The sequence below is a fragment of the Silanimonas sp. genome, from assembly GCF_044377035.1.
Classification (GTDB): Bacteria; Pseudomonadota; Gammaproteobacteria; order Xanthomonadales; family Xanthomonadaceae; genus Silanimonas.
Genome location: NZ_JBILJW010000016.1, coordinates 1 through 57,671 on the forward strand (window position 1 = coordinate 1; position 57,671 = coordinate 57,671).

The following is a 57,671-nucleotide window of genomic DNA, read 5'->3' on the forward strand; positions in this document are numbered from 1 at the left end:
GTTGTTCACCGGCAGCACCGCCGTGGGCCGCAAGGTGATGGCCGCCGCCGCCCCGAACCTGACGCCGGTGACGCTGGAACTCGGCGGCAAGTCGCCGGCGCTGATCGCCCCGGGCTTCGACCTCGCACTGGCGGCCGAGCGCATCGCCACCGGAAAGTTGTTCAACGCCGGCCAGACCTGCGTCGCGCCGGATTACGTGCTGGTGCCGGAAGCGCAGCGCGAGGCCTTCATCGACCTGTTCTTCGCCGCGGTGGCCAAGCGCCTGCCCACGCTGGGCGACAACCCCGACCTCACCTGCGTGATCAACCCCCGGCAGTCGCATCGCCTGCGCGAATGGCTGGACGATGCGAAGCAGCGTGGCGTGGCGATCCGCCAGCACGCGCCGGACGACGGCAAGGCCGCGCCTGGCGAGATCATCCCGCCGACCGTGCTGATCGACCCGCCGGACGAGGCCCGCGTGATGCAGGAGGAGATCTTCGGACCCCTGCTGCCGGTGAAGGGCTACCGCACGCACGACGAGGCGATCGCCTACATCCTCGGCCGCGACCGGCCGCTGGCCTTCTACCCCTTCGACCGGGACAGCGCGCGCCTCGAGCGCACGCTCGACACCGTCGTCGCCGGCAGCGTCTGCGTGAACGACACGCTGATCCAGTTCGGCCAGCACGAACTGCCGATCGGCGGCGTCGGCGCCTCGGGCATGGGCCACTACCACGGCCACCAGGGCTTCCTGACCTTCAGCAAGGCCATGCCGGTGATGCGGCAGGCGCGGCTCAACGGGATGTTCCTCTTCGACCAGCCTTACTCGGGGCTGATGAAGCGGGTGCTGGATTTCCTCACGCGCTGAGGACGCGGGGCGCGTAGCGCCTTGTGGGGGGCGGCCACGGCCCCCATCCTTGCCGCATGGATACGACCCCCAATCCCCTGCTCTCGCCGGCCCTGCTGCCGGACTTCCCCGCCATCCAGACCGCGCACGTGGTGCCCGCCGTCGAAGCGGTGCTCGCCGACTACCGCGATGCCGTCGAGCGCCTCGTCGCCGATCCGGCCGCACGCGACTTCGACTCGCTCGTCGCGCCGCTCGAACAGCTCGACGAGAAGCTCTCGCGCACCTGGTCGCCGGTGTCGCACCTGCACGGCGTGAAGGACTCCCCGGAGCTTCGCGAGGTCTATTCGGAGGCCGACGAGCACATCACCGAATTCACCACCGAGCTCGGCCAGCACCGCGGCCTGTATGAAGCCATGAAGGCCGTGCGTGACGGTGCCGGTTTCGTCGCACTCGACCGCGCGCAGCGCACCCTCGTCGAAGACAGCCTGCGCGGCTTCAGCAATTCGGGCGTCGCGCTGGAGGAACCGGCGCGCACGCGCTTCCGCGAGATCCAGACCGAGCTCTCGAAGCTCGACACCGCCTTCGAGGAAGCCGTGCTCGACGCCACCGAGGCCTGGTCGCTGCCGCTGGTCGAAGCGCAGCTCGCCGGCCTGCCGCCCTCTGCGCGCGAGCTGCTGGCCGGCCAGGCGAAGGCGAAGGGCAAAGACGGTTTCCTCGCCACGCTGAAGGGGCCGGTGGTGCAGGCCGTCCTCACCCACGCCGACGACCGCGCGCTGCGCGAAGCGGTGTACACGGCGTACAACACCCGCGCCTCCGACCAGGGGCCGAACGCCGGCGCCTTCGACAATTCCGAACGCATCGCGCGCATCCTCGCGCTGCGGCACGAGTCCGCGCAGCTGCTTGGCTTCCCGAGCGCGGCGCACGAGTCCCTCGAGGACAAGATGGCCGGCTCGCCGGAGCGCGTCCTCGGCTTCCTGCGCGAACTCGCTGCGAAAGCGCGGCCGGTCGCACAACGTGAACTCGACGAGCTGCGCGCCTTTGCCACCAAAGAGCTGGGACTGCACGACCTGCAGCCTTGGGACGTGGCCTACGCCAGCGAGAAGCTTCGCGTCGCGCGCTACGCGTTCGAAGAAGAGCAGCTGAAGCCCTACTTCGCGCAGCCGAGCGTGCTCAAGGGTGTGCTCGACATCGCCACCGACGTCTTCGGCGTGCGCTTCGCCGAGCGCCATGACGTCGCGACCTGGCACGCCGATGTGCAGTACTTCGACGTGCTCGACAGCGACGGCACGGTTCGCGCCGGCGTCTACTTCGACCACTACGCCCGCGAGGGCAAGCGCGGTGGCGCGTGGATGGACGTCTGCCGCACGCGGCTGGGGCTGACGGGGCAGATCCCCGTGGCCTACCTCACCTGCAACGCCGCGCCGCCGGTCGAAGGCCGCCCCAGCCTGCTCACTCACGACGATGTCATCACCCTGTTCCACGAGTTCGGCCACGGCCTGCATCACCTGTTGACGGAGATCGGCTGGCCGGCGGTGTCGGGCATCAATGGCGTGGAGTGGGACGCCGTCGAACTGCCCAGCCAGTTCATGGAGAACTTCGGCTGGAAGCGCGAGGCCCTGGACCGCTTCGCGCGGCACTGGCAAACGGGCGAGGCGCTGCCCGACGACCTGTTCGCGAAGATGACCGCCGCGCGCCACTACCACGCCGGCCTGTTCCTCGTTCGCCAACTGGAATTCGCGCTGTACGACTTCCGTCTCCATCTCGAATTCGACCCGATGCACGGGCCGCGCACCCTCGAGCTGCTGGACGCCGTGCGCGCCGAAGTGAGCGTGATCACGCCGCCGGCTTGGCACCGCTTTCCGCACGGGTTCACCCACATCTTCGCGGGCGGCTATGCGGCCGGCTACTACAGCTACCTGTGGGCCGAAGTGTTGAGCGCCGATGCTTTCGGTGCCTTCGAGGAAGCCGCGGCCGCCGCGGGTTCGGTGTTCGACGCGGCGACCGGTGCGCGCTACCGCCGCGAGATCCTCGCGGTCGGCGGTTCGCGCCCGGCGCTGGAGAGCTTCATCGCCTTCCGCGGCCGTGAGCCCGACCCGAACGCGCTGTTGAAGAGCTACGGGCTGGCCGCATGAGCACCATCATCATTCCGCAAAGGACGCGCGCATGACATCCACCCTTCGACGATTCACCACGCCACTGCTCGGCGCCTTGCTCATCGCCTGCACGCCTGCGGCGCCGCCCTTCCCCGAGGACGCTGCGGGCCAGCCGTTCTCCGATGATTTCGAAGGCGAGGGCCCGCTGCAGGGCTACACCACGGCCCGGGCGGAGGTGCTGCCCAGCGTGGCGCGCGCCGACGGCCGCTATCGCGCCGAGCTGAGCGACAACGCCAACAACAAGACCCTGCACTTCAACAAGGATCAGGGCCGCCTCGATGCCCGGCCGCTGCGCTTCCCCTTCGAGGTGATCGTGCGCAACGTGGGCATTGGCAGCCTCGAGGACAGCCAATCACCACCGCGCCCGGCAGACGCTTACGTCTTCGCCGGCCTGCAGGTGCATGCACCGGATCTGGAGACGCCCGAGTCCGCGCATCTGGTGGTGGGGCACCGCGGCCGCACCTTGTTCACCGTGGAAGGCAAGAACACCCGCCGCGGACGCTCGGGTGTCACCGACGAGGGCGCGGGCGTGGCACCCGAGGGGCGCGCCGATCTGCGCATCGTCGGCCTCGAAGACCGCAGCCTGCGGGCGTACTGGCAATTGCCGAACCCGCAGCCCGGGGTGACGCCCGATGCATGGCGCGCCTACGGTGGCGACGGCCGGCTGCCGGGACGAGCCCCGCGCTTTCCGGAATGGGTGTACGTCGGCCTGATCACTTACGCCCAGGGCGATGCCGGCTTGCCCTTCGTCGGCACCGCCGACGCCATTGAGCTCGTGGACGGGTTGCCGAAGCCCGAGTGAGCGGCGCCTCGCCGCAGGCCGGATGCAGCTCGCCGCCCAGGCCCTTGCGGCGCGTCAGCTCCAGCGATAGGTTACGTATTACGTAATCCATTCCGGAGGTCGCATGGGCCTGATCCAGGACGAGGGCGCACTGGCGCTGTCGAGCCGCCTCAAGCTGTTGTCCGAGCGCTGGTACGACCAGGTCGACGCGGCCTACCGTGAGCATGGCTCTGCCTTGCAGTCGCGCTGGTTTCCGCTGCTGCGCGCCCTGCAGGTGCAGGGGCCGTCGACCATCGGCGCCTTGGCCCGCGGCCTCGGCCTCACCCATCCGGCCGTCAGCCAGCTCGCCAATCGCCTGGTGCGCGACGGATGGCTGCTCACCGCCCCCGGGGCCGACCGTCGCGAGCGTCGGCTCGCCCTGAGCGACAAGGCCGAAGCCGAACTCCTGAAGGCGCGGCCGATCTGGGCAGCGATGCGGGCGGGCGTGGAGGCACGACTCGCCGCCACCGGCGTCGACGTGCTTGCCGTGCTCGCCCAGCTCGAGCGCGGCCTCGACGAGGACCCCTTTCCCGCCGACGTCGCCCGCCGCTACCGCGAAGCCAGCGCGGCCTCGGCCGCCGTGCGACTGGTGCCGTGGTCACCCGACCTGCAGCCGCACTTCTACCGGCTCAACGCCGAATGGCTTTCGAAGTACTACCGCATCGAGCCCTTCGACCATGAGGTGCTGTCCAATCCGCAAAAGCACATCGTCGACCCCGGCGGCACGATCCTCTTCGCGATGCTGGGCGATGAGGTGGTCGGCACCTGCGCGCTGATGCTCGATGCGCCCGGCGTCTACGAGCTGACCAAGATGGCGGTGACGGAGGCGCATCAGGGCCTCGGCCTCGGGCGACGGCTGATCGATGCCGCCATCGACGAGTTCCGTCGGCGAGGCGCGCAGACGCTGTTCCTGGAAACCAACGGAAAGTTGCAGACGGCCATCGCGATGTATCGGAAGGTCGGTTTCGAACAGCAGCCCGGCGTGAAGCCGGGAAGCCATTACGCGCGGGCCGACATCTACATGATCTGGCGCGATCCGGCGGGCGAAGCGACCCGCTGAGCGCCGCGCGGGTCAGGCCCGAAGGCAATTCAACGCATCGCCGCCGCGAACGCCGCCACGGCGCGCGCGATGGCGGCATCGTCGATGTCGAGGTGCGTGGCGAGGCGCACGCGCGGGCCGCCGACGCTGGCGACGAGGCCATACTCATGGAGCGTCGCGCGCAGTCGCGGCAACGCGGCCTCCGGCAGGGTGACGAACACCAGGTTGGTCTGCGGCGCCTCGACCGCGAGGCCGGGAATCGCCGCCAGCCCCGCGGCGAGATCGCGGGCGCGGCGATGGTCGTCGGCGAGGCGCTCGACGTGGTGGTCGAGCGCGTGCAGCGCCGCGGCGGCGAGCATGCCGGCCTGGCGCCAGCCGCCTCCCAGAAGCTTCTTCAGGCGCTTGCCGCGGGCGATGAGTTCGGCACTGCCGAGCAGCACCGAACCGACCGGCGCGCCGAGGCCTTTCGAGAGGCACACCGACACGCTGTGGAAGGGCGCGACCAGTGTGCGCACCGGCACGCCCTGCGCGACGGCAGCGTTGAACAGCCGCGCGCCGTCGAGATGCAGGGCGAGGCCGCGCTCGTCGCAGAGCGCGCGCGCATCCGGGGCGTAGGCGAGCGGCAGCGGCTTGCCGTGCCAGGTGTTCTCGAGGCAGAGCACGCGGCTGCGCGCGAAGTGCGGATCGTCGGGCTTGATCGCCGCACCCACCGCTTCGAGCGGCAGCGTGCCGTCGGCCGCCTGCGGGATCGGCTGCGGCTGGATCGAACCCAGCACCGCCGCGCCGCCGCCTTCGTACTTGTAGGTGTGCGCGTCGGCGCCAACGAGGTACTCGTCGCCGCGCTGGCAGTGGGCCATCAGCGCGATCAGGTTGCTCTGCGTGCCGCTGGCGACGAACAGTCCCGCCTCGAAACCGAGATCCGCGGCCAGCCGCGACTGCAGCGCATTCACCGTCGGATCGTCGCCGTAGACGTCGTCGCCCACCGCGGCGTCGAGCATTGCGGCACGCATGGCCGGCGCGGGGCGAGTGACGGTGTCGCTGCGGAAATCGGCGGTCGGCAGGGTCATGGTCGGCGAGGGTCGGCGTCAGAGCATCCGCTGCATGACGTCGTCGCGGCGGAGCCAGCGATGATAGACGGCAGCGAGCACGTGCAGGCCGATCACGCCGTAGAACACGCTCGCCAGCAACTCGTGCGCGTCCTCCGCGATGTCCTCGATGGCCGCGCCCGGCGCGAACAGCGGCGGGATGGCGAGGCTCGTGAACGGCACCGGGATGCCGCGGCCTTCGCTCCACAGGATCAGCATGCCGAGGATCGGCTGGGCGAGCAGGAATCCGTAGAGCGCGACGTGGGTGACCGCGGCGAGCATCGTCTCCCACCGCGGCAGCGGCGGCGAGACCGGCGGCACGCCATGTCGCGCGCGCAGCGCGAAGCGCGGCAGCAACAGCAGCATGACGATGATGCCGGCCCAGAAATGCAGGGGCATCATCGCGCTGCGGATCGGCGTGCCGCGCGGGAACCAGCCGCGGAACTCCGCGAGCGCGTAGGCCGCGGCGACGAGGCCCGCGACGGTCCAGTGGATCCAGCGTTGCGAAGCGGCATAGCGGATCGTGCTCATGTCAGGCATCCGTCGAAGGGAACCGGGGAGGATGCAGGATGGGGCATTCCCGTCGCCTCCGGTTTGCCGTCGATCAACGCGGGACCGCAATGCCTTCGCGAACGAAACGCAGACGCAGGGGACCAACGCCCTGCAGACCGCCCGCTCCCTTCCAACCTTGCGCCCCCTCTGCGCAACGGAGTTCCGCCACGCCAGGCGCCGCAGGCAGCTGCACGCTGGCTCCGCAACGCCAGGCCAGACGCTGGGCGGCCGTGCGCAGCGCCCCCGCGTCGAAGGCGCTCTCGGGCAGCGGCGCGCGCTGGCGAGTGGCGCGCGAGGCCTCGGCGTCGAGGACCAGGCTGACGCGTTCACCGCCCTCGGCCGAGGGCTCGACCACCAGCACGGCGCCCGGCGCGAGGTACCAGGCCTCGACTTCGTCGCGCATCGCCGCATCGCGGCGCATCACCCAACCGCCGGATTCACCCACCGCGCGGATCTCGCGACGTCCCTCGCGCTCGCGCAACAGCAGCGCCGACGTCTCGTCCGCGCCATAGCCCCAACGCGCGTCGGCGGCCTGCATCGCCATCAACAGGCGCAGCTCGCGCGCGCGCTCCGAGAAGTGGGTGTCGACGATCGCGTCTTCCGCCAGCCGCAGTCCACCGGCCGGCCACAGCGTCAGCGCATCTTCGGGCAGGCCGCCGCAGCGCCCGCCACGCGTACAGCCCGGCTCCGGCGGCGGCGCCACGCGTGCGGCGCGCGAGACCGCGGCTTCGACATCACCGTTGCCGAGCATCCACGAGCCACTCTGCACGGCCGCTCCCGCGCTGGTGCCACCGACGACCACCCGGCCTTCCGCATGCGCCTGCCGCAGTTCCAGCAGCCAGTCGTTCGGCGAATCATCCGCCCGCACGAACGCCTGCCGATGCCGCCACTGGTCGCCACCGGCGAAGAACACGCCCTGCACCTGCAGCATGAGGGCCGGCTGCGATGCGCAGTGCGCCCGCTGGTAATCGGCGAGGTCGGGGTACACGGCCTCGCGGTTGGGAAGCCGCAGGCGCTCGACGCGAAGTCGCGGCAGCGACGCGCAATCGCCCAACTCGAACCGCGCCGCGGCCGCTGCGGCATCCACCGGCCACCACACGGCGTCGGCGCCGAGCTCGCGGAACACGTCGACATAGAAGTCCACCGCATCCATCGGGTCGAAGCCCGAGGCCGTCACCACGGCGATCTTCGGCCGTCCCGTGGTGCGCGCCTGCGCCTCCGCGACGAACGCACGCAGCACGTCGACACCGCCGCGAACGCGGCTGCGCGTTGGCAGCGCACGCTCGAGCGGGCGAGTGTCATCCGCACTGCGTTGCGGAAGCTCGAGGGCTGCGAGCAAGGCCGCGCGCTCGACATCCAGCAGCACCGACCACGGTCGGCGCCGGTCCGTTTCGGCGCAGCCCTCACCGAGGCAGGCCTCTGCGAAGGCGGATTCCAAGCGCGCCGCGTCGGCAGGGCCAGCGCCTTCATCGCCACTCTCCAGCGCGCGCCGCGCCTGCGCGAGCATCGCCGCCACGTCGTCGCGCGAGGGCGCACCGGGCACGGACCACAGGGCCGGATCGAGCGCGCGGGCGATGCCCGCGTCGTCGATGCGGAAGCGCGCCGGGCCGCGGGTCGCGTCGCTCGGTGCGCTCGCGCAGGCACGTGGCGAGAGGTCGGAACAGATCGCCAGCGCACCACCCGCCAACATCAGGCTGCGCGTCGGCCCGTCGGCCGGGGCGGTCGCCCAAGCGACGCTGCCGATCCCCGTGAAGGCCATCAATGCCGCGCGCAAAAACAGTGAATCCATGTCCGAAACCACCCCGATCAGCGACGGAAGGCGCCGATGTTTAACAGGTTTCACCCGTCGGCACTTGACGGCGTGGAAATGAACAAAGTATGAAAGCGGCACGTTTCCGGTCCACCGAAATGCCCAAGCCACGCAACCACATCCGGCACATCGCCCGGACTTTCTATCTCAGCGAGTGGTGGGACGAGTAGATCCCATCAGCTGAGCCCCGTCGTGCCGCAACGGCGCGAGGCGGGGTTGCGTTCGCGTTGCCGTCGCTTGATGGCAGCGCCGTGCATCGGGGCCATCCGCGCCCCACGACCAGACCCTGACGACTGCGCCTCCGGCGTGGCCGCCTGTCGACCCTGAGGAAACCGCCATGCTGTCCAAGAAGCCCCTGAGCGCGATGATCGCGCTGCTCCTCGCCACGTCCGTCGCCGCCCAGGCCCCGGCGCCGGCGGCCGAAACCGACGACGCCAAGACCCTCGACGCCGTCAACGTCACCGGCACCAACCTGCGCGGCGTCGATCTCGCCGAAGCGCAGCCGGTGCAGGTCATCGACGCGGTCAAGATCGAACGCCTCGGACTCGCCTCGATCGGCGACGTGCTGAAGCTCATTTCCGAAACCGGTGGCGGCACCGGCAACTTCAGCACCGCCACCTCGGGCGCGCTGCAGGCCGATTCGCCGGCCGGCATGGCCGGCGCCTCGCTGCGCGGCCTCGGCGCCGGCTCCACGCTGACGCTGGTGAACGGCCGTCGCGTCGCCGCGAGTTCGTTCTCGAACGGCGTGCGCTCCGAGAACTTCGTCGACATCAACGCCATCCCGATGGCCGCCGTCCAGCGGATCGAAGTGCTGTCGGCTGGCGCGTCCGCGATCTATGGCGCCGACGCCGTCGCCGGCGTCATCAATGTCGTGCTGCGCCGGAGCTTCGACGGCGTCCGCACGGCCGTCAGCGTCGGTGACTCCACCGCGGGGAGCGACGAAGCCAAGCTCAACGCCAACCTGTTGGCCGGCTTCAGCAACGACACGGTCGAAGGCCTGATCGTGATCGACGCCTTCCGCCGCAACGGTTTCTACAACCGCGATCGCGCGATCACCGCGGACGAGCGCGTTCCCTCGCAGCAGGGCATCTTCCCGAGCTACAACTGGGGCAGCTTCAGCCGCGACGACTTCGTGGAAGCCAGCTGCCCGTCGAGCCAGCGCTTCGACGGCCGTCCGGGCTTCCCGCTCGGCAGCCTCGGCGCCTACTGCGCCGTCGACCGCAGCGACTACACCGCCTTCGATCCGCAGCTCGAGCAGCTCGGCCTCTACGGCACCTTCAACGCGCGCCTCGGCGACAGCGTCGCCTTCTTCAGCGAAGTGCAGCTGCAGCGCAACGAGAGCTTCGCCACCAGCGCCCCGGCGCCGTGGTCGCAGGCCACCATCGCGTTCAACCACCCGAACATGCCGGCCGAACTGCGCACCCGCCTGCTCGCCGGTGGTCTCGGCGCCACGCAGGACATCGTCGGCTGGGGCCGCTTCCCGGACGAGCGGCAAGTCGACGTGGAGACGAGGAGCTGGCGCGCGCTCGCCGGCCTGCGTGGCGAGCTCAACGACGACTGGGGCTGGGAAGCCGCGGTCGGCTATGGCCGCAGCGAATCGGAGCAGATCGCCAGCGGTGGCATCTACAACCGCCTGCGCACGCTCGCCGCGCTCCGCGGCCGCCTCTGCGCCGATGGCACCACGACCTGTACGCCGACCACGGGTGGCCTCTGGTACAACCCGTTCGGCGGCCAAGCCGTGCAGGATCCCAACGTGATGCGGCTGCTGCGCGACACGGTGCCGCGCAACGGTGAATCGACCACGCTGAGCGCCGACCTCAAGTTCAACGGCATCGCCGGCGCCATCGGCGACCGCGACATCGCCTGGGCCGTCGGCCTCGAAGGCCGCCGGGAGGACATCGCCGACCGTCCCTCGCCGCTCGCGGAAGTGAACCGACTCACCGGCCAGCCCGGCGTGTTCGGCTTCGGCTCGAAGTCGGCGAATGCTGATCGCAATGCGTCGGCCGTGTTCGTCGAATCGCTGCTGCCCTTCACCGACACGTTCGACGTGCGCCTCGCCGGCCGCTACGACCACTACTCCGACTTTGGCGGCGACTTCAATCCGTCCGTTGGCCTGCGCTTCCGCCCGAGCGACGCGCTGGTCTTCCGTGCCGGCTGGAACACCGGCTTCCGCGCACCGTCGCTGGCGCAAGCGGGCAGCGGTACCACCGCGGCCTCGTTCACCCTGCCCTGCGCCTCGGGCAGTGAGTTCTTCGCCAACTGGTGCGGCAGCCGTTCGGGACGCCCGACCATCCTGAGCCAGGTGCTCGCCAACCCGGACCTCCAGCCGGAGACTTCGGAAGCGTGGAACGCCGGCATGGTGTGGTCGCCGCTCGAACGCACCACACTGAGCATCGACTACTGGAACTTCGACCAGAAGAACACCGTCGACGTCGACTACTTCGGCCTGCTGCGTGCCGCCCTCACCAACCCGTCGCTGATCTACACCTTCGCCGACGGCAGCCGCCCGCGTCCGGTCAACGCGCCGGGCATCGAAACCGCCAGCGGCGGGATCGGCCGCGTCTCCACCGGCGAAGTGTTCGCGCCGCTGCAGAACATCGGCGTTCAGCGCACCAACGGCTGGGACCTCGCCATCGACCACGGCCTGGCCGAGGACTTCCTCGGCGGCCGGCTCGACCTGTCGATCGACGCCACCCGCGTGCTCTCGTTCGAGCGCTCGGAATCCTGCTCGCCGCAGGTCGCGCCGCTGCGCGGCGACGGTGCCTGCGTCGGTGGCCAGCGCCTCGTCGAGCTGAATGGCGAGTACCGCTATCCGAAGTGGCGCGGCACGGTGGCGCTGGACTGGACCAGCGATGACTTCGACGCCGCCCTCTGGGCCAGCTACACCGGCTCGTACTACGACGATTTCCGCTTCGACCCGGCGGCGATCGCGACGACGGCGCGCGTGGCCTCGTGGACCACGTTCAACGCCTCGTGGGGCTGGAACATCAACGAAACGCACCGCGTCTCGCTGCAGGTGAAGAACCTCACGGACCGCGATCCGCCGCGTGCCCTCGGCGCCAGCGCGTGGGTCGACACGTTCAACCACGACGCGATGGGCCGCTTCGTCACGCTGAACTGGATCGGCCGCTTCTGATCCGCCACGCCTGATCCCTCGCTTGGACGGCCCACCGGCGCACCGGTGGGCCTTCGGGGCACGGACGCCCCACCTTTCCTGCGCTACCGTTGCCGCCCAACGCGGCCACGGCGCGTCGCGCTTCGCCCCTTCGTCCCGGACTTGCGAATGACCTCCACCGCCGCGCCATCGCGCGCGCCCGACACGCTGCTGGTTCTGCTCGCCGTCGCCCTCGTGCTGGCAGCGATCGTGCCCTTCGTGCCTGCCGGCTTCTTCGCGCCGGGCCAACCGATGTCGCTGGCCAGCTTCCAGCCCGGCGAGTCCGCGCTCGGGCTGCGCCTGTTCTCCAGCGACGCCGACCATCCCGGCGTGCTCAACCTGTTCTTCGATGGTTTCACGTCGGGCAGCCGCAACGGCGCCGCGATCGGCGTGATCGCCTTTGTGCTCACCGTCGGCGGCGCCTTCGGCCTGGTGCAGGCCAGTGGCGCCATCGACAACGGGCTGAAGCGCCTCATCGCGCGCTTCGGCCATCGCCCGCGCCTGCTGCTCGCCGTGCTGTTCGTCGCCTTCTCCACCGGCGGCGCGGTGTTCGGCATGGGCGAGGAGACCATCGCCTTCCTCGCCCTGTTGCTGCCGCTGATCCGCCGCCTCGGCTACCCGCCGGAGACCGGCGTGATGGTGACCTACATGGCCAGCCAGATCGGCTTCGGCACCTCGTGGATGAACCCCTTCAGCGTCGCCGTGGCGCAGGGCATCGCCGGATTGCCACTGCTCTCGGGCGCGCCGTTCCGGATGGCGATGTGGGCGGGCTTCACCGCGGTGGGGCTGGCCTTCGCCCTGCGTTACGCGACGGCGCACCGCCGCGCACCGGAGGCGATGGATACGGGAGACGCGACGGCCGCCGCCGGCACGGCGAGCGCGCCCCTCGGCTGGGTCGACCACGCCGTGCTGTGGGCCACGCTCGCCACGGTCGCGTGGATCGTCTGGGGCGTCACCGTCGCCGGCTATTACATCGCCGAGATCGCCACGCAGTTCTTCGCGCTCGGCCTGTTCGCCGGTGTCGCCGCGGTGCTTGGCGGCCGCATCAGCGCCAATGGCGCGGTGCAGGCGTTCACCGATGGCGTGCGCGCCCTCGTGCCGGTGGTGCTGGTGATCGCCGTGGCCAAGGGCATGCTCGGCATCCTCGGCGGCAGCGACCCGCACGCGCCGTCCGTGCTCAACACCGCGCTCTACGCCATGGGCAGCGCGATCGAAGGCACGCCCGAGCTGGTGGCCGCGTGGGGCATGCTGGCGGCGCAGTCCGTGTTCAACTTCTTCGTCAGCTCCGGCAGCGCGCAGGCCACGATCACCATGCCGCTGATGGCGGGCCTCGGCGAACTGGTCGGGGTCAGCAAGCAGGTCAGCGTGCTGTGCTTCCAACTCGGCGACGGGTTCACCAACCTGGTGATCCCCACCTCCGCCGCCATGATGGGTGCCATCGGCGTGGCCGGCCTCGGCTGGCTCGCGTGGGTGCGCATCATCTTCCGTTTCATGCTGCTGCTGATGGCGCTCTCCGCCCTCACCGTGGCCCTTGCCATCGGGATCGGTTATGCCTGAACTGCTGTGGATCCGCGACGCGGAACTGATGACGCCGGCACCCGCCGGGCGTGGCGATGTGCTGGTCGCGAACGGCCGCATCCTCGCGATGGGCAAGGGCCTCGACCCGCGCGGTTGCGGCGTGCCGGTGCGTATCGTCGACGCCGCCGGGCATTGGCTCTGCCCCGGCCTCGTCGATGGTCTCGTGCACTTCGGCGGCGGCGGTGGCGAAGGCGGTTTCGCCACGCGCATGCCGCCGCTCGCCGCGGCCACGGCGCTCGCCGCGGGCGTCACCACGATGGTCGGCGCACTCGGCACCGACGACGTCACGCGCAGCCACGCCGACCTGCTCGCCTGCGCGCGGGCACTGGCCGCCAGCGGCCTGTCGGCCTACACGCTCACCGGCTCCTACCAGGTCCCACCGGTCACGCTCACCGGCAGCGTCCGCGGCGACCTCGCCTTCATTCCGGAAATGATCGGCCTCGGCGAGATCGCCATCGCCGACCACCGCGGCTCGCAGCCCAGCGCTGCGGAGCTGGCGCGGCTCGCGTCGGACGCGCGTGTGGGCGGCATGCTCGCCGGCAAGGCGGGCACCGTGCTCGTGCACTGCGGTGAAGCGCCCGAAGGGCTGGCCCTGCTGCGCGAAGCGAGTTCGCGTTGGCCGGTGCCGATCAAGCAGTGGCATCCGACCCACGTGAACCGCAACGCCCGTCTGCTCGCCGACGGCTTCGCGTTCGTCCGCGAAGGCGGCAGCATCGATTTCACCACCAGCAGCACGCCGGATTTCGTCGCCGCGGGCGAGATCCCCGCCGCACTCGCGTTGGCTGATGCGCTCGCCGCCGGCCTGCCGATCGAACGCCTCACGATGAGCTCCGACGGCCAGGCCAGCCTGCCGCATTTCGATGCGCAGGGACGGCTGGTCTCGCTGGAGGTCGCGCCGATCGGCAGCCTGCACGGCAGCGTCCGCGAAGCCGTCGAACTTCACCGCCTGCCCCTGGCCACGGCGCTCGCCGCGGCCACCTCGTCGCCGGCGGCGATCTGGGGGCTCTCCACGAAGGGCAGCATCGCGCCGGGCCGGGATGCCGACCTGATCCTGCTCGACCGCGACACGCTGGCGCTGCGGTGGACGATGGCTGGCGGCCGACTCTGAACGGCGCGGCACGCGACGGCCGCTGAACGGCGGTGTCGCGATGGGGAACTTTAAGTACGCATTCACTCCCGCGGCGGATGATGGATTGGCCCACCCGGAGACCGCCCCCATGCTGCGCCGCACCGCGTTCCTTGCCCTGACGTCGCTGGCCCTGAGCGGCTGCGTCACCTACGAAGTCGTCGAGCGCCGTGTGTACCGCGAGGACGGCAGCTACACCCGCGTGTACGACCCCTACGACGACGGTCGCCGCTACGAGGAGCGCGGCTACGACGGGTACGAGCGCCATGACGATCGTTACGACCGTGACGGGCGGGTCCGCCGCTACGAGTACGACGCGCCACGCTACGGCGGCTACGACGACGACCCCTACGACCGCTGGTTCTACGGCTATCGCGGCTACGGCTCGGCGTGGGACCTCGACCCGTACTTCGGCTACAGCAGCGGCTCGTCGGTGCGCATCGTCTACCGCCACCGCGGCTACCGACCCACGTGGTACTGGTCGTCGTGGTATTCGCCGTCATGGTCGAACCGGTGGAGTTGGTCGCCGTCCTGGTACAGCGGCTACCGGCCATGGGGCGGCGGCTACTACGGCCCCGGTTATGGCTACGGCTACAACCCGCCGCGGCCGCACGTGCCTCGCCCGCAGCAGCCCCGCCCCGTGGAGCCCCGCCCGATGCCGAAGCCGGCCGTGCGGAGCGTGGGGCCAGAAGTGTCCCTGCCGATCATGGCGGGCCCGAGCGTCGGCGGCGAAGCCCTCCGCCCGGTGGCGCGGGAACAGCGCTGGGAAGAACCCAATCCGCGCGACGCGATGTCGGACGTCACGCCCCGCGCCAAGCCGCAGCCGGTGTTCGTCGACACCCCGCCGCAGGAGGGCACGATGCCGCGCTTCGAACGCAAGCCGCGCGAGGAGACACCGCGCTTCGAGGAGCCGCGTTTCGAAGAGCCGCGCTTCGTCGCGCCACGCGACGAGCCCCGGTTCGAACCGCGCGAGCCCGAGCGGGTGTTCGAGCGCCGCGTGGAGGAACCGCGCTTCGAACCCCGCGAGGAACCGCGCTTCGAACCCCGCGAGGAACCGCGCTTCGAACCCCGCGAGGAACCGCGCTTCGAACCCCGCGAGGAACCGCGCTTCGAGCCTCGCGAGGAACCGCGCTTCGAAGCCCCCCGCGAAGAACCCGTGGTCGAGGAACGCGTCGAGTAGGCGGCGGCCAATGTCGCCCTGATATCGTCCGCAGATCGCAGGCTGCGGACGACCGACGTTGCCGAACCCTCTCCCGGAAACCGCCACCGACCCGGCCTCCGTGACGCCGGGAGCCCGTCGCGTCGACTGGCGCGGGCGCAGCCTCGTCTTGCTGCAGTTCACCCTGCTGGCCTGCATCGCCAACACCCTCGCGATGCAGCTCCCGGGCAGCACCCCGTTCCTCGTCGGGAACATGGCGGCCGTTGCCGTCGCGATGCGCTTCGGCCTGCGCATGAGCCTGCCGGTGGCGCTGGTCGCCAGCGGCATCACCGGAGACGTGCATTGGGTCTCGCTCGCCGTGCTCGAGTGCATGCTCGTCGCACGGTGGCGGCTGCAGCCATGGAGCCCCTTCGGGCTCTGGTGGCGCGTCTGGCTGCCGCTGTCGCCCGTGGCCGCGTGGATCACCCTGCCCGCCGGCATCAACGATCCCTGGCTCTGGCTGGTCGGGTTCGCCGTGGTGCTCGCGACCGGCGCCACCTCCATCGTCGGTGGCCGCCAGCTCGCCAGCGTCACGCGCTCGAGGCGGCAACGCGCAGGCCAGCCCATGGCCCTGCAGCTTTCCGTCCAACTCTCCACCCTGATGGCCGCCCCGGCGACGGTCGTCATCGCGATGCTGGTGCAATGGGGACACCAGGTCGACGTACAACGCACGGCCTTCTTCATCGACGGCAAGGCCGAGCAGCTGGCGGTGGGCACGTCGGAGGAAGTCCGCCGTCACCGCGATGCCGTGGCGCAGGCCGCACTCACGGTACCTAGCCTCGGCGTGGCGCCCGTGCTGCAACAGGTGTCCTCGGTGCAACCGGGATTCCTCTCGCTGCTCGGCGCCGACGCCCTCGGCCAGGTGCAGTACTCGATGCTCCGGGGCGAAGCGCCACGGCAGCGCGCCAGCGACGTTTCCGACCGCGCCTACTTCCGGGAAACCGTCGCGCGCGGCGAGCCCACCGTCTCGCCGGTGTTCCAGGGCCGTGGCATCGGCAGCGACCTGATCGTCGCGGTGGCCGCGCCCATCCGGGCGAACGATGGCCGTATCGATGGCGTATTGCAGGGCTCCCTCGCACTCGGACAGCTGGTGCTGGAGGAACGCAACCGCCTTGATGCCGCGGCCTTGCGCTATGCCGTCAGCGATGCCGTCGGGCAGATCGTGATGTCGAGCCTCCCCGACCTGCCGGTCAAGACCGGCTCGGTGATCGCCCGCGGACGCCTTGAAGGCCATGCCGCCCAGCCGTGGTGGGCGCAGCGCCTCTATGCGGCTCCCAAGTTGGTGTTCGATGCCAATCAGCAGTTCCTGGTGGCCGTACACGACGTCGATGGCATCGCCTGGCAGGTGCGCGTGCTGCAGCCATTGCGTCCACTGGAACGCCGGCAGACGTTTCGCTCCCTGCTGGCCGCCGTCCTCGTGCTGACCCTGATCGTCGGACTGCAGCGGCTCGCGCGGCACTTCGCCGAGAGCCACGTGCGCGGGCTGGCCCAAGTGGTGGAGCGGCTGCGGGGGCTCGACCCCTCGCGGAACGGCTCCCGGTTCGCCGGCGCGATGGAAGCGAGCAGCGCCGAACTGTCGGAACTGATCCACGATTTCGAGGCGGCCGAGTCGCGGCTGCAAGCGATGCACGCGGCACTCCGCGACGCCGCCGAACAGCAGCAGGCGCTGAATCGCGAACTCGAGGCGCGCGTCGAAGACCGCACCATCGAACTCCGCCAGGCCTTGTCGCGCGCCGAGCATCTGGCCGCGGCGAAATCCAGCTTCCTCGCCAACATGAGCCACGAGCTGCGAACGCCGCTCGCAGCCATCCTCGGTTACTCGGAACAGGGCCTTCGCGACGACGCACGTCCCGGCGAGATGCGGCGCAGCCTGCAGACGGTCGTGCGCAACGGCCGCCACCTGCTCGAAATCGTCAACGACGTGCTCGATGCCAGCAAGATCGAAGCCGGTCAACTGCGCGTGCAGCAGCAACCGGTCGCGCCGCTGCCGCTGCTGGGCGAGGCCATCGAGCTGCTTCGTCCGCGCGCCCTGGAAAAGAACCTGCAGCTCGTGCTCTCGGCGCACTGGCCGCTGCCGGCGAAGGTGCTGGCCGACCCGCTGCGCCTGAAGCAGGTTCTGCTGAACCTGCTCAGCAACGCCATCAAGTTCACGCCGCAGGGTTTCGTCGCGGTGCGCATTCGTGCCGACGCCGCCACCCGCCAATGGTCGATCGAGGTCGAGGACACGGGCATCGGCATGGACGCGGCGCAATGCGAGCGCGTGTTCCAACGCTTCGAGCAGGCTGATGACTCGACCACGCGGCGCTACGGTGGCACCGGGCTCGGCCTGTACATCTCGCGCCAGCTCGCGCGGCAGATGGGCGGCGACCTGACGGCCACCAGCACGCCGGGCACCGGGAGCCGATTCCTGCTGACACTGCCGATCGGCCTCGATGCGCCCTGGCTCGAGGACGGCGAAGACCTCCCGACGACCGAAACGCCGGTGCCGCGCCAGACGCCGCGCCTGCGCGGCCGGGTGCTGCTGGCGGACGACGTCGACGACCTGCGCGCACTGCTGCGCGCCACGATCGAAGCCACGGGCGCGGAGGTCATCGAGGCCGTGAACGGCCGGGAGGCGCTGGACCGCCTCGCCGCCGCGGCGCCGGATCTCGTCCTGATGGACATGCACATGCCGGTGATGGACGGCCGCGACGCGGTGGCGCAGCTCCGCCGCGATGGTTATTCCATGCCGGTCTACGCCTGCAGCGCCGACGTGATGGAGGACGACGTCGCGGCATTCATCGCGCTCGGCTGCAACGGCGCGCTCGCCAAGCCGGTCGACATCGACGCGCTGCACGCCGTGCTGGCACGCCACCTGCTGGCGGCCGACACGCCGGCACCGATGGCACCTGCGCCCTCCCCCATCCCGGTGGCCCCCAGCACCCCGGCGGCGGCGCCCGACCCCTTGGCCGCGGCGCTGGCCCAGATCCGCCAGCGCTTCATCGCCAAGGTGCCCGAGGAGCGCGCGGCCTTGGCCGAAGCCCTCCAGCTCGCGTCGGCAGGCCAGGGCCGGGAGGCCCTCGTGCAGCTCGCGCATCGCCTCAAGGGCAGCGCCGGCACCTTCGGCTTCGACGCGGTGAGCAGCGCGGCGGGCGCCCTCGAACGGGCGGCCAAGGGGCCTGCGGAACCCACTGAGGGGCTCGCGGCGGCGCTCGACCATGAACTCGCCGCCCTACAATCCGACCGGTCGTCGACCCATCCGAAGGACGCCCCACCGTGAACCTGCGCCCCCTCCGCCACATCCTCTGCGCCGATGACGACGCCGACATGCGGATGATCCTCGAGGTCGCGCTCGGCACTCTGGGCGGCTGGCGGGTCACCCTGGCCGCGGACGGGGAGGAGGCCATCGCCGCCGCGCGCTCCGACCGGCCCGACCTGATCCTTCTCGACGCCTCGATGGCCGGTGGCATGGGCGGCGCGCAAGCCCTCGGCGTGCTCCGCTCCGACCCCGAACTGGCCGCGATCCCGGTGGTCTTCGTCACGGGCCTGGCGACGGACGCCGATCGCGCCTCGTTCCAGCGTTTCGGTGCCGTCGACCTGATTGCCAAGCCTTTCGACCCGCTGACCCTCGCGGCGCGCGTGCGGGCCATCTGGCAGGACCTGCCGGGCTAAGCCCGGATTCCGGGCAAAAAAAAGCCAGGAGCTCCCCCCGGAACTCCTGGCTTGTGTTCCGGCCCTCCTGGCTGCGACGCTCTCGCGCGGCTGCCACGCCCCCCGGCGCTGGAATATGGCTGGAACGTTTCCATGATGCCTCAACCACAACGATTGCGCATCATGAATTTGTCAATCGCCGTCAAACCGTGCCGCGCATCGCACCCCGGGCCTGAGCCGCGCCGAGGCGGGGCGGGTTAGCGGCCGCCGCCGGCTAGGACGAAGCGCGAGGCGATCTCCGAAAGCTGGTGGGCTTGGTCGTTCATGGACTGCGCCGAAGCGGCCATCTCCTCCACGAGGGCGGAGTTGGCCTGGGTCGACTGGTCCATCTGGGTGACGGCGTTGTTGACCTCGCCGAGGCCCTTGGCCTGCTCGATGCTGGCCGCGGTGATCTCGCCGATGATGTCGGCCACCTTCTGCGACGAGCCGACGATCTCGCTCATCGTGCGGCCCGCGCGCTGCGCGACATTGGCGCCTTCCGCGATCTTGGTCACCGACTCGTTGATGAGCTGCGCGATCTCCTTCGCAGCCGTCGCCGAGCGCTGCGCCAGCGCCCGCACTTCCGCGGCGACGACGGCGAAGCCGCGCCCCTGCTCACCGGCGCGTGCGGCTTCGACGGCCGCGTTCAGCGCGAGGATATTGGTCTGGAAGGCGATGCCGTCGATGGTGGTGGTGATGTCCGCCATGCGCCGCGAGCTGTCCTCGATGTCGCGCATCACGCGCACCACGGCCTCGACGGTCTGGCCACCGTCGCCGGCCACTTCGGCGGCGCGCGTGGCGATCTGCTTGGCCTGCTGCGCGTGTTCGGCGCTCTGCTTGATCGTCGCCGTCATCTCCTCCATCGCCGCGGCGGTCTCCTCGATGCTGGCGGCGGCCTGCTCGGTGCGCTTGGCGAGATCCATGTTGCCGGAGGCGATCTCGGCCGCGGCATCGCTGATGGCGCCGACCGCCTGCTGCACCTCGCCGATCGCCTGCGCGAGTGCTTCGGCCGTGGCATTCGCGTTGCTGTTCAGCTCACCGAAGCTGCCCCTCATCTTCGCGTTCGAGCGCACGGTGAGATTGCCTTCCGCGAGCGCGGCCATGGTGCGCTGCACTTCGTCGATGGCCTGCGCCGTGAGGTCCATCAGCGAGTTGAAGATGCGTGCCAGCTCGGAGTAGCGGTCCTCGCTCGCACTGGCTTCGACGCGGGCGGTGAGGATGCCGGCGGCGGCTTTCTGGGCCACGTTGCGCAGCTGGTGGCGGAAGTTCGTGTCCGCGGTGCGGTCCTGCCACTCGAGCGCGGTACCGATGCGCTGGCCCGCGGCATCGAACACCGGTGTCGCTGCAAGGTCGAAATGCATCTCGCCGAGCGAGAGGCGGGCCCGATGCGTGGCCTTGAGGCCGACGATCAGGTTGCGCTGCTGCCCGGGTTCGCCATCGAACGGGTCGAAGGCGCTGCCCATCACCCGGTCGGCGCGGAAATCGGGCTGGCGCTCGCGAACCGCCGCTTCGCCATCCTTGAGCACCTTGGCGACCGCCGGGTTCACGTAGACGATCTTCCCGTCGGCGTCGGCGATCATCATGCCGCTGGTGGCCACGTCGAGCGCACTGCGCACGCGGGCGTTCTCGGTGGCGATCTCGCGCTCGCGGTCGATGCGCTCCTTCAGTTCCTTTTGCATCACGCCAAGGGATGCGAGCAACCTCGCGAACTCGTCGTTCCCGGTGACTCGAATCGCTGCGTCTAGCTCCAACTTAGCGATCCGTTCCGCGACGGCCTGGGCGTAGGAAATCGGAGCAACGAAGCGGGAAGCCATGAAGGACGAGGCAAAGACGGCAAGGACGCCCACAACGAGCGCGGCGATCGACAGCACCCAGAACAGGCGCGTCGCCGGGGCAAACGCCACGGCCGTCTCGTAATAGGCGCGCAACCGCCAATCGACCCCGGAGCCAACGGACACCACCTGCTCGATGAGCAAGGCGGGGCGGCCGGCCGGAGAAACACCCAACGTATCGTCGCCATCGGCCATCGCGGGGATCCGCAAGGGATTGGCTTCCGAGAACGAGGCCGCGACGGTATGGGTCTCCGCCGCCAGGCGCGAGTCGGACCGCAGTCCGTCGTCCGCCCCCACGAGGACAAGGTCCTGGCCGTCGCTCAAGCCCGCGGGATTGCCGGCGATGCGTGAGACTCGATCCAGGCTCACCTGCACGATGGCCACGCCGACGGTTTCCCCCTCGATGCGGACCGGAGCGGAGATGAACATCGCCGGCGCTTCGTAGCTCGGCGCATAGCGGGCGTAGTCTTCGACATGGGCCACGCCTTCTTCACCGGCGTCCCGTGCGGCGCGAAAGGCCTTGGCGAGGCCGGAATCCCTGAAGTCGCCTTCCATGAGGTTGGTGGCGTAATCCAGTTCCTTGTAGACGCTGTAGACCAGCCGGCCATCCATGCCGACGAGGAAGATGTCGTAGTACTCCTGCCGCTGGAGATGGCTGCGGTAGATGGGATGGAACAGACGGTGCGCGTCGGCATAGGCGCCCCGCTGCTCTGGCGAGATCAGCGCGTCCTTCTCACCGAGGGGCGCCGGATTGGCTGCGATGAAGACGTCCTGGAGGGCGACGGCGGCTGGCTCGAGCCTCGACGCGAATCCGTCCTTGCCGCCCCAGGACCCGCCGGTGCGCTCGACGTAGCGACCATCGAAATCATCCGCCACGAAGGCGTCGACGCGTTCTGAGGCTCCCGGCGCCGGCGCCATCTGCGCGAAGGCCGCCTCGAACTGCCGCAGCGCCCGTCGCGTCATCTCACTTTCGGAGAGCGCAAGCACATCGTTGCGGACGGTAGAAAAGTAATCCTCGACCTGCTGGGCGCGGAGATCGACCTGCGTTCGCATCTGCTCGCTGGCGAGATCCTCCAGCTGCGCTTTTGCTCCGCTGTAGGCGAACCACGTCAGGCCGGCCATGGGGATGACGGCGAGCGCCAGGATGATGACCGTCAACTTCGCACGAACGCTTTGGAAAAAGGCCGCCACTTGCATTCCCCCCGGGTGAGCCAACGATGGCTTATGTCCAGCAAAAGCTAGCGATCCGAACCTCGTCCCCCGAAACCCGTGAAACCTCGGCTCTTGGATAGCCATCACACAACCTAGGGAGTTGAATCGCCTCTCCACAGTCAGAGCGTAAATCCATTGCCGAGTCCAGCAATGCGTCAGGGCTCACGTTTTGACCGGATTCCACCGCTGGCTTCGACGCGCCCTTCATCCCATGCGTCGCCGAAAACGACGTCCGCCTGGTTCGACACTCGCCGCCTGCACTGTCAAGGCGTGCCAAGGCGAAACCGACCGACGAGCGCCGTGCGCCGCGCTCCCGCATCGCAGGCACAGTCGATCTTGCCGAGGTAGAGCGCCGGGCGACCCGGCGCAGCGCCCTCAACAACACCACTCCACGCGGAGGCGAGCGCGTGCGCCTCCACGGCGGGAAGCACGCGTGGCGAGGCCGGGCGCAGGCTTGCGCCGACACCGGCCATCAATCCCAGCCAAGCCGCCAGCACGAACCACGCGCTGGCGGGGCGGGCGGTCACTCAGAACTCGGTCCACTCGCCCTCGGACGCGCTATCCGACTTGCCCCGCGAAGCCCCGGGTTTCGGCGTCTCGACGCGCGGCGCCGGACGCGCCGCCGGCTTCGCGGCGGCCTTCGGCGCGGGTGCTGCGGGGGCGGGCTTGGCCGGAGCACGCGGTGCCGGGCTGGTGGCGCGCATGTTACGCGTGCCGCCGGTGGACGGCGCGGCCATGGCGCTGCCGGCCGAGCGAGCCGGCGACGCTGCTGCAGCGACCGGCGCGGCGGTATCGGCGATCTTGAAGCGGCCCACCGCCTCGGCGAGCTGCTGGGCCTGGTCTTCCATCGAACGCGCGGCGGCGGTGGCTTCCTCGACCAGCGCGGCGTTCTGCTGCGTGGTCTCGTCCATCTGCGTGATGGTCTGGTTGACCTGCTCGATACCGGTGCTCTGCTCGGCCGAGGCCGCGCTGATCTCGGCCATGATGTCGGTGACGCGCTTCACCGAGCCGACGATCTCGGCCATGGTGGCGCCGGCTTGCTGCACGAGCCGCGAGCCCTCGCCAACGGTTTCCACGGAGGCTTCGATCAGCTCCTTGATCTCCTTCGCCGCCTGCGCCGAACGCCCGGCGAGGCTGCGGACCTCGCTGGCGACGACCGCGAAGCCGCGACCCTGCTCGCCGGCACGCGCGGCTTCCACCGCCGCGTTCAGCGCGAGGATGTTGGTCTGGAAGGCGATGCCATCGATGGTGCTGATGATGTCGGCGACGCGCTTCGACGAATCCTCGATCTCGCGCATCGTGGTAACGACCTTGCCCACCACTTCGCCGCCCTGCTCGGCGACGCCGGCGGCGCCGCTGGCGAGCTGGTTGGCCTGGCGCGCGGAATCGGCGTTCTGCTTCACCGTGGCGGTGAGCTCTTCCATCGAGGCGGCGGTCTCTTCGAGGTTGGCCGCCTGCTGCTCGGTGCGCGCCGACAGGTCCTGGTTGCCCGCGGCGATCTCGGAGGCCGCGGTGTTGATCTGGCCGGCCGCCATCTGGATCTGGCCGATCAGCGAACGCAGCTGGGTGACGCTGCCCTCGATGCTGTCGCGGATCTCGGCGAACTGGCCTTCGTAGTGGCCTTCCATCTTCGCCGTCAGGTCGCCCTGCGCAACGAGACCCATCACGCGGCCGATCTCGGTGAGGGTCGAGCGCGTTCCGGCGAAGCCGGCGTTCAAGGCCGTCGCCAGCGTCAGGAAGAAGCCGCTCTTGCCGGCCTCGGCGATGACCTTGGAGAAGTCGCCGCGGGCCGTGGCCTGCACCACGCCCTGCACTTCGGCTTCCACCGACACTTCGTCGGTGCGATCGCGCCAGTCGACGAGGATACCGAGGCGCTCGCCTTCGGCATTGCGGATCGGCGTGGCGCTGAGCTGGAAGATGCGGCCGACGAACTCGCGCTCGACCACCTGGGTGTCAGTAATGGCTGCCAGTGCGTCGGCGGCCAGCACGTCGATGCCGGTCAACTCGCCGAGCGAGGACCCGACGAGGTTCGCGGCGGTGAAGCCCGGCGCGCGCTGCGCAATGCGCTCCTCGAGGTCAGCGAAGCGGTGCGAAAGCGAGCCGTTGGCATAGATCACCTGGCCGCCGTCGTCGGCGATCAACACGGCCGCGCTGGCGCTGTCCAGGGCGTTCTTGATGCGCAGGCTGGCCTCGGCGACAAGGCGGTCGGCCTCGATGCGGCCGTTGAGGTCGTTCTGCATCCGGTTCAGCGCCGCCAGCAGGGCGCCGATCTCGTCATTGCGCTTGGTGTCGATGACGTTGTCGAGCTTGCCGCCCGCGACCGCGTTGGCGATGGTCACCGCCGAGTTCACGCCCTTCGAGATGGCGCGGGCGATCAGCAGGGCGAGCACGATAGCCAGCACGATGGCGACGAGCAGGCTGGTCCAGATCACGCCCTGCGCGGTCTTGTAGGCCTCCTCGGCCCCCGTGCGTGCGGCGGTGGAGCCCTGGATGCCGTGGTCGACGCGTTCCTGGATCAGCGTGGCCACTTCCTCGTACTTGACGCGGTTGTCGGCGAGGAACATGTCCAGCGCCTCGTCGACGAAGCCCATGTCGTAGGCCGAGGTGACCTCGCCGGTGTTGGCGACGTAGGCCTCCCAGGCGGCCTTGATCGCAGCGACCTTGGCCTTGTCCTCGTCAGTGACGGAGGTGGTCTCCAGCGAGAGCAGGAGATCCTCGAAGTTGAACTTGTGGTTCTCGATCTCGCCGCGCGCGGACTCCTTGGCCTCTTCCGACGTGCGGAGCACGAGGCTGAAGTTTTGCAGGCGGTACGCAGAGGCCTCCGACTTCAGGTCCTGTGCCGTCGTCAGCTCCACCATCCAGCGCTGCGTGATCTCGGTGGTGGCGTCATTGAGCGTGCCGAGGCCGCGGAAGGCACTGACCGCCAACACGATGATGAGGACGACGACCACGCCGAAGGCGAGCAGCAGTTTCGGGGCGATCTTGAGGTTGCGCAGCCAGTCCATTCGGAATCCTTGCACTCGAATGTGGCCCCCGGCCCGAAAAGGCCGGAGGAAAACGGATTACTTGACCTTCAGGTTGCGCGCGCCGCGCACGACGATCTCGGGGCGGCCGTTCGAGGTGCGGATCTCGCCGGTGACGCAGACCGTCTTGCCGGTCAGCGTGTCGGGCGCCGGATTGAAGTCGCCGCGATCACGGCCCCAGATGCGGGCCGAGAACTTGTGGCCGGGGAAGTTGCCGCCCATGAAGAGGAAAGTCGGCTGGCCTTCGGCGTTCTCGGCGTAGCGGGCGCCATCGACGACGCCACACACCGTGCCTTCCTTGCCGACGAAGCCATTGGCCTCGGTGACCGGGATCTCGCCGCGGATGCGGTTGCTGCCGGCCTGGGCCAAGGCGGGAGGACTGGACGTGGCGCAGAGCCACACGACGCACAACGCAGCGACACCGGAACGGATGTTCACAACGTACCCCCTTGGTCTATTCGCCGGGCAGACCCGGACGCTCAATGCATGATGAACCTATCCAAGCCGTGATCGGCGGCGCCCGGACAGGCTTGAACGCGAATTGACGATTCCCCTTCGGGGGGATCGTGGCACAGGGCACGACGCGCCGCGAGGGGCGCGTCGCCCTTCGGCCGATTCCGTCACGAGACCTTGAGGTTGCGGGCCCCGCGGACGACGATCTCGGGCCGGCCATTGGCCGTGCGGATGTCGCCGGTCACGCAGACGGTGCGGCCGGCCAGGGTCTCGGGCGCCGGGTTGAAGTCGCCGCGGTCGCGGCCCCAGATGCGGGCCGAGAACTTGTGGCCGGGAAAGTTGCCGCCCATGAAGAGGTAGGTCGGCTGGCCTTCGGCGTTCTCGGCGAAGCGCGCGCCATCGACGACGCCACACACCGTGGCTTCCTTGCCCACGAAGCCGTTGGCCTCGGCCGCGGGGATCTGTCCGCGGATGCGGTTGCTGCCGGCCTGTGCGCTGGCGGACGAGGCGACAACGAGGGTGGCGACGACGGCGGTGCAGAGCAGGAGGGTGCGCATGACGGTTTCCTTTCGGTCGAATGAGTTGGCACAGCGGGTGAACCGATGCTGGGCCGACGCGCCCTGCGCTTGCCAGCGCCGACCTCGCGTTCCGTGACGGGCTTGGCTGGGGCGTTGTTCATTCCGTGACGGAGTTCGACGCTTATGCTGGACGCATGACGGCATCCCCCCCCCTCGTCCTGCGCGCGACGCTGATCCTGTTCGCCCTGCTGCTCGGCGGCTGCGCCAGCCGCCAGGGGCCGGACCTCGAGACGCTGTACGCCCGAGCGGCCAGCGACCCGAGCCAGCCGCCCGTCATCGTGATCCCCGGCCTGATGGGCTCGCGACTCGTCGACCGCCGGACCGGGGAGGAGCAATGGCCCGGCTCGCTTTCGACCATGGCCTTCAGCGACTACGCGCGGCTCGCCCGCATCGGGCCCGACTGGGAGACGGACGACGGCCTTGTGGCCGGACCGCTGATCAGGGAGCTCGGCGGCCTCGACATCTACGGCCAGCTGCTCGGCACCCTCGAAGGTGCGGGCCGCTTCGCCCCCGGCGAGCCCGGCCACCCGCCGACCAATGGCTGGCGACGGCGCTACTACACGCTGGCCTACGACTGGCGGCAGCCGAACATTGTTGCGGTGCGGCAGCTGCACGCGCTGATCGACCAGATCCGCGAGGATTTCGGCGACCCGGGCCTGCGCGTGGACATCATCGCCCACAGCAACGGCGGGCTGATCGCCAACTACTACCTGCGCTACGGCCCGGACGATGTGCTGGAGAGCGCCCAGCCGCAGCCTTGGAGCGAAGGCGGGAAGCGCGTAAGGCGGGTGGCCATGCTGGGCACGCCGAACCTCGGCTCGGTGTCCAGCCTGCGGCGGTTGCAGCAGGGCTTCCGCTTCGGCCTGCGCACCGTGCCGATCGAGGCCCTCGCCAGCTTCTCGACCGTGTTCGAAACCCTCCCGCATCCGCACACCCAGGTGGTCCACGACCGCCAAGGCCGCGCCCTGCCGTTGGACCTCTACGACCCCGCCATCTGGCGCGACAACCGCTGGTCGGTGTTCTCGCCCGCGGTGGAGGCGCGCGTTCGCGAGGCCTGGGGCGAAGGCGCGGAAGGGCGGCTGGTGCTCTCGGTGATGCAGGCCAACTTCGAGCGCAACCTGCGCCGCGCCCGCCGTTTCAACGAAGCCCTGGCGCGCCCCTTCCCGTCCAAGGGCGTGCGCATGGCCGCCTTTGGCGGCGACTGCGAGCTGACGCTGTCCGGCGCCGTGTTGGAGACGGTGGATGACCGCGCCGTGCTGGCCTTCGAGCCGGGCGAGATCGACGCGCCGGCCGAAGGCGTCGACTACGAGGGCTTGATGCGCGCCGCCGGCGACGGCCTGGTGACGCGCGAATCGCAGGACGCCGGCGCGCACGGCTTCGTGCCGCTGCGGCAGACGTTCTTCCTGTGCGAGAACCATGGCCGGCTGCTGGCGAATCGCTACTTCCAGAACAATCTGCTGAACTTTCTGCTCAGCCCCTAGTGGAGCGACCGATGAAACGGATGTCATGGCGCGCGTGGATCCGTCACTCCGCCACGTGGGTCGTCGCGGGCTGCCTTGGGGCAGGCCTCGCCCTGCTGGCGAGTCGGAGCCCGCCCGAGGTCAGCTCGCCCGAACCGGCTGCGGAACAGGCACGCGAAGCGGCCGCTGCCGAGGAGATCTCATCCCGGCTTCAGGACACCGTGCCCGTGCCAGAGGCGGCAGCGATGCGCCGATTCGTGCCGATGGCGGACGAGTCTGAGTCGTGGATCTCGCCGGACGAGGTGTCGATTGCCGACCATGCGGCGATCCGGCGCTTGGCCGAGGCGGGTGATGCCATCGCCGCGACCAAGCTCTACTTGCTGCTCTCCGAATGTCACCAGCTCCAGCAGCCGGACCCCTTCGTCGAGTCGGATGCGTCCATCGAGGCCTATCGAGGGACCGGGGTCGACGTCCAACGGATGCTGCGCGAGCGGGAAGCGAAACTCGAGGCATGCACGCGATTGAACCTCCCGCCGGACGAGCTCAAGGGCCGAGGCCGATGGCTCGCGGTGGCGGCCGAGGCCGGCTTCATCCATGCGCAGCTGATCTTCGCCTCCCATCCCGAGGCCGTCATCGGCGGGCCGCGGGAAATGCTGCAGGATCCGGCCGCCGTCCAGCGCTACCGCGTCGACTCGATGCGGTTCCTGACCGAGGCCGCTGCCGCCGGCAGCCCAAGCGCACTGAGCATGTTGGCCGACACATACAACCACGGGATCATCACGACGCGCGATCGCGCCATGGCGCACGGGCTGTTGCTGGCCGCCACCCAACTCCATCCCGATGCGCGGCGCTTCGGTTGGGGAGAGCGCTACCGCGACGGACTCAGCCCCGAGGAGTTGAGCCGGGCGCGACGGATCGCCGAGGCCTACGTGCGATCGGTTCGAGGCTCCTGACAAGCTCGCCGTTATGCCATCGGCGTCGCGCGGGGCCCGCTAGAATCGCGTCATGACCTCGCCCCGCTCTCCCCTCGACGCGCTGAAACCGCTGGCCGGCCGCCTGCTCGAAACCGCGCTCAACCGCGCCCTGTCGCTCGACCCGGAAACGCGCGCCGCATTGGCGCGCTTGGACGGCCAGCGCCTGCAGCTGCACATCGAATCCCCGCCGCTGGCGATGGAACTGCGCGTCGACGGCGAGGCACTGCGCGTCGGCCCGGCGCAGGGCGAGGAGCCCGACCTCTCGGTGCGCGCCGGGATCGGCGCCCTGCTCGGCCAGCTGCCCTTCCTGAAGTCCAGCGGAGCGACGCCGGTCGGCAAAGTGCGGATCAGCGGTGACGCCGAACTGGCGCGCCAGCTGCAGCGCCTGGCCGAAGGCTTCGACCCCGACTGGGAGCAGCCCTTCGCCGACGCGCTCGGCCCGGTGATCGGGCCGCAGGTGGCGAAGGCCGTGCGTGCCGGCCTGCGGGAGGCGCGCGTGCAAGGCGGCGCCTTCGCCAAGGCCGGTGCCGATTACCTCACCGAGGAATCGCGCGACCTCGTGCCGAAGGCCGAACAGCAGGCTTTCTTCGATGACGTCGATGCCTTGCGCGACCGCGTGGAGCGGCTGGCCGCCCGCGTCGCGCGCCACCACGCCTCGGGGGCCACCGGATGATCGCCGCCCCGCTGCGCGCGCTGCGCATCGTCCGCGTGCTGTTCAAGCACCGGCTCGACGCCCTGCTCGAGGGCACGCCGTTCGCCAAGCTGCGCTGGGTGCTGCGCCCGCTGGGCCGCGGCACCTCGGAGACGCCGCGTGGCGAGCGCCTGCGCGCCGCACTGGAGGAGCTGGGCCCAATCTTCGTGAAGTTCGGGCAGATCCTCAGCACCCGCCGCGACCTGCTGCCGCCCGACGTGGCCGATGCGCTGGCCCTGCTGCGCGACCGTGTGCAGCCCTTCGACGGCGCGGAGGCGCGCCGCATCATCGAGGCGCAGCTCGGCCAGCCGATCGATGCGCTGTATGCCGAGTTCGACGAAACGCCGCTGGCCTCGGCCTCGATCGCGCAGGTGCATGCCGCACGGCTGCGGAATGCCGATGGCAGCGCCGGCCGCGCGGTGGTGGTCAAGGTCGTCCGCCCCGGCATCGACGCCCAGATCGACGCCGACCTCTCGCTGCTGAAGGCGCTGGCCGAGGTGGCCGCGAAGACGCACCCGCGCGCCGACAAGATCCGTCCGCACGAGGTCGTGGCCGAGATCGAAACCACGCTGCGCGGCGAGCTCGACCTGCAGCGCGAGGGCGCCAACGCCTCGGTGCTGCGCCGGTTCTGGCTCGATAGCGACGACCTCTACGTGCCCGAGGTGTTCTGGACGCATTCGCACGAGCGCGTGCTGACGCTCGAACGCGTCACCGGCATTCCGTCGGACGACATCGCCGCCCTCGAAGCCGCCGGCATATCGCGCGAGAAACTCGCCGCCAAGGGCGTGCGGGTGTTCTACACGCAGGTGTTCCGCGACAACTTCTTCCACGCCGACGCACACGCCGGGAACATTTGGGTCGACGACGACCCGGCGCGGCGCGACAACCCGCGTTTCATCGCGCTGGACTTCGGGATCATGGGCCAGCTCTCGGCCAACGATCAGTACTACCTCGCCGAGAACTTCATGGCGATCTTCCAGCGCGACTACCGCCGGATCGCCGAGCTGCACGTCGAAGCCGGCTGGATGCCGGCGCACCTGCGCCTCGATGATCTGGAGGCCGCCACGCGGGCGGTCTGCGAGCCTTACTTCACGCGGCCGCTGGCGGAGATCTCGCTCGGCGAGGTGCTGGTGAAGCTGTTCAAGACCGCGCAGCAGTACGAGCTGACGCTTCAACCCCAACTCATCCTGCTGCAGAAAACCCTGCTCAACATCGAAGGCGTGGCCCGCCACCTCGACCCGAAGCTCGACATCTGGGCGGTGGCGCAGCCGGTGCTCACCGAGATCCTTAAGAAGCGCTACAGCGCGGCGTGGCTGGCTGAGGAATTCAAGAAGCGCCTGCCCGAGATCATCACTCGCGCGCCGGAATTCCCGCGACTGATCCACGGTTTCCTGTCGCAGCAGGTGGAAGGCCGGCACCGCATCCGCATCGACTCCACCGACATCGCCGAACTGGCGCGCATTTCGGCGATCAACCAGCGCGCCGCGGTGTACGCCATCCTCGGCGCCGGCCTGATGATCACCGCCGCGGTGCTGTTCGGCTTCGACGCCGGCGGCCCGGCCTGGGGCGGCGTGCGCGCGGCGACCTGGATCGCCGGCGCGGGCGCGCTGGCCTGCTTCGTCGCCGCCTGGCCGCGGCGGCGATGAGCGGCACCGACGCGGAAAGCACGCCCGACGACCTCGCGGTGCCTGTGCTCTACGCCGACGCGCAGCTCGCGGTCGTCGACAAGCCGGCACGCCTGATGGCCCACGACAGCGGTCTCGCCCGCGGCGAGAACGACTTCCTCGCCGACCGCCTGCGCGCGCAGTTCGGCCGGCCCGTGCATCTGATCCACCGCCTCGACCGCGCGACCTCGGGTTGCCTGCTCCTCGCCTTCGACAAGGACACGGCCCGCGCCTTGGGTGAGCAGTTCATGACCCGCGCGGTCGAAAAGACCTACCTCGCCGTGTGCCGGGGTTGGCCGGAGCCCACGGAAGACCTGATCGACCACCCGCTCGACGGTGGGCCCGGCAAGCCGGAGAAGAAGCCGGCGCAGACGGCGTACCGGGTGCTGGCCACCGGCGCGATGCCCTGGGCCTACGGCGAGCACACCGAGTCGCGTTTCGCCCTCGTGGAATGCACGCCGCACACCGGGCGCTTCCGGCAGATCCGGCGGCACCTGAAGCACCGCCACCACCACCTGATCGGCGACACCAGCCACGGCGACGGTGCGCGCAACCGGATGTTCCGCATGCACCTCGGCGTGCACCGCATGCTGTTGCACGCGTGGCGCCTTGCCTTCACGCACCCGGTCGACGGCCGGCGCATGGCCGTGGAGGCGCCGCTCGACGCCGAATTCGTGAAGGCCCTGGCCGCGCTGGGCTGGACGACCGCCCTCGCCTCGTGACGCAGGGCAGCTTGAATCGTCATGGGCCGCGCCCTAGCCTCGGCGCATGGTCCGTTTCGCCGCCCTCGCCGCCGTCGTCCTGAGCACGCTGCTCGGCAGCGGCGCGTCGCCCGTCGAGGCACAGGCATTGGCGCAACGGGCGGCGGAGCAGACGGTCCGCTTTCCCGGCCGCGCCGAAGAACCCGGCGACCTGCGCGGCGTGTTCGCTTCCGACTTGCTGGCGCTAGTCCTTGATCGCGCCGACGAGGGCTTCCGCCTCGAGATCGTCGGCGGCATGAACCAGCCGCGGCGTATCCAGGCCGCGCACGAGGGTCTCGTCGACGTGGTGACGCTGCCCCACCACGCGACGGCGAAATCACGCCTGATTCCCGTGCGCCACCCCCTCCAGCGCGGCCTACTCGGCGTGCGCGTGCTGCTGGCGCGCCCCGAGACGGCTGAGCGCCTGATGACCGTCGCGTCGGTCGAGGAGCTGAAGCGCGACTACGTGATGGGCTACGGCGCGACCTGGCTGGACCGCGAGGTGATGGCCGGCCTCGGCTTCCGCATGGAATACGGCAGCCGCTACACGGGGCTGTTCGAGATGCTGCGCGCCGGCCGCTTCGATTACCTCACCCGCGGTGTCGGCGAGCTGCACGCGGAGCGCCAGCAGCCGCAACTCGCGGGCTCGGGGCTCGTGGTGGTGCCGGGCATCGCCCTCTACTACCCGCTCGACCACTACTTCCACGTGTCGCCGCAGCGCCCGGCGCTGGCGCGTTCGATCCAGCGCGGCTTCCAGCGCGCGCTGGCGGACGGCAGCTATGCCGCGCTGTTCGAACGCCACTACGGCGAGGCGATGCGGGAGATCGGCCTGAGCGAACGCAGCATCGTCCACGTGCTCGGCTACCCGGTGCCACGCGACACGCCGCTCGAGGAATTCGACGTGCTCGGGCTGGTGCGCTCGCGGGGCGTCTTCCAGCCCTTGGGCGAGCCCGTGGACGCGGAGTAGCGGCGATGCGGCGGCCAGGGCTCGTGCTTCCCATGCTGCTCGCCGCATTGGCGCTCTGCCCGGCGCTACCCGTCGCCGCGCAGTCCGCGACGGCGGCGCCTGCGGTCCGCGAGGTGCGCTTCCCCGGTCGCGGCGAGCCGGGCGACCACCGCTTCGACTTCAGCGCCGAGCTGCTCGTGCTGGTGCTCGAACGCGCGGGCGGCGGCTGGAACGTGACGATCATCGAAGCCATGAAGCAGCCGCGTGCACTGCAGGCGGCGCGCCAGGGCGACGTCGACGTGGTGGCCCTGCCCAACCTCGCCTCGGACCGCAGCCGGCTCATCGTCGTGCGCAAGCCCCTGCGCCGCGGCCTGCTGGGCATGCGGCTGCTGCTGTCACGCCCCGCGGATGCCGAACGCCTGATGGCGATCGAGAGCCTCGAAACGCTGAAGCGCGACTTCGTGATGGGCTATGGCGACACCTGGATGGACCGCGAGGCCTTGACCGACCTCGGTTTCCGCCTGTCGACCGGCAGCAACTATCCGGGCCTGTTCGACATGCTGCGGGCCGGGCGCTTCGACTACCTCCACCGCGGCATCAACGAATTGGGGCCGGAATTGGCCAATGAGCGGCTGGCGGGCCGCGACCTGGTGGTGGTGCCGGGCATCGCCCTGTACTACCCGCTGGACGACTATTTCCATGTGACGCCGCGGCGGCCGGAGCTGGCCCGGGCCATCGAGCGCGGCTTCGAGCGCGTGTTGGCCGACGGCAGCTATGCCGCGCTGTTCAACCGCCACTTCGAGGCCGCCATGCGCGACGCGAAGCTGCAGGAGCGCAGCATCATCCACGTGAGCGGCTACCCGGTGCCGCCGGGCACGCCGCTCGAGGATTTCGACGTGCTCGGCCTGGTGCGCTCGACGGCGGTGTTCAACCCGCCGTCGATCAACGCTCCACGATAGCGACGACGCCCATCCCGCCGGCGGTGCAGACGGAAATCAGCGCGCGGCCGGAGCCCTTCTGCTTGAGCAGCTTCGCCGCCGTCGCCACGATGCGCGCGCCGGTGGCGGCGAACGGATGGCCCAGGGCCAGCGAGCTGCCCACCACGTTGAGCTTGCTGCGGTCGATGCTGCCGAGCGGCGCGTCGAGGCCGAGCTTCGTCTTGCAGAACTCGGCGGATTCCCAAGCCTTCAACGTGCACAGCACCTGCGCGGCGAAGGCCTCGTGGATCTCGTAGAAATCGAAGTCCTGCAGCGTGAGGTTGTTGCGCGCGAGCATCTGGGCCACGGCCCAGGCCGGGGCCATCAGCAGGCCGTCGCCGTGCACGAAATCGACCGCCGCCACCTGCGCGTCGCGCAGGTAGGCCTGCACTTCGAGGCCGCGCGCGGCGGCCCACTCTTCCGAAGCGAGCAGGCAGGCCGAAGCGCCGTCGGTCAGCGGCGTGGAGTTGCCGGCCGTGAGCGTGCCCTTGCCCGAGGTCTTGTCGAACGCGGGCTTCAGCGTGGCGAGCTTCTCGGCGGTGGTCTCCGGGCGGAGGATGTTGTCGCGGTCGACGCCGCGGAACGGCACCACCAGGTCGGCGTAGAAGCCGTCGGCGTAAGCCTTGGCGGCCTTGCTGTGGGATTCGAACGCCAGCTGGTCCTGGTCGGCGCGGGTGATGCCCCACTCCTTGGCCATGATCTCGCAGCTTTCGCCCATGCTCTTGCCGGTGCGCGGCTCGGCGACGCCGGGGAACTCCGGCGCCAGCTCCTTGAACGAGAAGCCCTTCAGCAGCGCGCCAATGCGCGCGCCGGCGGTCTTCGCCATGTTCATGTTGAGCAGGCGGCGGCGGAAGCCCTTGCTGTGCACGATCGGCACGTCCGAGGTGGTGTCGGAGCCGCCGCCGATGCCGGCGTCGATCTGGCCCAGCGCGATCTTGTTCGCCACCGTGATGACGGTATCGAGCGAGGTGCCGCAGGCGCGCTGCATGGTGATGCCCGGCGTGTAGGGCGACAGGCCGGAAGAGAGCGCGGCCTCGCGGCCGATGTTCCAGTCGCTGGAATGCTTGAGCACGGCGCCCATCGCCACTTCGCCCAGCTGCACGCCATGGAGGCCGAACTTCTCGACCACGGCGCCAACCGCCTTGATCGACAGGCCGAGGTTGCCGACGTCGTAGTAGGCGGTGTTGTTGCGGCAGAAGGGGATGCGTTGGCCACCAAGGATGGCGACGCGGCGGGCGGGACGGGGATTCATGGACACGGGACTCCGGGAGACATCAGGCCGCGACGGGCGGCCAGAGATGGGGATGACGGTGCCAGATCGCGTCGAGCCATGCGATATGGATGGTCACTTCGGGCGGCGGGCCGGGCTCGGCGCGCCAGCGTTCCAGCATCGTCGCCGGGTGCAGGCCGCCGATCAGCACTTCGCAGGCCTCGGCGAAGCACTGCACCCAGCGCGGCGAGAAGCCGATGTCGGCGCGCGAGGCTTCGAGGCGGGCGGCGACGGCGGCGGAGCCGGCGCTGAGCGTCGAGGGGTCGAGGGGCAAGGGCGACGGCGCCGCGGCCGGCAGCGGATGCTCCGGCTTGCGCGCCACCATGCCGACCAGATGCGCATCGGTGTGCTCGAAAACGAGTTCGAGGCCGGCGGCACGCACGTACAGGCGCAGCTCCTCCGGCGTGCAGAACTGGTTGCGGGCCACGTCCTTGCGCTCGGCCGCGTCGCCGCGGGCGACCTGGTCGACCTCGTAGGCGAAACGCTGCCAGCCGACGGGGTGCGAGAGGTTCCAGTGGTCGAAGTAGAACAGGCCGCCGGGCTTCAGCACGCGGGCCACATCGCGCAGGTAGAGGACCATGTCCTCCTTGTCCATGTGGATGAACACGGCCACGCAGTAGCCCTTGTCCATCGACGCGTCGGCGAAGGGTTTCAGGTGCGGGCCATCGACCGCGCTGGCGGTGGCGCCGGGATGCGATTCGACGCGCGCGCGGGCGAGGCCCGCCATGTTCTCGGCGATGTCGATGCCGTGCCAGACGGCGACGTGGCCGGCGAGTTGGGCGCCGATGCGGCCCACGCCGCAGCCGATCTCGAACACCCGATCGGAGGGCAAGAGTTCCAGGGCGGCATGGACCTGCGACGCGGTGAACGCACCAGTGGCGGCGAGGACGGACTCGTCGGCGCTGCCATCGACGGCGGCCATGCCGTCGGACAGCGTGGCCGAGCGCGCATTCCACGCGGCTTTGTAGCTTTCGGGGGAGGAGGACAAGGCGCAGGGCCGGTGACTTTGGACCACAATAGGGTAGACCGACCCGCCGAGCCGCCCAAGCCCATGAGCCGAATGCCGACCCCGGAAGTGCTGACCACCCTGGGCGTGATCGCCATCGAGCTGGCCGGCGAGGCGCCGGTCGGGCGCAACGCGCTGCCGCAGGCCGAGGCCGGCGACTGGGCGGCGGGGATCGCCGCCGACCTCGCCCGCGTGGTCGCGGAAACCGCCTCCCTTGATCTCGTGGTCGCTGCGGCGCTCTACGACCCGTCGGAAATCCTGCGGCCGAACGTGCCGCGCCACGCGCTGCTGGAGTCGTACGCAGCTCGCGTGCCGGGCGAGGCCGGTGGCCGCGTGATCGCCTTCGGCGCCGGCGCGGACGGCCTGCCCACCGACCTCGCGCCGCAGGGCGATCTCGCTGGCGGCCCGCTGCGCGTGCTGCCCTTCCTACTGCGCGGGCCGGCCGAAGCCGTGAAGCGCGTCGGGGAAGCCCTCGAGGAGCGCCTGCTCGACACCGGCATGGCCAACGCCGGCACGGCGCTGGCGACGCAGTCGGCCTTCGGCCTGCGCGTCGAGCACATGCGCTACCTCACCCTGCACGACCTGATGGCGATGATGGCCATGCAGTACGAGCACGCGGGGCTCGCCGGCCTGTGGCCGATGATCGAGGCCGCGCTGTTCGGCGATGACGAAGAACTGTGGCTCGACGCCCCGCCCGAGCCGCTGGTGCGCTACGCCAACGGCGCGGCGCAGATCGCGCTGATCGACGCCGACGCCTGGGCGCTCGGCGGCTTCGTGCCGCCCGGCGTGGACGCCGGCAAGCTGGGCGCCGAGGGCATGGAGCGCCTGTTCGAGCACTTCGAAGCCCGGCAGCGGCAGATCGCCGCGGTACTGGGCGCCCATGGCCTCGAAGTGACCTTCGCCCACTGCCCGGTGGGCAAGGACGCGCGCGCCATCCTTCGCGGCTGAGTCCTGACGCGCTGCGTCACCAATTCGGGCCTCGCCCGGAGCTATAGTCGAAACTCGGAAGCCTCACGCAGGAACCGGGCATGCGCACGTCGGTGGCGACGCAAGGCAAGTCGGGCTGGCGCGCGATAGCGCTCTTGGCGGCGCTTCTGTGCGCGTGCGGCACCGCCGACGCCCCGAGCGCACCCACGCCGTTGCGGCTGGGCATGGACCTCTGGGCCGGGTACTTCCCCGCGGTCATCGCCGAACGCGAGGGCCTCATGGCCGCGGAAGGCGTCGACCTCGAGGTCGTGGCCACGCGCGACACCAATGGCCTGATCGCCGAGTTCGCCGCTGGAAAGTACGACCTCATCGCGGTGTCGCTCGGCGACGCCATCACCCTCTCGCGGAACCGGCCCGACGTGGTGGTCCTGCTGGTCGCGGATGAGTCGTCCGGCGGCGACCAGCTGCTCCGCGCACCTGCCGCCGGCACCGATCCCGCGGCCCCGCCGCGCTTCGGCACCAACCTCGGCGGATTCGGCGAGCTGTTCATCCGGGCCTGGCTGGAGCGCGAGGGGATCGCTCCCGGCGACGTGGTCTGGGCCAATGTCGACGCCTCCGACGTGCCGACGGCCCTGGCCGAAGGCCGGATTGATTTCGGCCACACCTGGCAGCCCTACGCCGACGAAGCGGTGGCTGCCGGTGCAACCCCCATCTTCAGCAGTGCGGACACCCCGGGCCTGATCCTCGACGTGGTGTTGGCCACGCGTGCGGGGATGGAGCGCCATCCGGAGGCCTACCGCGGCTTCGTGCGGGCCTGGTTCGAGGCGGAGCACCGCTGGCGCGCCGACCCGGCGGCCGGCAACGCCGCCGTCGCCGCCGCCCTCGGGCTGGACGCCGCGGCCGTCTCGCTGGCCGGAGTGAAGCTGTATTCGCTCGAAGACAACCGCCATGCGATGGCGGGTGGCGCGGACTCCCCACTGGCGTCGCTGATCGAACGCTACGCCACGTTCTTCATCGAACGCGGCAGCCTGAGCACGCCGCCGGACCCGGCGTCGATGTTCGACCCGGTCGTGCTGCCCGAGGCCGTGCCCGCGCCATGAAGGCCCGCACCCGCGTAGCCGCGGCGATCCTCGCTTTCGCCGCGCTTCCGCTCATCCTCGTGAATGCGGGCAGCCTCGCCGACCGCCGCGACGATGCGGCGCGCAACGGCGATCTCCTGCTGTCCGGCAATGCCGACGAGCTCGCGGCCCTGCTCGCCGCCACGCGGACGCGCTGGCTGGAGAGCGTGCGCGCCGATGCCCGCCTGCCGATCTTCGAAGAGGTGCTGACGAGCAACGCGGCCCCGTCGCCGCTGCGCCTGAGCCGATTCTTCGCCGCCATGACGAGCCGCGACACGGTGAACATCGGCGCCATCGGCGTGCTCGACCTCGAGGGCCGCGTGGTGCAGGACTCGCAGGCCGTGAACCTCGGCCGCGACGAGTCACTGGAGCCTTGGTTCCTGCGGGTGGTGGCCTCCGGCCATCCGCAGCTGATCGGCCCCTACACCGCAACGGGCGAACGCCGGCCGGCGCTTTACTTCACTGCACTCGTGCGCGATGCGGACGAAAAGCGTCGCGGCGTCCTGCGGATGCGCATGGAGCCGGCCGTGCTCGGCCAGGTGATGGCCGCGGCCCTCGTCGCGACGCCCGGCCTGTCGGCCACACTCATGGACGAGGAGGGCCGCACGCTGGCCAGCGTCGGGGACTTCGGCAATGCCGAGCTCGCGTTGGGTGCGAACGCCGACGGCAAGGCGGAGCGCGTGATCACGGTCGGCAACGAACGCGTGGCCATCAAGCCGGTGCCGAATGCACCCTGGCGCGTGGTGGTGCGCCAGCCCTTGCCGGAATGGCTCGCGCCGCAGGACGAGTTGAATCGCCAATGGGTGCTGGAGACCGTGCTGCTGTTGGTCCTGCTGCTCGGCGCCTCCCTGCTGCTGGGTCGCCGCATCGCGGCGCCGCTCGCCGGGTTCAGCGATGTTGCCCGACGGTTGGCCGAAGGCGACTACAGCCCGGTGCCGCGCTGGCCCGGCGCCGAGGAGGCCCGCCAACTTGGCGAGGCGCTCGACGCACTCGCCGCGCGGCTGCGCGACACCATCGGCACGCTCTCCAAGGAGTTGCAGCAACGCCGGGACGCCGAGGCGGCGCTGTGGGCCAGCAAGGAGCAGTACCTCGACCTCGTCGAACAGTTGCCTGCGACGGTGTATCGCTGCGGGAACGCCTCCGGTTGGCCGATGGAGTTCCTCAGCCCGCAGATCGTGGCCCTCACCGGATTCACGGCCTCCGACCTGCTGGCGGGCGACGGCAAGCACTTCTCCCGGCTGATCCACCCCGACGATATGGCGCACTGCGAGGCAGCGATCTCGGACGCCGCGATCCGCCTTGGCAAGTACCAGCTGAACTACCGGATCCGCGACCGGGACGGCGAGACGCGCTGGGTTTGGGAACTGGGCAGCGTGCATACCGATGCCGCAGGTCGCCCCACCCAACTCACCGGCGTCATGTTCGACGTGACCGAGCGGGAGACGGCCAACCAGGCCATGGCCCTGCTGCGAGGACGGATCGAAGCGCGGGTCGGCGGCGACTTCTTCCTGGCCCTCGCCACCGGGCTGGCGCGCGTGCTGGACGTCGAGCGGGTGATGATCGGGCGCTACCACGGTTCGCCGCCGACGCGAGTGGTCTCGCTGGCGCTGGCGCGCCGCGACGGCCCGAGCGAGCAAGCGGACTTCGCCATCGCCGGCACCCCCAGCGCGGCCGTGCTGGCGGAAGGGCAGATCGAGGTGCTGGATGGCGTGACCCAGCGATTCCCCGACGATGCGGCCCTGGCCACCCGCGGCTTGCGGTCCTACATCGGCCGGCGGCTGGATGACAGCCATGGCCGGCCGATCGGCGTGCTCGCGGTTCTGCACGGCCAGCCGATGGCCGCGGACGATGCTGCCGCCCGGCTGCTCGACCTGTTCCAGGCACGCGTGGCCGCCGAGCTGGAGCGCGTCATCGCCGAGGAGGACCTGCAGCGGCTCGCTGACACGCTAGAGAACCGCGTGGCCGAACGCACGCACGAGCTGGAGGAGGCGAACGCCTCGCTCTCTCAGGCCATGGAGCATCTGGTGCAGCGCGAGAAGCTGGCCTCGCTGGGCAGCCTGGTCGCCGGCGTCGCGCACGAGCTGAACACGCCAATCGGGAATGCGCTGACGGTCTCGACCGCCCTCAACGACATCCATCGCCAGTTCGCCGACGTGCTGGCCAAAGGCGCGGTGAGGCGTTCGGCGCTCGACCGCTTCGTGGCCGAGAACAGCGAGGCCACCGAGCTGATCGAACGCAACCTGCAGCGCGCCGCCGCCCTGATCAGCCACTTCAAGCAGGTGGCCGTGGACCAGGCCAGCGTGCGGCGACGGCAGTTCGACCTCGCGGCCCTGGTGGAGGACGTGCTCTCCACCCTGAGCCCGCGGCTGAAGCGCTCCCCGCACCGGGTCGAGGTCGACATTCCGCCCGGCCTGGTGCTGGAGAGCTATCCGGGGCCGCTGGAGCAGGTGCTGACCAACCTCGTCGAGAACAGCCTCGTGCACGGCTTCGAATCGGGGCAACCCGGCGTGATCCGCATCTCGGCCGAAGCGGCGGGGCCGCGCATCCGCCTGCGCTACGCCGATGACGGGCTGGGCATCCCCCCGGCGCTCCGGCATCGGGTGTTCGACCCCTTCTTCACCACCAAACTCGGGCAGGGGGGCAGCGGCCTCGGCCTGTACCTGGTGTACAACCTCGTGCACGGCCGGCTGGGGGGCAGCATCGAGCTGCTGGACGATGCCGGGCCGGGAGCCTGCTTCATCATGGAACTGCCGGTGGTCGCCCCGGCCGCCGGAGAGGAGACGAGCGGATGAACGACGAGTGGATCAGCTTCGCGAAGGAAGCGGAGGAGGGCGGCGATAGCGCAGTGCCCGGCTGGTGCATCGTGGTGGTCGACGACGACGAGGAAGTGCACGAAGCCACGCGCTTCGCGCTGCGCCACGTGCACGTGCACGGCCGGCCCCTCGAGCTGGTGCACCTGTTCTCCGCCACCGAGGCCCGGCGCGTCCTGCCCACCCTCGACATCCCGGCGGTGATCCTGCTCGACGTGGTGATGGAGACCGAGAACGCCGGGCTCGACCTCGTCGACTTCATCCGCAACGACTGCGAGCTCGCTGCGACGCGCATCGTGCTGCGCACCGGCCAGCCCGGCTATGCGCCCGAGCTCAGCGTGTTCGCGCGCTACGACATCAACGACTACTTCACCAAGGCCGAGCTCTCGCGCACGCGCCTGATCACGGCGATCACTTCCGCGGTGAAGAGCCACGAGCAGATCCGCACCATCGACGAGAGCCGGCGCGGCCTCGAGCTGATCGTGCGCTCCTCGCCCAGCCTGCTGCAGCCGCAAGGGCTGGCCAATTTCGCCGAGGGCGTGCTCACGCAGGCCAAGGCCCTGCTGCGCGCCCCGATCGACGGCATCGTCTGCGCCCAGCGCGGCTCGCCGCTCGACCCGAACGACAACCGCCTGTACGTGGTCGGTGCCGCCGGCGCCCTCGCCGGCGCGGTGTGGCACCCGCTCTCCGACCTGCATGCCGAACCGGTGGTGACAGCCATCGCCCGCGCGCTGCGCGAGCGCCGCAACGTCCACGGTGACGACTACAGCGTGCTCTACCTGTCGACGCGCGAGCGCGAAGCGGCCATCTATGTCGCCACGCCGACGCGCCTCAACGACGTCGACCACCAGCTGCTCGAAGTGTTCGCCTCGAATCTCTCGGCCTGCTTCAGCAACCTGCAGCACTTCGAGGAAGTGCACCGGCTGGCCTTCCGCGACCCCCTCACCGGCCTGATGAACCGTTCCGGCCTGCTGCGCGAGCTCGATGGCGTGGCCGGACGGCAGGACCTGCGCCTGGTGCTGGTGGACATCGACCACTTCACCGACTTCAACGACGGCCTCGGCCAGGAGGCCGGCGACCTGCTGCTGAGCGCGGTCGGCCAGCGCCTGCGCGAACGCTTCGGCGGGCACGCCTCGCTCGCCCGCATCGGCGCCGACGTGTTCGCGGTGGTGGGCGAGGCCGAGCGCCTCGCGCCGTCCGAGCTGCAGGCCGCCTTCGAACCGCCCTTCGCCTGCGGCGAACACCTGACGCCGGCGCGCGTCACCCTCGGGCTTTGCGACCTCGGCGACTGCACCGACGGCGTCACCGCGCTGCGCCACGCCAATATCGCGTTGAAGGCGGCGAAGCGCAGCCTCAACGACTCGGCCCTGCTCTACCAGGCCGGCCTCGCGGAGCACACGCGGCAGCGACTCGGGATGCTGGGGCAACTGCGCCGCGACCTGGAAGGCGACCGCCTCGAAGTGTGGTACCAGCCACAGATGGGGCTGGCCGATGGCCGGACGCACGCCGTGGAGGCCCTGCTGCGTTGGCCCGACGGCCGCGGTGGCTGGGTGCAGCCGCCGAATGTGTTCATCCCCCTCGCGGAGTACTCCGGGCTGATCGTGCCGATGGGCGAATTCGTGCTCGACCGCGCCTGCGGGATGCTCGCGGGGCTGGGCGACAGCGGCACCGTGCCGGCGCGCATGGCCGTAAACGTCGCCATGCCGCAGCTCCGGGATCCCGGTTTCGTCGCGATGGTCGAGCGCACCTTGCATAAGCATGGCCTCGGCGGCGAACGACTGGAGCTCGAGATCACTGAATCCATCGCGATGGACGAGGCGCTGGCGTTGCGCCGCAGCCTCGAGCATCTGCGCAGCTTGGGTGTCCGCGTCGCGATCGACGACTTCGGCACCGGCTACTCGTCACTGGCGCAGCTTCGCGCGCTGCCCGTCGACGCACTGAAGATCGACCGCCGCTTCGTTTCCGAGCGCAGCGAGGGGCCCGATGAAGCCTTCGTCGAGTGCATCGTGGGATTGGCGCGACGACTGGGCTTGTCGACGGTCGCCGAGGGCATCGAAACCGAGGAACAGGCGCGACTGATGCAGGCACTCGGTTGCGAGCTCGGCCAAGGCTATTGGCACGCCCGGCCGATGCCCGAAGCGATGCTGAGACAGTGGCTCGCCCAGCGCGGGACGGGCTGAGCCAGGCTCAGCCCCGCGGGAACTCCGCCTCGAACACCCGGTAGTGCGCATCGGCCATGCCGAGCGCGGCGTACGTCGCCTGGGCGCGCGCGTTGTCGTTCTCGACGTACAGGCGTAGGCCGCAGATGCCTGGCGTCGCGCGCGCCTCGTGCTCCACATGCGCGTAGAGCGAGCGGAACACGCCGAGGCGGCGCGCGTCCTCGGCGACGAACACGCTCTGGATCCACCACCACCAGCCGTTGCGCCAATCACTCCATTCGGTGGTGAGCATCAAGGTGCCCACCGCCCGGCCGTCGTGCTCGGCGACGAGGTAGCGCGCCTTGTGCGGGTCGGCGAGGCCGGCGGCGATGCCGCCGCGGATCGTCGCCGCGTCGAGCACCTTGGCTTCGGTTTCCAGCGCCATGGCCTCGGCCCAGCGGGCGAGGGTTTCGAGGTCGGCGGGCGTGGCAACGCGGATCGTGATCGGGCTCATGGGCGCTCGGTTGGCAGCAAGGGGGCGTCGGAGTCGAGACCGTAGGCGCGCTCGACGCGGGCGATGCGGACGGCATAGCGGGCGTACCAGTGCTCGCGGCCGCGGCGCTGGGCGTCGAGGTGGTCGACGTCGCGCTTCCACGCGCGCACCGCGTCCTCGTCGCGCCAATACGAGACGGTGATGCCGAAGCCGTCGGCACCACGCGCGCTCTCGATGCCGAGGAAGCCCGGCTGGGCGGCGGCGAGCGCCACCATCCGTTCGGCCATCGCGGCGTAGCCGTCGTCGTCGTCGCGGCGCTGCGAACTGAAGATCACGGCGATGTACGGAGGCGTCATGCGGGTTTCCTGCCGCGCCGGCCGGGGCCGAGCTTGCGGGCGACAGTGTTGCGGCCGATACCGAGCTGCTCGGCCGCGCGTTGACGGTGCCCCCGATGGTGCGCAAGCGCGGTGGCGAGCAGCGTTGCGTCGAAGGACTCGCGAAGCGTTTCGGCGAAGCCCTGGGCACCCTGTGCCAAGCGCGCCTGCACCGCTGCTTCGAGCGCCTGGCGCCACGCGGAATCCGGCTCGCCGGAACCCACGTTCGCCACGCCGGCATCGCGCAGCGCGGCATCGACCGCGGCCGCGGGAATGCGCTCGCCGGCGGCGAGGGCCACGAGGCGGAAGCAGAGGTTGCGCAGTTCGCGCACGTTGCCGGGAAACGCATGCTGCTGCAGGCGTTCGACCGCCGCGGTGGCGAGCCGACGCGTGCCGAGGCCCATCGCCTGGGCGGCTTCGTTGATGAAGCGCGCGGCCAGCAGCGGGATGTCCTCGCGACGCTCGCGCAGCGGCGGCAAGCTTAGGCGAAGCACATCGAGGCGGTGCAGCAGGTCTTCGCGGAAGCGCCCCTCGCGCACGCGGGCGGCGAGGTCCTGATGGGTGGCGGCGATCACGCGAACATCCACCCGGATCAGCTCGCGGCCGCCGACGCGGAAGAACTCGCCCTCGGCCAGCACGCGCAGCAGGCGCGTCTGCAGGCCCGCGGGCATGTCGCCGATCTCGTCGAGGAACAGCGTGCCGCCATCGGCCTGTTCGAAGCGGCCCACGTGGCGCCGGGTGGCGCCGGTGAAGGCCCCCGCCTCGTGGCCGAAGAGTTCGGATTCGAGCAGCTCCGCCGGGATCGCCGCGGTGTTCAGGGCGACGAAGGGCCGCGCGGCGCGCGGTGATTCGGCGTGCAGCGCGCGCGCGACGAGTTCCTTGCCGGTGCCGGTCTCGCCGGTGACGAGCACGGCCAGCGGCAGCTGGGCGTAACGGCCGATGGCGCGGAACAGATCGCGCATCGGCGCGCTGCCGCCGACCAACTGCGGCGGCCCTTCGGGCTCCAGCGCCGGGGCCTCGGGTCCAGCGGCCTTGGCCACGGCACCCTCGCGCGCCTTGAGCAGGTCCCGCGCGAGCTGCACAGGCGTATCGAGATCGAAGGGTTTCGGCAGGTAGTCGCGCGCACCGCCGCGGAAGGCACCAGCCGTGGTCGCGACATCGGTGTAGGCGCTCATCACCACGACTGGAAGCGTCGCATCGCGACGGCGCAAAGCCTCGAGGAAATCGAGCCCACCGGTGCCGGGCATGCGCACGTCGGTGAACACGAGGTCGGCGCGTTCACCGGCGCCCAAGGCGGCGAGCGCGGCATCGGCGCTGTCGAAGGCCTGCACGGCGAAGCCGGCATCGCGCAGGGCCTCGGCCAGCACGAAGCGCACGGTGCGATCGTCGTCGACGACGAAGATGCGCGGGCTCACGGCGCGGGCTCCGCGCCGTCGTCGGGGTCGGGCAGCGGCAGCAGCACGGTGAACACCGTGTGCCCGGGGCGCGATCGATAGGCCAGCGAGCCGCCGTGCTCGCGCGCGATCTGCTGCGCCAAGGGCAGGCCGAGGCCAGTGCCGTCCGCACGGCCGGACACCAGCGGCAGGAACAGGCGCTCGACGAGATCCTCGGGCACGCCGCGGCCGTCGTCGCCCACCTCCACGCGCACCGCGAGGCGATGGCTGCGATCACCGATCAGCACCTGGTGTTCGGCGCGCGTGCGCAGGCCGACGGTGGTCGCGCCGCTCTCGAGCGCGTTGCGCACGAGGTTCCACACCGCCTGCGTGAGGCGATCGGCATCGCCCAACAGGTCGGGCAGGCTCGGGTCGTAGTCGCGCACTACTTTCACCGACCAGCCGGCCTCGGCTTCGGCGAGTTGGCGCACGCGCTCGAGCACGGCGTGGATGTTCATCGGCTCGAAGGGTCGCGGCGCGGCGGGATGCAGGATGCGGTCGACGAGGCCGTTGAGGCGCTCGACTTCACTGGCGATCAGGCCGACGAGTTCGCGGCTGTCGGCGTCGCTGGTGCGCCGCGACAGCAACTGCGCCGCGCCTTTCAAGCCCGCGAGCGGATTGCGCAGTTCGTGCGCCAGCCCGCGCAGCGAGGCGCTCAGCGCCTGCGGCAGCGCGGTGACCGGGTCTTCGCCAGGGAATTCTTCGACGGGGTGCAGTTCGACCCGCACGCCCTCACCCTCGCGCACGCACCACACATCGGCGAAGCGCGCCGTCAGGCCGCCGAAGCCGAGGCCCACGCGTTGCAAGCGCAGCGCCTGCTCGTCGTGCGGCACGCGCGGAAGCGCCGAAGCGAGGCGCTCGCCGCCGTCGAGCTCGGCGAGGCCGAGGCCGATCAGCCGGCGGGCACTGACGCCCAGCCAACTCGCGAAAGCCGGATTGGTGGCCAGGATTCGGCCTTCGGCGTCCAGCCAGAACAGCGGCGTGGCGAGGCGGTCGAAGGCGGCGAGGTCGGCGGGCATGGCCGAAGTATCGCACCACAACAGCGCAAATTTCTGCCCCGCTCCCACGCGGTTCGAGCGTCCAGCTAGCGCCGCAGGCGCTGCTGCTGCAGGTCGAACAGCAGCCGCCGATCCTCGTCGTCGAACACCACGGGGGGGACGCTCTCGACGTCGGTTGCCAGCGTCGACAGCGGCTGCGGGTCCGAAGCGACCCCGCGGAACCGCCGCCGGAACGCGGTCAGTGCGGCGGGGAGGTCGGTGGTGTCGTAACCCAGCAGGGCCAGCGCCAGTACCGGGTCGAATCCTTCCGGCGCCGGCGGCGCATCGGCCCGCGGCCACTCGCCGAAACCGGCGTTCGCTAGCCGGGCCCACGGGAATTGCGCGGAAGGATCGGCCTTCCGCGTCGGCGCGAGGTCGGCATGGGCGATCACCGCCGTGCGCGGGATGGCGAGACGCGTGCACAGGTCGTCGAGCAGGCGAATCAAGGCATCGATCTGCGCCGCGGCGAAGGGCCCGGCGCCGTCGTTGTCGAGCTCGATGCCGATCGACGCGTCATTGAGGTCGGTGAGCGCGCCCCAACGGCCAACGCCCGCATGCCAGGCCCGCGCGCGCTCGTCGACGAGCTGCACGATGCGGCCGTCCTCGGCGATCAGGTAGTGCGCGCTCACGCGGCCGTGGTCGTTCGCGGACTTCAGCGTGGCCAGCGCGTCATCGAACGAATCCATCTGCGTGTGGTGCAACACGATGACCTGCGCCTGCCGCGCGTCGTGGTTGGGCGACGGCGACCACGCGGCCAGCGGGCTGCGCTGCGGCGAGACCGCGCAGCCCGCGAGCAGGGCGAGGGAGGCGCACAGCGCCGCAAGGGCGACCGAATCGGCCGCCCATGGCCGTCGCCACCGCGTCACGTGCCTAGAACTTCCAGGTGCCACCGAGGTAGACGCTGTCGTTGCGCGCGTCCTTGCCCGGCAGGTTGGATTCGCGCTCGGCCGATTCGAGGCCGAGCTCGAGGACGAAGCGGCGGCCGAAGCTGCGCGCCAACTGCGCGCCGATCACGCGATGGTCGTCCTCGCGGTTCGGGACGAGGTTCTTGTAGTCGACGGAATCGAAGCGATAGCCCAAGCCCGCGGTCATGTCCCAAGGCAGGCGGCGCGTGTAGGCGATCTCCCAGCCCCAGGCGTCGGTGTTGCGGGTGAACTGCGTGGAATCCTCGACCTTCGGCGAGAACTCGACCTTGACGATGTCGTTCCCGGTCGCCGCGAACGAGGCGCTGAACGACAGCGTATCGATGCGCGCATCCGGCGCCGCCGGCGAGGCGATGTCCTTGTCCTGGTAGTTGTAGGTCACGCCGAGGCTGGTGCGCCGCGAGGCGCGGTAGCTGTAGTCCATCGACACCACGGCGGTGGACGAGAACTTGCCGGCCACGCGCTTGTCGAGGACCACGTAGGACAGTGACGGCCGGAAGGCATGGCGGCCATCGTTCGAGGCGAAGCCGAGGCCGGTGGTGGCCGCCCAGTTGAACTTGTCGAGGTCGTCGCGCTGGGCGTGGCGGTCGGTCGCGAAGCGCAGGCCATTGGTCCAGGTCGTGCGGCCATCGGCGAAGGTGTAGCGGTGGCCCAGCGCCAGCTTCGCCGTGAAGCGGCTCTCGCTGTCGACGCGTTCGACCGCATCGGGGTCGAGCAGGTCATCGAGGCCGTCGCCATCCTCGTCGAGGGCATCGTCGATGGCGAGGTCCTCTTCCGAGAAATCAAGATCGAGCAGGTCGTCGAAGCCGTCGTCGTCCTCGAAGCCCTCATCGTCGCCCTCCTCTTCACCCTCCTCGTCATCCTCGCTTCCGAACTCGTCGCGGCCGGCGAAGTCAAAGCTCTCGCCGGAGGAGCGCGCGATGGACACGTTGTCGTTGCTGCGGATCTGCGCCTCGACGCTGCCGACGAAACGGTGCCCGGGCTGGGCACGCCGGGCCTCGGCGTCGGGCATCGCAGCGAGCGCCGCCGCGGCGAGCGCGATGGCGGAGAAGAGCGTGGAGCGCTTCATGGTGACCCCCTTGGTCGATTGCGATCCACGTGGACCGCCCCCCGCGGTCCCTGCATCGCCGGCCAAGAGTACGGGTTAATTGGGGCGGAGGTTCAGGCGGCAGGCGGCGGCACGGGCACGGGCACGGGGAGCGTCGCCTCGCCGCCGCCCGGACCGTTCAGGCGCCCCCGCAAGGGCACGACCAGCAAACCGCTCGACGCGTCGAAGCGCAACGGACGCGGACCCGCGCGCAACGTCTCCGGCAGGGCCTCGAAGCGCTGCGCCGGCGTCAGCGCGGCGTCCATCGCGTCCATCTGCAAGAAGGCCGCGAGCAGTCGGCGCTGGGCGACGAAGTCGAGCTGGCGTTCGGTGTAGTCGGTGTAGGCGGGCATCGCGATGTCGGCAAGCAGCACCGACGTCGGGAACGCCACGTAGTCCACCCAACGCGGCTCTGCGCCTGTGAGCGGCACCGCACGATCCTCGCGCGCCGCCTGCTTCGCCGACTCGCCACAGGCCGCCGAGAAGGCGCGCGCCGTCTGGCCCAGCATCCACTCGGTGTCGTGCATCAGCGGCGTCAGTCGCTCGGCCCATGCGTTGTCACCGTGCGCCACCATCTCGGTCTCCAGCGAAGGCAGCGTGCGCTGCTGGTAGCGAAACTCGCCGCGCAGCGCCGGGCAGAGCAGGCCTTCCGCCGCGGCATCGGGCGACTGGGTCAGGGCCACGCAGCTTGGAGGCAGGGCATCGCCCGGCGCTCGGCGCCGCATGTCGGCGATCAAGGCCGAATGCTGGCGGAACGCGGCGATGCTCACCATGCCTTGGAGCAGCGTGTCCGGCGTCGCGGCCCAACGGGCCATCGCCGCGGCGTCGTCGCACGCGGCGGACAGCGCGCCGACGGTGTTGCCGGCCGCGAAATCGAGCGCACGCAGGCTGTCGAGTTGCACCACGGCCTGAAACGGCGGGAGATCGTCGAATCGAAGGTCTGCGTTGGTCCGTCGGTCCCGGAAAACCGGCGCCCGCAGGGCCCTCGCGGCTGCTTCGAGGTGCGCGCGGAAGGGCTCGATGGCCGCGGCACTTGCCTCGGGCGCGGCCTCGATGGCCGCGATGCATTGCGCATCCGCGGAGTTCCCGCAGTTCACGGCGTCGGGCAAGGGGCCGGGCGCCGGTGGCAGGGCCATCATCAGCGGGAAGCCGTTCTCACCTGCGGTATCGCCCCCATCGTCCTGCTGCATCACCGCGATGGCCGCCTGTTGCGCCGGTGTCGGCGAGGTCAGTCGGCCATACGCCCAGATCGCCGCAAACAGGGCGATGGGTACGAGCAGCGCCAGCAGCAGGCGGGAGAGCCAACGCCAAACCGTTGCCATCGTTTCGTCCTTGAGCGATTGGGGGGTGCCGATGAGCCTACCAAGGGATGGCGCTCACAGCATCCGCGTCATGCAAACGCTGTAAGGATCAACGCGGTAATCCCCGAACGGCGCGCACGCGACGAAGCCGAAGCGCGCGTAAAGCGCGCGCGCTGGCGCGAAGGCGTCCATCGAGCCGGTTTCAAGGCTGACGCGCGTGCAGCCCATGTCGGCAGCGACCTGCAGCAGGTGCCGCAGCATCGTGGCGGCGATGCCACGTCGCTGGAACGCATCCGCCGTGCGCATCGACTTGAGCTCGGCATGGTCGGCGGCGATCCGCTTCACCGCGCCCATCGCCGCGAGCTCGTCACCCTGCCATGCGGTGTAGAACCGCAGGCCCGGCAGCCTCAAGCGCTCGAAGCCCAACGCATGCACGCTTTCGGGCGGCGAGTGATCCGCCGCGCTGGCGAGGTGCTGGCGCACCAGCGCGATGACGGCGGGATGCTCGAGGCCGCCCTCCTGGATGCGCACGACGTCGTTGATGCCCGGTGTCGTCATGGTTTCCCTCGCTGAAGACTTCGCCTCCCTGCGGAGGCCGAAACAACCAACGAAAACGGCCCGCTTTCGCGGGCCGCCTCCGTCGACATCCGTTGTCGAAAGCACCGGCGCTCCCCCGCCGGCACCGCGCGATCGTCAGATCGCGTAGTACAGCGCGTACTCGAGCGGGTGCGTGGCCGCGCGGAACTTGGTGACTTCCTGCATCTTCAGGTCGATGTAGCCGTCGATGAAGTCGTCGGAGAACACGCCACCGGCCTTGAGGAACTCGCGGTCCTTGTCCAGCGCTTCCAGCGCCATGTCCAGCGAGTGGCAGACCTTCGGGATGTTCTTCTCTTCTTCCGGCGGCAGGTCGTACAGGTCCTTGTCCGAAGCGGCACCCGGATCGATCTGGTTCTTGATGCCGTCGAGGCCGGCCATCATCAGCGCGGCGAAGGTGAGGTAGCCGGACTGCATCGGGTCGGGGAAGCGGATCTCGATGCGGCGCGCCTTCGGGTTCGACACGTACGGGATGCGGCAGCTGGCCGAGCGGTTGCGGGCCGAGTAGGCCAGCATCACCGGGGCTTCGAAGCCCGGCACCAGGCGCTTGTAGCTGTTGGTGGTCGAGTTGGTGAAGGCGTTGATGGCCTTGGCGTGCTTGAAGATGCCGCCGATGTACCAAAGCGCCATCTGCGAGAGGCCGCCGTAGCCGTCGCCCGAGAACAGGTTGTTGCCGCCCTTGGCCAGCGACTGGTGCACGTGCATGCCCGAGCCGTTGTCGCCGACGATCGGCTTCGGCATGAAGGTGGCGGTCTTGCCGTTGCGGTGGGCGACGTTCTTGACGATGTACTTCATCGTCGTCAGCTCGTCGGCCTTCTTCACCAGCGAGTTGAACTTGACGCCGATCTCGCACTGGCCGGCGTTCGCCACTTCGTGGTGGTGAACTTCGACTTCCTGGCCGACGGCGGCGAGCACCTTGCACATCTCGGCGCGCAGGTCATGCAGCGAGTCGGTCGGCGGCACGGGGAAGTAACCACCCTTCACGGTCGGGCGGTAGCCGTGGTTGTTGCCGTCCTGCTTCTGGTTGGTGGCCCAGGCGGCCTCGTCCGAGAAGATCTCGTAGCCGACCTTGCCCATGTCGTTGCTGAAGCGGACGCCGTCGAAGATGAAGAACTCGGGCTCCGGGCCGAAGAAGGCCTGGTCGGCGATGCCGCTCGACTTCAGGAAGGCCTCGGCGCGCTTGGCGACGCCACGCGGGCAGCGCGAGTAGCCCTGCATGGTCGACGGGTCGAGCACGTCGCAGAGCAGGACGATGGTCGGGTCGGCAAAGAACGGGTCGACGAAGGCCGAAGTGGCATCCGGGAGCAGGATCATGTCGCTCTCGTTGATGCCCTTCCAACCCGAGATCGAGCTGCCGTCGAACATCTTGCCTTCCTCGAACAGCGAGGCGTCGACGATGTTCGCGGGGAAGGTGACGTGGTGCTGGACGCCACGCATGTCGACGAAACGCAGGTCGACGAATTCAATCGCGTGGTCCTTGATCAGCTTCTGGACGTTCTCGAGGCTCATGGCCGCTCCGATGGGTGATGGATGCCCTACGGATAGCAAGGGCCGTGCCAAGTGTCGCCGGCGCCACCAGTCCATTTGAATCAATCACTTACTGATCGATGCGCGAGGCAATTGCACCGCGCAGATCACACTAATGCACTACGTATGGACTTTTAATGTCGCCCGCAGGACGGGCAGCAGACCGAACACGGCCTGCCCGGCCAGGCCGAGTGGCGCGTCGGCTGCGTACACTGCCGCGTCCCCTGCCGCCGCCTCCCGCTTGAACGACCTGCTCATCGCCCTGCTGCTCGGGGTCCTCGAAGGCCTCACCGAGTTCCTGCCGGTGTCGTCCACCGGCCACCTGCTGATCGCACAGCACTGGCTCGGGCCGGAGTCCGACCTCTTCAACATCGTGATCCAGAGCGGCGCGATCCTCGCGGTGCTGCTGGTGTTCCGCGCGCGCCTGCTCGCGCTGGCCACCGGTTGGCGCGAACGTGCCGCGCAGGACTACGTGCTGAAGCTGGGTGTGGCTTTCGCCGTGACGGCCGCGGTGGGCCTGCCGGTGCGAAAGCTGGGCTGGGAGCTGCCGGAAACGGTGTGGCCGGTGGCCATCGCCCTGATCCTCGGCGGCATCGCGATGATCCTGATCGAGCGCTTCGTGGAGGCGCGCGCCGCGCGTCGCGCGGTGTCGGCGGACACCGCCGACCACAGCCCGCTCGCGGCCTCACTGCCGGCGGTGAGCTGGAACGTGGCGGTCTGGGTGGGCCTCGCCCAGGTGCTGGCCGGCGTGTTCCCGGGCACGTCGCGGTCGGCGGCGGCGATCTTCGCGGCCATGCTCGCCGGCCTGGCCTCACGCCCGGCAGCCGCGGAGTTCGCCTTCCTGCTCGGCATCCCGACCATGTTCGCCGCCAGCGCCTACGCGCTGCTCGAGTACGCGCGCAATCCGGCCGCCCCGCGCGAGGACTGGGCCGCGCTGGCCGTGGCCTTCGCCGCCGCGGCGCTGACCGGTTTCGTCGTGGTGCGCTGGCTGCTGGCCTACGTGAAGTCGCGGCGGTTCACCGTGTTCGCGGTGTACCGCATCGTCCTCGGCCTGGGCCTGCTGCTGTTCCTACCCGGGCAGTGAGCCGGCGCAGCGCGCGAGGCGCCGCACCGGCCGGGCTTCACTCGGCGGGGTAGCCGAGGCGGACGGCCATCTCGCCGAGCGGCACGAACAGGGCCTTCATCGGCTCGGCGTACTGGCGCCAGCTGCCGGCGACGAAATCGGTCGGGCCGCCGTTCGGCGCCTTCGCCAGTGCCAGCGCAGCCGCCATGTCGGGGGCGTCCTCGAGGCCGAACGCGGCAACCAACTGCGCGGCGAGGGCCTCGGGATCGCGATCCAGCAGGTCGGCGTCGATGCGCACCACCTGCGTCGGGTTCGCGGCCTCGGCGGCCAGCAGCTGGTCGAGCTGGCGATGCAGCCACGCCGCCGCCACGGCGGGCGACGGGAAGGCGAAGCCGGCGGCGCTGCCCCAGGCCATCCAGTTCAGCAGCAGGTCGCGCGGGTCTCGCAGCACGGCGACGAGGGTCGTGCCGTGCAGGGTGGCTTGCGTCCAACCGTCCCAGAACGGCAGCGCGTCGATCAGGTTGGCCGGCTCGAGGCCCGCGGCCTCGAGCGGCTGCCGCCAGCGCGCGGCGGTGCCGGCGAGGGCATGGTCCGGTGCCGCGCGCAGCGGGTTGAAGCCGTCGTCGCGCATGGGCTGGCGGAAACGGTCGATCATCAGGCGATTCCGCCCCACCGGGATCAGCGCGGCATGCAGGCGCTCGACGCGGCTGCCCGGCAGGCCCCACAGCAGGCGGCCGGCGCCACCATCCTCGGCCGGCGTGGCCTTGGCCGCCGGCTCGGGGTTCGGCAGCGGCAGGCCGAAGGCCGGGCCGCCCATCCACATGCGGCCCCAGGCGCGCAGGGCATCGTCGACGCGACCGGCGCGATGCAGGGCGTGCGCCTGCCAGCCTGACAGCGAGCGGGCCTGCTCGGGCGTGCTGGCGGCGGCCAGCAGGGCTTCCATGCGCGCCACCGCGGCCTCCGGCATGAGCAGGGCCGTGGCGCGCGCGCGCAGCAGGGCGGCTTCGCGCAGGCGCGGCTCCGCGGCGAGGGCGCGCTCGGCATAGGCGAGGGCGTCGCCCTGCCGGCCTTCGCGCTCGGCGAGAGTGGCGGCCACGTCGAGGGCGGCCGGGTGGTCGGGCGCGGCCTCGAGCCAGCGCTGCACCAGCGCCGGTGCCTCGTCGATGGGCTGCAGGTTCAGCAGCAGGCGCCAAGCCAGCGCGAAGCCGGGATCGGCGACGACGCGGGTTTCCAGCGCCGCCATCACCGCGGGCTGCCCCTCGGCCTGCCCCAGCAGCTGCATCGACAGCTCGAAGGCCTGGACGTGCTGCGGGAACACGGCGAGGACGGCGTCGAGGTCGGCGCGGGCGCCTTCGACCTGGCCAGCCGCCACGCGCAGCTGGGCGCGATTCCAATGTGCGGACGGCGTCCCCGCTTGGCGGACCCAGGCATCCGCGACGGCCAGCGCCTCACTGCCCTTGCCCTGGGCGTCGAGCGCGGCGATCAGCGGGGCGTGCAAGGCCGGCGACGCGTTGGTGAGGGCCAGCGCCTTGCGGAGGGTCTGCTCGGCGAAGGCGAAATGCTGGCGCTCGAGGAAGGCCACGCCCAATGCGGAGAGAACCATCGCGTCGTTCGGGGCGCGGTCAGCAGCCGCCGTCAGCAGGGTCAGCACGCGCTCGGCCTGGTCCGGCTGGCCGGCGGCCAGCATGGCCTCCAGCAGCAGGACGCGGGGGTGCTCGGCGTTGACGCGCTTGGCAAAGGCGACATGACGCTCGGTATCGGTGCGGTCGCCACGGGCGAGCGCCAGATGGGCCAGCCCGATGTAGGCCTGGAACTGGTTCGGGTCCTGCACCAGGGCGCCGCTGAGGCTGGCTTCGGCTTTGGCCAGGTCGCCGCCCTGCAGGTCGAGGTAGCCGCGCAGGGTCATGAGGTCGGCCCGCTGCGGCGCGACGGCCAGGGCCTGGTCGAGGGCGGCACCGGCGCCGGCAAGGTCGCCCGCGGCGCCGCAGGCCTGGGCCAGCCAGAACAGGGCATCGGCGTTCTGCGGCTCGGCGGTGGTCCAACGGGTGGCGGTCGCGAGCGCGGTCGCCGTGTCGCCGGCGCGCAGCGCGGTCATGACGTCTTGCAGCATGGGATTCCTCGGAAAGGGCGGCCGGCGTCGTGCCCGGCAATCAGGAACCCGCGAGTGTACCGGCTCCGGCCGGGGCCGCCGAACCCAGCGCCGCGCGGAACCGGCTGCGGATCCAGCGCTCCGCGAAGCCGTCCAGCCGGGCGTTGAGGATGAAGCCGCAATGCCCGCCGTGCTCGGCGATCTCCAGCCGGGCCGTGGGCGGCAGCTGGAGGTCGTGGAAGTCCGCCACCGGGATCACCGGGTCGTCGGCGGCAGTCAGGATCGAGGCGGGCACCTGCAGGCCGGCCAGCCGGTCGCCGGCGATGGCGTAGCCGTCGAGGTAGGCCTCGAGGGTCGGGAACTCGGTGTACTGCTCGACGAGGAAGCGCGTGAGCCCGCGCATGTCGCGGTCGAGGTCGGCCGTCACGAAGCGGTGGCGGTCCGGGAAATGCCGGCGCTTGGCTTCGAGGGAGCGCCGCCACTTCTTCATGAAGTACCAGTGGTAGAGCGGAAAGCCGCTCTCCAGCGCACGCAGGCCGGATTCGCCGTGCACCACCGGGCACACGGCCGCCGCGTGGGCGAGCCGCAGGCCGGCCGCGGGCGCGGCGCGCGCCACGCGCAGCGCGAAGTTGCCGCCCAGCGAGAACCCCGCCACGAACCAGGGCAGCGCAGGCAGCTTCGACTGCGCGGACTTCGCCGCCTGCACGACTTCGTCGAGCCGGCAGGAGTGGAAGGGTTCCGGATTCAGGTGATGCGTCTCGCCGTGGTCGCGGAAGTTGAGCTGCACCACGTCGATGCCGGCCTTCAGCAGGGCATTGGCGGTGTGGCGCACGTAGCTGGACCGGTGGCTGCCTTCCCAGCCGTGCAGCAGCAGGGCCACGCCCTGCGGCGGGCGGGCCGGAAGGGTCAGGTGGAAGGCCTGCAAGGTCGCCTCGCCGGCCGGCAGCAGCCACTCTTCGATGCGCGGCGCCAGCGCGCGCAGCAGGCGTTCGCCGGCGAGGCGACGCGGTGGCGCGGCGGAAAGCAGCGACTGCACGTGGCCGTTGCGCAGCCAGGCGGGGGGGCGGTAATCGGAGACGGTCAGCACGGTGAGGCGACGGAGGGGCGTCGCTCAGAGCCTAATGCAGCGCGACCCGGGCTGCGCTCTAACGCGCCAAAGCCGCGGCGATCCGCTCGCGGCAGGCGTCGGCCATGCGCCGGCGGCCGTCCTCGCTGGGCGAGACCGGCTCGAGGAAATGCACCTCGGCCACCCGCGAGGGCTCACCGAGCAGGCGCACGAAGTTGCCCATGAAGGTCTCGTTCGGCGCGAACGCGACGATGGTCTGGGCGTCGCCGCCGGCGCCGTAGCGCAGCGCCACGGGCTGGGCCGGGACGTTGGCCAGCACGGCCGGCTGGAAAATGCGGGCGTGGAAGACGCCGAGGCCCTCGCCGGACGTGGTCCGCCCCTCGGGAAAGACGGCGACGGGGCGGCCTTCCTCCAAGCGCAGCACCATCTGGTGCATCACGCCATGCAGCGAATCCTGGCTGCCGCGGTGGTGGTAGATGGTGCCGCCGAGGCTGGCGAGCCAGCCCACCAGCGGCCACTTCTCGACCTCGGCCTTGGAAACGAAGCCGGCCCAGAGCTGGCTGTGGAACAGCTCGATGTCGATCCAGCTCACGTGGTTGGCCACGAACAGCACGGCGCCCGGCAGCGGCGTGCCGGTGCGCTTCACCGTGAAGCCGAACACCCGCATCAGCCCCGCCGACCAGCGGCGGATCATCCGGCCGTGCAGGCATTCGCCGTTCCAGGCCCAGCGCCGGCTGCCCGGGAACACCAGCACGGCCACCAGCATCGGCAGGAACACGCCGAGGTGGACCGCGAGAAACGGCAAGCGCCACAGGGTGCGGAGGGCGCGCATCGCTCAGGCCTTGCGGACGGCGAGCGTCAGGCGGCTGGCGCAGACCAGCCGGCCCTGCTCGTCCTCGATGCGGATGTCCCAGACCTGCGTGCTGCGGCCAACGTGCAACGGGCGCGCGGTGCCAACGACCCAGCCCTCCGTCATCGCCCGCACGTGGTTGCAGTTGAGCTCGAGGCCCACCGCCTGGCCGGCGCCCTCCTCCATGCAGAGGTTGGCGGCGATGCTGGCGAGGGTCTCCGCCAGCAGGGCCGAACTGCCGCCGTGCAGCAGGCCGTAGGGCTGCTTCGTGCGGGCGTCGACGGGCATGCGCCCGCGCAGGAAGTCGGGGCCGAGCTCCGTGAGTTCGATGCCGAGATGGCCGACCGCGCAGCCCTCACGCTGCGCGTTCAGCACGTCGATCGGCGGGCGGCGCCGGAAGGGGCCGCCCGATGACGCCTGAACCGCCAAGGGGTCAGCGCACGTAGGTGCTGGGGCGCCAGACGTTCTTCAGGTAGCTGCGACGGCCGTAGCCCGAGCTGCTGCCGTAGCCCTGGCCTTCCTCACGCTCGCGGCGGCGGTGCATGCGGTTCTGCAGCTCTTCGCGGCGGCCTTCCAGCCAGTCGGCGCGGCCGACGCTGGCCGGCTGCACGCCGCGGCGCTCGGCCTCGGCCTGGCGGTATTCGCAGAAATCGTCGTAGGCCTCGAACTCGTGGCCGAGCTCGCGGACGCAGAGTTCGATGGCGATGGCGTCGTCGAGGAAGCCGAGCACCGGCACGTGGTCCGGAATGATGTCCTTCGGGTCGGCGAAGTAGGCCAACGCACCGATGACGCGCTTGGCATCCGATTCCGGCAGCGCCCAGCCCTCGTCCTTGACCATCGCCACGAGGGTGTCGAGCTGGTCGAGGCGGTCGGCGATGAAGTCCGGCAGCTGGCTGGCCTGCGCCGTAGCGAGCAGGGCGGTGGCGGCAGCCATCACGTCGGTGGCCGACTTGTGTTCGGCGGCGACGCGCGCGGCCTCGATGGCCTTGGTGAAGTGCTCGAGGTCGC

General features: G+C 70.4%; 46 protein-coding genes (1 of these 46 running past the window's edge). 22 read left to right on the top strand and 24 right to left on the bottom strand.

The window, feature by feature from the left end; all coding sequences use genetic code 11:
• From ACIQ6S_RS09935 to ACIQ6S_RS09950, 4 genes are all read left to right on the top strand, one after another.
• The coding region (locus tag ACIQ6S_RS09935; protein WP_397608222.1) for an aldehyde dehydrogenase family protein at positions 1-844 on the top strand (844 nt) is incomplete at its 5' end.
• A gap of 56 nt (positions 845-900) precedes the next feature.
• Positions 901-2,955 carry a M3 family metallopeptidase gene (locus ACIQ6S_RS09940; RefSeq protein ID WP_397608223.1) on the top strand — a complete coding sequence of 685 codons (2,055 nt, stop codon included), beginning with the start codon at positions 901-903 and terminating at the stop codon, positions 2,953-2,955.
• Positions 2,956-2,986: 31 nt separating this feature from the next.
• The gene (locus ACIQ6S_RS09945; RefSeq protein WP_397608224.1) at positions 2,987-3,778 is read left to right on the top strand and encodes a hypothetical protein; all 792 of its coding nucleotides are present in this window, start codon (positions 2,987-2,989) and stop codon (positions 3,776-3,778) included.
• Between the two features lie 103 nt (positions 3,779-3,881).
• Entirely contained in the window at positions 3,882-4,856 is a 975-nt protein-coding gene (locus tag ACIQ6S_RS09950) for a GNAT family N-acetyltransferase (RefSeq protein ID WP_397608225.1), read from the top strand.
• 29 nt (positions 4,857-4,885) lie between these two features.
• Here ACIQ6S_RS09950 and ltaE read toward each other — a convergent pair whose 3' ends face one another.
• The 3 genes from ltaE to ACIQ6S_RS09965 form a co-directional block, all read right to left on the bottom strand.
• Positions 4,886-5,896: a low-specificity L-threonine aldolase gene (ltaE, locus tag ACIQ6S_RS09955; RefSeq protein ID WP_397608276.1), complete on the bottom strand. Its 1,011-nt coding sequence runs from the start codon at positions 5,894-5,896 to the stop codon at positions 4,886-4,888.
• Positions 5,897-5,920: 24 nt separating this feature from the next.
• Entirely contained in the window at positions 5,921-6,451 is a 531-nt protein-coding gene (locus tag ACIQ6S_RS09960) for a cytochrome b (RefSeq protein WP_397608226.1), read from the bottom strand.
• Positions 6,452-6,524: 73 nt separating this feature from the next.
• Positions 6,525-8,261, bottom strand: coding sequence for a hypothetical protein (locus ACIQ6S_RS09965; protein ID WP_397608227.1), 1,737 nt, complete (start codon positions 8,259-8,261; stop codon positions 6,525-6,527).
• A 358-nt stretch (positions 8,262-8,619) separates the two neighbouring features.
• On the opposite strand from ACIQ6S_RS09965, the gene ACIQ6S_RS09970 reads away from it, so the two are divergent.
• The 6 genes from ACIQ6S_RS09970 (at position 8,620) to ACIQ6S_RS09995 (ending at position 18,989) form a co-directional block, all read left to right on the top strand.
• Positions 8,620-11,418 (top strand): TonB-dependent receptor, encoded by a 2,799-nt coding sequence (locus ACIQ6S_RS09970; protein WP_397608228.1) that lies wholly within the window; start codon positions 8,620-8,622, stop codon positions 11,416-11,418.
• Positions 11,419-11,565: 147 nt separating this feature from the next.
• Entirely contained in the window at positions 11,566-12,993 is a 1,428-nt protein-coding gene (gene yfcC / locus ACIQ6S_RS09975; protein WP_397608229.1) for a putative basic amino acid antiporter YfcC, read from the top strand.
• Complete coding sequence (gene iadA / locus ACIQ6S_RS09980) at positions 12,986-14,122, top strand: beta-aspartyl-peptidase (protein ID WP_397608230.1); 1,137 nt, start codon at positions 12,986-12,988, stop codon at positions 14,120-14,122. Before yfcC ends, iadA begins: the two co-directional genes overlap by 8 nt.
• A gap of 109 nt (positions 14,123-14,231) precedes the next feature.
• Positions 14,232-15,320 (top strand): hypothetical protein, encoded by a 1,089-nt coding sequence (locus ACIQ6S_RS09985; protein ID WP_397608231.1) that lies wholly within the window; start codon positions 14,232-14,234, stop codon positions 15,318-15,320.
• A gap of 58 nt (positions 15,321-15,378) precedes the next feature.
• Complete coding sequence (locus tag ACIQ6S_RS09990; RefSeq protein WP_397608232.1) at positions 15,379-18,597, top strand: ATP-binding protein; 3,219 nt, start codon at positions 15,379-15,381, stop codon at positions 18,595-18,597.
• Positions 18,594-18,989, top strand: coding sequence for a response regulator (locus ACIQ6S_RS09995; protein WP_397573896.1), 396 nt, complete (start codon positions 18,594-18,596; stop codon positions 18,987-18,989). The genes ACIQ6S_RS09990 and ACIQ6S_RS09995 overlap by 4 nt, the downstream gene beginning before the upstream one ends.
• A 236-nt stretch (positions 18,990-19,225) precedes the next feature.
• Here the strand turns inward: ACIQ6S_RS09995 and ACIQ6S_RS10000 are convergent, their stop codons facing one another.
• From ACIQ6S_RS10000 to ACIQ6S_RS10020, 5 genes are all read right to left on the bottom strand, one after another.
• The gene (locus ACIQ6S_RS10000; RefSeq protein ID WP_397608233.1) at positions 19,226-21,997 is read right to left on the bottom strand and encodes a methyl-accepting chemotaxis protein; all 2,772 of its coding nucleotides are present in this window, start codon (positions 21,995-21,997) and stop codon (positions 19,226-19,228) included.
• Between the two features lie 317 nt (positions 21,998-22,314).
• Complete coding sequence (locus ACIQ6S_RS10005) at positions 22,315-22,578, bottom strand: hypothetical protein (protein WP_297865206.1); 264 nt, start codon at positions 22,576-22,578, stop codon at positions 22,315-22,317.
• The gene (locus tag ACIQ6S_RS10010) at positions 22,579-25,056 is read right to left on the bottom strand and encodes a methyl-accepting chemotaxis protein (protein WP_397608234.1); all 2,478 of its coding nucleotides are present in this window, start codon (positions 25,054-25,056) and stop codon (positions 22,579-22,581) included. It abuts the gene before it with no gap.
• 57 nt (positions 25,057-25,113) lie between these two features.
• Complete coding sequence (locus tag ACIQ6S_RS10015; RefSeq protein WP_397608235.1) at positions 25,114-25,512, bottom strand: hypothetical protein; 399 nt, start codon at positions 25,510-25,512, stop codon at positions 25,114-25,116.
• Between the two features lie 182 nt (positions 25,513-25,694).
• A complete protein-coding gene (locus tag ACIQ6S_RS10020) occupies positions 25,695-26,084 on the bottom strand; it encodes a hypothetical protein (RefSeq protein WP_397608236.1) in 390 nt (129 codons plus the stop codon).
• Between the two features lie 155 nt (positions 26,085-26,239).
• Between ACIQ6S_RS10020 and ACIQ6S_RS10025 the strand changes: the two genes are divergently transcribed.
• The 7 genes from ACIQ6S_RS10025 (at position 26,240) to ACIQ6S_RS10055 (ending at position 33,539) form a co-directional block, all read left to right on the top strand.
• Positions 26,240-27,586 (top strand): esterase/lipase family protein, encoded by a 1,347-nt coding sequence (locus ACIQ6S_RS10025; protein WP_397608237.1) that lies wholly within the window; start codon positions 26,240-26,242, stop codon positions 27,584-27,586.
• Between the two features lie 236 nt (positions 27,587-27,822).
• Positions 27,823-28,518 (top strand): hypothetical protein, encoded by a 696-nt coding sequence (locus ACIQ6S_RS10030; RefSeq protein WP_397608238.1) that lies wholly within the window; start codon positions 27,823-27,825, stop codon positions 28,516-28,518.
• 52 nt (positions 28,519-28,570) lie between these two features.
• Positions 28,571-29,212, top strand: coding sequence for an SCP2 domain-containing protein (locus ACIQ6S_RS10035; RefSeq protein ID WP_397608239.1), 642 nt, complete (start codon positions 28,571-28,573; stop codon positions 29,210-29,212).
• Positions 29,212-30,876 carry a ubiquinone biosynthesis regulatory protein kinase UbiB gene (ubiB, locus tag ACIQ6S_RS10040; protein WP_397608277.1) on the top strand — a complete coding sequence of 555 codons (1,665 nt, stop codon included), beginning with the start codon at positions 29,212-29,214 and terminating at the stop codon, positions 30,874-30,876. The genes ACIQ6S_RS10035 and ubiB overlap by 1 nt, the downstream gene beginning before the upstream one ends.
• Positions 30,873-31,616, top strand: coding sequence for a pseudouridine synthase (locus ACIQ6S_RS10045; protein ID WP_397572886.1), 744 nt, complete (start codon positions 30,873-30,875; stop codon positions 31,614-31,616). Before ubiB ends, ACIQ6S_RS10045 begins: the two co-directional genes overlap by 4 nt.
• A 46-nt stretch (positions 31,617-31,662) precedes the next feature.
• The gene (locus ACIQ6S_RS10050) at positions 31,663-32,601 is read left to right on the top strand and encodes a hypothetical protein (protein WP_397608240.1); all 939 of its coding nucleotides are present in this window, start codon (positions 31,663-31,665) and stop codon (positions 32,599-32,601) included.
• A gap of 32 nt (positions 32,602-32,633) precedes the next feature.
• A complete protein-coding gene (locus ACIQ6S_RS10055) occupies positions 32,634-33,539 on the top strand; it encodes a hypothetical protein (RefSeq protein WP_397608241.1) in 906 nt (301 codons plus the stop codon).
• Here ACIQ6S_RS10055 and ACIQ6S_RS10060 read toward each other — a convergent pair.
• Both ACIQ6S_RS10060 and ACIQ6S_RS10065 read right to left on the bottom strand, forming a co-directional pair.
• Complete coding sequence (locus tag ACIQ6S_RS10060) at positions 33,523-34,809, bottom strand: acetyl-CoA C-acetyltransferase (protein WP_397608242.1); 1,287 nt, start codon at positions 34,807-34,809, stop codon at positions 33,523-33,525. The two genes, ACIQ6S_RS10055 and ACIQ6S_RS10060, sit on opposite strands and share 17 nt — an antisense overlap.
• 22 nt (positions 34,810-34,831) lie before the next feature.
• Positions 34,832-35,815 carry a class I SAM-dependent methyltransferase gene (locus ACIQ6S_RS10065; RefSeq protein WP_397608243.1) on the bottom strand — a complete coding sequence of 328 codons (984 nt, stop codon included), beginning with the start codon at positions 35,813-35,815 and terminating at the stop codon, positions 34,832-34,834.
• A 63-nt stretch (positions 35,816-35,878) separates the two neighbouring features.
• On the opposite strand from ACIQ6S_RS10065, the gene ACIQ6S_RS10070 reads away from it, so the two are divergent.
• The 4 genes from ACIQ6S_RS10070 (at position 35,879) to ACIQ6S_RS10085 (ending at position 42,868) form a co-directional block, all read left to right on the top strand.
• Positions 35,879-36,781, top strand: a complete 903-nt coding sequence (locus ACIQ6S_RS10070; RefSeq protein WP_397572879.1) for a hypothetical protein — start codon at positions 35,879-35,881, stop codon at positions 36,779-36,781.
• 80 nt (positions 36,782-36,861) lie between these two features.
• Positions 36,862-37,860 carry an ABC transporter substrate-binding protein gene (locus ACIQ6S_RS10075; protein WP_397608244.1) on the top strand — a complete coding sequence of 333 codons (999 nt, stop codon included), beginning with the start codon at positions 36,862-36,864 and terminating at the stop codon, positions 37,858-37,860.
• Entirely contained in the window at positions 37,857-40,670 is a 2,814-nt protein-coding gene (locus tag ACIQ6S_RS10080; protein ID WP_397608245.1) for an ATP-binding protein, read from the top strand. The genes ACIQ6S_RS10075 and ACIQ6S_RS10080 overlap by 4 nt, the downstream gene beginning before the upstream one ends.
• Positions 40,667-42,868, top strand: coding sequence for a putative bifunctional diguanylate cyclase/phosphodiesterase (locus tag ACIQ6S_RS10085; RefSeq protein WP_397608246.1), 2,202 nt, complete (start codon positions 40,667-40,669; stop codon positions 42,866-42,868). The genes ACIQ6S_RS10080 and ACIQ6S_RS10085 overlap by 4 nt, the downstream gene beginning before the upstream one ends.
• Positions 42,869-42,875: 7 nt before the next feature.
• On the opposite strand, the gene ACIQ6S_RS10090 is transcribed toward ACIQ6S_RS10085, so the two are convergent.
• The 9 genes from ACIQ6S_RS10090 to glnA form a co-directional block, all read right to left on the bottom strand.
• Positions 42,876-43,340, bottom strand: a complete 465-nt coding sequence (locus tag ACIQ6S_RS10090) for a GNAT family N-acetyltransferase (RefSeq protein WP_397608247.1) — start codon at positions 43,338-43,340, stop codon at positions 42,876-42,878.
• Entirely contained in the window at positions 43,337-43,675 is a 339-nt protein-coding gene (locus ACIQ6S_RS10095; RefSeq protein WP_397608248.1) for an antibiotic biosynthesis monooxygenase family protein, read from the bottom strand. The genes ACIQ6S_RS10090 and ACIQ6S_RS10095 overlap by 4 nt, the downstream gene beginning before the upstream one ends.
• Positions 43,672-45,108, bottom strand: coding sequence for a nitrogen regulation protein NR(I) (gene ntrC, locus ACIQ6S_RS10100; protein ID WP_397608249.1), 1,437 nt, complete (start codon positions 45,106-45,108; stop codon positions 43,672-43,674). The genes ACIQ6S_RS10095 and ntrC overlap by 4 nt, the downstream gene beginning before the upstream one ends.
• Positions 45,105-46,145 carry a nitrogen regulation protein NR(II) gene (locus ACIQ6S_RS10105; RefSeq protein WP_397608250.1) on the bottom strand — a complete coding sequence of 347 codons (1,041 nt, stop codon included), beginning with the start codon at positions 46,143-46,145 and terminating at the stop codon, positions 45,105-45,107. Before ACIQ6S_RS10105 ends, ntrC begins: the two co-directional genes overlap by 4 nt.
• 65 nt (positions 46,146-46,210) lie before the next feature.
• Entirely contained in the window at positions 46,211-47,029 is an 819-nt protein-coding gene (locus tag ACIQ6S_RS10110) for an N-acetylmuramoyl-L-alanine amidase (protein ID WP_397608251.1), read from the bottom strand.
• A 4-nt stretch (positions 47,030-47,033) separates the two neighbouring features.
• Complete coding sequence (locus ACIQ6S_RS10115; protein WP_397608252.1) at positions 47,034-48,155, bottom strand: hypothetical protein; 1,122 nt, start codon at positions 48,153-48,155, stop codon at positions 47,034-47,036.
• A gap of 92 nt (positions 48,156-48,247) precedes the next feature.
• Positions 48,248-49,495 carry a hypothetical protein gene (locus ACIQ6S_RS10120; RefSeq protein WP_397608253.1) on the bottom strand — a complete coding sequence of 416 codons (1,248 nt, stop codon included), beginning with the start codon at positions 49,493-49,495 and terminating at the stop codon, positions 48,248-48,250.
• Between the two features lie 54 nt (positions 49,496-49,549).
• Positions 49,550-50,032, bottom strand: coding sequence for a GNAT family N-acetyltransferase (locus ACIQ6S_RS10125; RefSeq protein WP_397608254.1), 483 nt, complete (start codon positions 50,030-50,032; stop codon positions 49,550-49,552).
• Between the two features lie 135 nt (positions 50,033-50,167).
• Positions 50,168-51,577 (bottom strand): type I glutamate--ammonia ligase, encoded by a 1,410-nt coding sequence (gene glnA / locus ACIQ6S_RS10130; RefSeq protein WP_397608255.1) that lies wholly within the window; start codon positions 51,575-51,577, stop codon positions 50,168-50,170.
• 259 nt (positions 51,578-51,836) lie between these two features.
• On the opposite strand from glnA, the gene ACIQ6S_RS10135 reads away from it, so the two are divergent.
• Positions 51,837-52,679, top strand: coding sequence for an undecaprenyl-diphosphate phosphatase (locus ACIQ6S_RS10135; protein WP_397608256.1), 843 nt, complete (start codon positions 51,837-51,839; stop codon positions 52,677-52,679).
• A 37-nt stretch (positions 52,680-52,716) separates the two neighbouring features.
• On the opposite strand, the gene ACIQ6S_RS10140 is transcribed toward ACIQ6S_RS10135, so the two are convergent.
• The 5 genes from ACIQ6S_RS10140 to ACIQ6S_RS10160 all read right to left on the bottom strand — a co-directional run.
• A complete protein-coding gene (locus ACIQ6S_RS10140) occupies positions 52,717-54,768 on the bottom strand; it encodes a tetratricopeptide repeat protein (RefSeq protein WP_397608257.1) in 2,052 nt (683 codons plus the stop codon).
• Positions 54,769-54,808: 40 nt separating this feature from the next.
• Positions 54,809-55,831 (bottom strand): YheT family hydrolase, encoded by a 1,023-nt coding sequence (locus ACIQ6S_RS10145; RefSeq protein WP_397608278.1) that lies wholly within the window; start codon positions 55,829-55,831, stop codon positions 54,809-54,811.
• 61 nt (positions 55,832-55,892) lie between these two features.
• Positions 55,893-56,645, bottom strand: coding sequence for a lysophospholipid acyltransferase family protein (locus ACIQ6S_RS10150; protein ID WP_397572862.1), 753 nt, complete (start codon positions 56,643-56,645; stop codon positions 55,893-55,895).
• Between the two features lie 3 nt (positions 56,646-56,648).
• Positions 56,649-57,092, bottom strand: coding sequence for a hotdog fold thioesterase (locus ACIQ6S_RS10155; protein WP_397608258.1), 444 nt, complete (start codon positions 57,090-57,092; stop codon positions 56,649-56,651).
• 4 nt (positions 57,093-57,096) lie between these two features.
• Positions 57,097-57,671, bottom strand: partial view of a YkvA family protein gene (locus ACIQ6S_RS10160; RefSeq protein ID WP_397608259.1) — the 3' portion only. The gene runs 34 nt beyond the window's last position; only the last 575 of its 609 coding nucleotides appear in the window; the start codon falls outside the window, past its right edge — the gene reads right to left on this strand; it ends in the stop codon at positions 57,097-57,099.

What these genes read in the sequence shown, in the direction of transcription:
- ACIQ6S_RS09940 (WP_397608223.1), top strand. Translation starts at nt 901, where the DNA reads ATGGATACGACCCCCAATCCCCTGCTCTCGCCGGCCCTGCTGCCGGAC.
- ACIQ6S_RS09945 (WP_397608224.1), top strand. Translation starts at nt 2,987, where the DNA reads ATGACATCCACCCTTCGACGATTCACCACGCCACTGCTCGGCGCCTTG.
- ACIQ6S_RS09950 (WP_397608225.1), top strand. Translation starts at nt 3,882, where the DNA reads ATGGGCCTGATCCAGGACGAGGGCGCACTGGCGCTGTCGAGCCGCCTC.
- ACIQ6S_RS09960 (WP_397608226.1), bottom strand. Translation starts at nt 6,451, where the DNA reads ATGAGCACGATCCGCTATGCCGCTTCGCAACGCTGGATCCACTGGACC.
- ACIQ6S_RS09965 (WP_397608227.1), bottom strand. Translation starts at nt 8,261, where the DNA reads ATGGATTCACTGTTTTTGCGCGCGGCATTGATGGCCTTCACGGGGATC.
- ACIQ6S_RS09970 (WP_397608228.1), top strand. Translation starts at nt 8,620, where the DNA reads ATGCTGTCCAAGAAGCCCCTGAGCGCGATGATCGCGCTGCTCCTCGCC.
- yfcC (WP_397608229.1), top strand. Translation starts at nt 11,566, where the DNA reads ATGACCTCCACCGCCGCGCCATCGCGCGCGCCCGACACGCTGCTGGTT.
- iadA (WP_397608230.1), top strand. Translation starts at nt 12,986, where the DNA reads ATGCCTGAACTGCTGTGGATCCGCGACGCGGAACTGATGACGCCGGCA.
- ACIQ6S_RS09985 (WP_397608231.1), top strand. Translation starts at nt 14,232, where the DNA reads ATGCTGCGCCGCACCGCGTTCCTTGCCCTGACGTCGCTGGCCCTGAGC.
- ACIQ6S_RS10010 (WP_397608234.1), bottom strand. Translation starts at nt 25,056, where the DNA reads ATGGACTGGCTGCGCAACCTCAAGATCGCCCCGAAACTGCTGCTCGCC.
- ACIQ6S_RS10020 (WP_397608236.1), bottom strand. Translation starts at nt 26,084, where the DNA reads ATGCGCACCCTCCTGCTCTGCACCGCCGTCGTCGCCACCCTCGTTGTC.
- ACIQ6S_RS10025 (WP_397608237.1), top strand. Translation starts at nt 26,240, where the DNA reads ATGACGGCATCCCCCCCCCTCGTCCTGCGCGCGACGCTGATCCTGTTC.
- ACIQ6S_RS10035 (WP_397608239.1), top strand. Translation starts at nt 28,571, where the DNA reads ATGACCTCGCCCCGCTCTCCCCTCGACGCGCTGAAACCGCTGGCCGGC.
- ACIQ6S_RS10045 (WP_397572886.1), top strand. Translation starts at nt 30,873, where the DNA reads ATGAGCGGCACCGACGCGGAAAGCACGCCCGACGACCTCGCGGTGCCT.
- ACIQ6S_RS10050 (WP_397608240.1), top strand. Translation starts at nt 31,663, where the DNA reads ATGGTCCGTTTCGCCGCCCTCGCCGCCGTCGTCCTGAGCACGCTGCTC.
- ACIQ6S_RS10055 (WP_397608241.1), top strand. Translation starts at nt 32,634, where the DNA reads ATGCTGCTCGCCGCATTGGCGCTCTGCCCGGCGCTACCCGTCGCCGCG.
- ACIQ6S_RS10060 (WP_397608242.1), bottom strand. Translation starts at nt 34,809, where the DNA reads ATGAATCCCCGTCCCGCCCGCCGCGTCGCCATCCTTGGTGGCCAACGC.
- ACIQ6S_RS10070 (WP_397572879.1), top strand. Translation starts at nt 35,879, where the DNA reads ATGAGCCGAATGCCGACCCCGGAAGTGCTGACCACCCTGGGCGTGATC.
- ACIQ6S_RS10075 (WP_397608244.1), top strand. Translation starts at nt 36,862, where the DNA reads ATGCGCACGTCGGTGGCGACGCAAGGCAAGTCGGGCTGGCGCGCGATA.
- ACIQ6S_RS10080 (WP_397608245.1), top strand. Translation starts at nt 37,857, where the DNA reads ATGAAGGCCCGCACCCGCGTAGCCGCGGCGATCCTCGCTTTCGCCGCG.
- ACIQ6S_RS10085 (WP_397608246.1), top strand. Translation starts at nt 40,667, where the DNA reads ATGAACGACGAGTGGATCAGCTTCGCGAAGGAAGCGGAGGAGGGCGGC.
- ACIQ6S_RS10090 (WP_397608247.1), bottom strand. Translation starts at nt 43,340, where the DNA reads ATGAGCCCGATCACGATCCGCGTTGCCACGCCCGCCGACCTCGAAACC.
- ACIQ6S_RS10095 (WP_397608248.1), bottom strand. Translation starts at nt 43,675, where the DNA reads ATGACGCCTCCGTACATCGCCGTGATCTTCAGTTCGCAGCGCCGCGAC.
- ACIQ6S_RS10105 (WP_397608250.1), bottom strand. Translation starts at nt 46,145, where the DNA reads ATGCCCGCCGACCTCGCCGCCTTCGACCGCCTCGCCACGCCGCTGTTC.
- ACIQ6S_RS10115 (WP_397608252.1), bottom strand. Translation starts at nt 48,155, where the DNA reads ATGAAGCGCTCCACGCTCTTCTCCGCCATCGCGCTCGCCGCGGCGGCG.
- ACIQ6S_RS10120 (WP_397608253.1), bottom strand. Translation starts at nt 49,495, where the DNA reads ATGGCAACGGTTTGGCGTTGGCTCTCCCGCCTGCTGCTGGCGCTGCTC.
- ACIQ6S_RS10125 (WP_397608254.1), bottom strand. Translation starts at nt 50,032, where the DNA reads ATGACGACACCGGGCATCAACGACGTCGTGCGCATCCAGGAGGGCGGC.
- glnA (WP_397608255.1), bottom strand. Translation starts at nt 51,577, where the DNA reads ATGAGCCTCGAGAACGTCCAGAAGCTGATCAAGGACCACGCGATTGAA.
- ACIQ6S_RS10140 (WP_397608257.1), bottom strand. Translation starts at nt 54,768, where the DNA reads ATGCTGCAAGACGTCATGACCGCGCTGCGCGCCGGCGACACGGCGACC.
- ACIQ6S_RS10150 (WP_397572862.1), bottom strand. Translation starts at nt 56,645, where the DNA reads ATGCGCGCCCTCCGCACCCTGTGGCGCTTGCCGTTTCTCGCGGTCCAC.